General features: G+C 71.4%; 51 protein-coding genes and 1 riboswitch (2 of these 52 cut by a window edge). Of the genes, 25 read left to right on the top strand and 26 right to left on the bottom strand.

From position 1 onward, the window contains the following. A protein-coding gene (locus tag GGQ69_RS11350) for a universal stress protein (protein ID WP_183528070.1) crosses the window boundary here: on the top strand, window positions 1-100 show its end. 347 nt of this gene lie to the left of the window's left edge; the window shows 100 of its 447 coding nt (coding positions 348-447); its start codon lies beyond the left edge, outside the window; the stop codon is at window positions 98-100. Window positions 101-103: 3 nt separating this feature from the next. Here the strand turns inward: GGQ69_RS11350 and GGQ69_RS11345 are convergent, their stop codons facing one another. Further along, a complete protein-coding gene (locus GGQ69_RS11345; RefSeq protein ID WP_183528068.1) occupies window positions 104-1,300 on the bottom strand; it encodes an agmatine/peptidylarginine deiminase in 1,197 nt (398 codons plus the stop codon). Window positions 1,301-1,405: 105 nt separating this feature from the next. After that, a complete protein-coding gene (locus tag GGQ69_RS11340) occupies window positions 1,406-2,488 on the bottom strand; it encodes a LysR family transcriptional regulator (RefSeq protein ID WP_183528066.1) in 1,083 nt (360 codons plus the stop codon). An 89-nt stretch (window positions 2,489-2,577) separates the two neighbouring features. Between GGQ69_RS11340 and GGQ69_RS11335 the strand changes: the two genes are divergently transcribed. The 3 genes from GGQ69_RS11335 (at window position 2,578) to GGQ69_RS11325 (ending at window position 9,334) form a co-directional block, all read left to right on the top strand. Continuing rightward, the gene (locus GGQ69_RS11335; RefSeq protein ID WP_183528064.1) at window positions 2,578-6,381 is read left to right on the top strand and encodes a bifunctional proline dehydrogenase/L-glutamate gamma-semialdehyde dehydrogenase; all 3,804 of its coding nucleotides are present in this window, start codon (window positions 2,578-2,580) and stop codon (window positions 6,379-6,381) included. A 208-nt stretch (window positions 6,382-6,589) separates the two neighbouring features. Next, window positions 6,590-7,147 carry a thioesterase family protein gene (locus GGQ69_RS11330; RefSeq protein ID WP_183528614.1) on the top strand — a complete coding sequence of 186 codons (558 nt, stop codon included), beginning with the start codon at window positions 6,590-6,592 and terminating at the stop codon, window positions 7,145-7,147. A 168-nt stretch (window positions 7,148-7,315) separates the two neighbouring features. Next, window positions 7,316-9,334 (top strand): FMN-binding glutamate synthase family protein, encoded by a 2,019-nt coding sequence (locus tag GGQ69_RS11325; protein ID WP_183528062.1) that lies wholly within the window; start codon window positions 7,316-7,318, stop codon window positions 9,332-9,334. 9 nt (window positions 9,335-9,343) lie between these two features. Here the strand turns inward: GGQ69_RS11325 and GGQ69_RS11320 are convergent, their stop codons facing one another. Both GGQ69_RS11320 and GGQ69_RS11315 read right to left on the bottom strand, forming a co-directional pair. Next, entirely contained in the window at window positions 9,344-10,249 is a 906-nt protein-coding gene (locus tag GGQ69_RS11320) for a LysR substrate-binding domain-containing protein (RefSeq protein ID WP_183528060.1), read from the bottom strand. Between the two features lie 42 nt (window positions 10,250-10,291). Continuing rightward, complete coding sequence (locus GGQ69_RS11315; RefSeq protein ID WP_183528058.1) at window positions 10,292-11,620, bottom strand: MFS transporter; 1,329 nt, start codon at window positions 11,618-11,620, stop codon at window positions 10,292-10,294. A gap of 111 nt (window positions 11,621-11,731) precedes the next feature. On the opposite strand from GGQ69_RS11315, the gene GGQ69_RS11310 reads away from it, so the two are divergent. Then, window positions 11,732-12,244, top strand: a complete 513-nt coding sequence (locus tag GGQ69_RS11310) for a DUF3237 domain-containing protein (protein WP_183528056.1) — start codon at window positions 11,732-11,734, stop codon at window positions 12,242-12,244. Window positions 12,245-12,248: 4 nt separating this feature from the next. On the opposite strand, the gene GGQ69_RS11305 is transcribed toward GGQ69_RS11310, so the two are convergent. Then, complete coding sequence (locus GGQ69_RS11305; RefSeq protein WP_183528054.1) at window positions 12,249-13,274, bottom strand: Lrp/AsnC family transcriptional regulator; 1,026 nt, start codon at window positions 13,272-13,274, stop codon at window positions 12,249-12,251. Between the two features lie 154 nt (window positions 13,275-13,428). Between GGQ69_RS11305 and GGQ69_RS11300 the strand changes: the two genes are divergently transcribed. The 5 genes from GGQ69_RS11300 to GGQ69_RS11280 all read left to right on the top strand — a co-directional run bounded on the left by GGQ69_RS11300 (window position 13,429) and on the right by GGQ69_RS11280 (window position 18,289). After that, entirely contained in the window at window positions 13,429-14,205 is a 777-nt protein-coding gene (locus tag GGQ69_RS11300) for a DUF5058 family protein (protein WP_183528053.1), read from the top strand. Between the two features lie 55 nt (window positions 14,206-14,260). Further along, window positions 14,261-14,995: a hypothetical protein gene (locus GGQ69_RS11295; RefSeq protein WP_183528051.1), complete on the top strand. Its 735-nt coding sequence runs from the start codon at window positions 14,261-14,263 to the stop codon at window positions 14,993-14,995. Between the two features lie 202 nt (window positions 14,996-15,197). After that, window positions 15,198-16,373 carry an amidohydrolase gene (locus GGQ69_RS11290; protein ID WP_183528612.1) on the top strand — a complete coding sequence of 392 codons (1,176 nt, stop codon included), beginning with the start codon at window positions 15,198-15,200 and terminating at the stop codon, window positions 16,371-16,373. 41 nt (window positions 16,374-16,414) lie between these two features. Then, complete coding sequence (locus tag GGQ69_RS11285; protein WP_183528610.1) at window positions 16,415-17,728, top strand: MFS transporter; 1,314 nt, start codon at window positions 16,415-16,417, stop codon at window positions 17,726-17,728. A 9-nt stretch (window positions 17,729-17,737) separates the two neighbouring features. After that, window positions 17,738-18,289, top strand: a complete 552-nt coding sequence (locus GGQ69_RS11280) for a hypothetical protein (protein ID WP_183528049.1) — start codon at window positions 17,738-17,740, stop codon at window positions 18,287-18,289. Here the strand turns inward: GGQ69_RS11280 and GGQ69_RS11275 are convergent. Further along, on the bottom strand, window positions 18,284-19,501 hold the full coding sequence (locus GGQ69_RS11275; protein ID WP_255459490.1) for an MFS transporter: 1,218 nt from the start codon (window positions 19,499-19,501) through the stop codon (window positions 18,284-18,286). The genes GGQ69_RS11280 and GGQ69_RS11275 overlap by 6 nt on opposite strands. Window positions 19,502-19,605: 104 nt before the next feature. On the opposite strand from GGQ69_RS11275, the gene GGQ69_RS11270 reads away from it, so the two are divergent. After that, window positions 19,606-20,907: an MFS transporter gene (locus tag GGQ69_RS11270; protein WP_221243392.1), complete on the top strand. Its 1,302-nt coding sequence runs from the start codon at window positions 19,606-19,608 to the stop codon at window positions 20,905-20,907. A gap of 22 nt (window positions 20,908-20,929) precedes the next feature. Here GGQ69_RS11270 and GGQ69_RS11265 read toward each other — a convergent pair whose 3' ends face one another. The 9 genes from GGQ69_RS11265 to hisD all read right to left on the bottom strand — a co-directional run bounded on the left by GGQ69_RS11265 (window position 20,930) and on the right by hisD (window position 28,542). After that, a complete protein-coding gene (locus tag GGQ69_RS11265; RefSeq protein WP_183528045.1) occupies window positions 20,930-21,214 on the bottom strand; it encodes a hypothetical protein in 285 nt (94 codons plus the stop codon). A gap of 74 nt (window positions 21,215-21,288) precedes the next feature. After that, a complete protein-coding gene (locus GGQ69_RS11260) occupies window positions 21,289-22,563 on the bottom strand; it encodes an Ig-like domain-containing protein (protein ID WP_183528044.1) in 1,275 nt (424 codons plus the stop codon). A gap of 266 nt (window positions 22,564-22,829) precedes the next feature. Beyond that, window positions 22,830-23,837, bottom strand: coding sequence for an aldo/keto reductase family protein (locus GGQ69_RS11255; RefSeq protein WP_183528042.1), 1,008 nt, complete (start codon window positions 23,835-23,837; stop codon window positions 22,830-22,832). A gap of 78 nt (window positions 23,838-23,915) precedes the next feature. Then, window positions 23,916-24,119 (bottom strand): cold-shock protein, encoded by a 204-nt coding sequence (locus tag GGQ69_RS11250; protein ID WP_010145723.1) that lies wholly within the window; start codon window positions 24,117-24,119, stop codon window positions 23,916-23,918. Between the two features lie 215 nt (window positions 24,120-24,334). Further along, complete coding sequence (locus GGQ69_RS11245; protein WP_183528040.1) at window positions 24,335-24,961, bottom strand: class F sortase; 627 nt, start codon at window positions 24,959-24,961, stop codon at window positions 24,335-24,337. After that, on the bottom strand, window positions 24,958-25,719 hold the full coding sequence (locus GGQ69_RS11240; protein WP_183528038.1) for a hypothetical protein: 762 nt from the start codon (window positions 25,717-25,719) through the stop codon (window positions 24,958-24,960). The genes GGQ69_RS11245 and GGQ69_RS11240 overlap by 4 nt, the downstream gene beginning before the upstream one ends. Window positions 25,720-25,943: 224 nt before the next feature. Then, window positions 25,944-26,336 (bottom strand): RNA-binding S4 domain-containing protein, encoded by a 393-nt coding sequence (locus GGQ69_RS11235; protein ID WP_183528036.1) that lies wholly within the window; start codon window positions 26,334-26,336, stop codon window positions 25,944-25,946. Window positions 26,337-26,361: 25 nt separating this feature from the next. Beyond that, entirely contained in the window at window positions 26,362-26,907 is a 546-nt protein-coding gene (locus GGQ69_RS11230) for a flavin reductase family protein (protein ID WP_010145727.1), read from the bottom strand. A gap of 69 nt (window positions 26,908-26,976) precedes the next feature. Further along, window positions 26,977-27,096, bottom strand: a riboswitch (SAM riboswitch). 138 nt (window positions 27,097-27,234) lie between these two features. Next, on the bottom strand, window positions 27,235-28,542 hold the full coding sequence (gene hisD / locus GGQ69_RS11225) for a histidinol dehydrogenase (protein WP_183528034.1): 1,308 nt from the start codon (window positions 28,540-28,542) through the stop codon (window positions 27,235-27,237). Between the two features lie 108 nt (window positions 28,543-28,650). On the opposite strand from hisD, the gene GGQ69_RS11220 reads away from it, so the two are divergent. Further along, on the top strand, window positions 28,651-30,351 hold the full coding sequence (locus tag GGQ69_RS11220; protein ID WP_183528032.1) for a mechanosensitive ion channel family protein: 1,701 nt from the start codon (window positions 28,651-28,653) through the stop codon (window positions 30,349-30,351). A gap of 75 nt (window positions 30,352-30,426) precedes the next feature. On the opposite strand, the gene GGQ69_RS11215 is transcribed toward GGQ69_RS11220, so the two are convergent. From GGQ69_RS11215 to GGQ69_RS11205, 3 genes are all read right to left on the bottom strand, one after another. Then, entirely contained in the window at window positions 30,427-30,945 is a 519-nt protein-coding gene (locus GGQ69_RS11215; protein WP_183528030.1) for a universal stress protein, read from the bottom strand. A gap of 35 nt (window positions 30,946-30,980) precedes the next feature. After that, a complete protein-coding gene (locus tag GGQ69_RS11210; RefSeq protein WP_183528028.1) occupies window positions 30,981-31,832 on the bottom strand; it encodes an SDR family oxidoreductase in 852 nt (283 codons plus the stop codon). Window positions 31,833-31,983: 151 nt separating this feature from the next. Next, the gene (locus GGQ69_RS11205; RefSeq protein ID WP_183528026.1) at window positions 31,984-32,868 is read right to left on the bottom strand and encodes an MBL fold metallo-hydrolase; all 885 of its coding nucleotides are present in this window, start codon (window positions 32,866-32,868) and stop codon (window positions 31,984-31,986) included. A gap of 11 nt (window positions 32,869-32,879) precedes the next feature. Between GGQ69_RS11205 and GGQ69_RS11200 the strand changes: the two genes are divergently transcribed. After that, a complete protein-coding gene (locus GGQ69_RS11200; protein ID WP_183528024.1) occupies window positions 32,880-34,019 on the top strand; it encodes a glutathione S-transferase family protein in 1,140 nt (379 codons plus the stop codon). 46 nt (window positions 34,020-34,065) lie between these two features. Here GGQ69_RS11200 and GGQ69_RS11195 read toward each other — a convergent pair whose 3' ends face one another. Then, window positions 34,066-34,821 (bottom strand): GntR family transcriptional regulator, encoded by a 756-nt coding sequence (locus GGQ69_RS11195; protein ID WP_298045136.1) that lies wholly within the window; start codon window positions 34,819-34,821, stop codon window positions 34,066-34,068. Window positions 34,822-34,858: 37 nt separating this feature from the next. Here GGQ69_RS11195 and GGQ69_RS11190 point away from each other — a divergent pair, with 37 nt between their 5' ends. From GGQ69_RS11190 to GGQ69_RS11155, 8 genes are all read left to right on the top strand, one after another. Beyond that, a complete protein-coding gene (locus GGQ69_RS11190) occupies window positions 34,859-36,166 on the top strand; it encodes an MFS transporter (RefSeq protein ID WP_183528022.1) in 1,308 nt (435 codons plus the stop codon). A 135-nt stretch (window positions 36,167-36,301) separates the two neighbouring features. Further along, the gene (locus GGQ69_RS11185; RefSeq protein ID WP_221243746.1) at window positions 36,302-37,519 is read left to right on the top strand and encodes an alpha-hydroxy acid oxidase; all 1,218 of its coding nucleotides are present in this window, start codon (window positions 36,302-36,304) and stop codon (window positions 37,517-37,519) included. Between the two features lie 58 nt (window positions 37,520-37,577). Further along, window positions 37,578-38,342, top strand: a complete 765-nt coding sequence (locus tag GGQ69_RS11180; protein WP_255459489.1) for a VIT1/CCC1 transporter family protein — start codon at window positions 37,578-37,580, stop codon at window positions 38,340-38,342. A 154-nt stretch (window positions 38,343-38,496) separates the two neighbouring features. Further along, window positions 38,497-39,540: an NAD(P)-dependent alcohol dehydrogenase gene (locus GGQ69_RS11175; protein WP_183528018.1), complete on the top strand. Its 1,044-nt coding sequence runs from the start codon at window positions 38,497-38,499 to the stop codon at window positions 39,538-39,540. A gap of 100 nt (window positions 39,541-39,640) precedes the next feature. Further along, window positions 39,641-40,423 (top strand): LamB/YcsF family protein, encoded by a 783-nt coding sequence (locus GGQ69_RS11170; RefSeq protein WP_183528016.1) that lies wholly within the window; start codon window positions 39,641-39,643, stop codon window positions 40,421-40,423. Beyond that, window positions 40,420-42,261 carry a 5-oxoprolinase/urea amidolyase family protein gene (locus GGQ69_RS11165; protein ID WP_183528014.1) on the top strand — a complete coding sequence of 614 codons (1,842 nt, stop codon included), beginning with the start codon at window positions 40,420-40,422 and terminating at the stop codon, window positions 42,259-42,261. Before GGQ69_RS11170 ends, GGQ69_RS11165 begins: the two co-directional genes overlap by 4 nt. Further along, window positions 42,258-44,015: a biotin carboxylase N-terminal domain-containing protein gene (locus tag GGQ69_RS11160; protein WP_183528012.1), complete on the top strand. Its 1,758-nt coding sequence runs from the start codon at window positions 42,258-42,260 to the stop codon at window positions 44,013-44,015. The genes GGQ69_RS11165 and GGQ69_RS11160 overlap by 4 nt, the downstream gene beginning before the upstream one ends. After that, on the top strand, window positions 44,012-44,668 hold the full coding sequence (locus GGQ69_RS11155) for a GntR family transcriptional regulator (RefSeq protein ID WP_183528010.1): 657 nt from the start codon (window positions 44,012-44,014) through the stop codon (window positions 44,666-44,668). Before GGQ69_RS11160 ends, GGQ69_RS11155 begins: the two co-directional genes overlap by 4 nt. Before the next feature lie 355 nt (window positions 44,669-45,023). Here GGQ69_RS11155 and GGQ69_RS11150 read toward each other — a convergent pair whose 3' ends face one another. Together GGQ69_RS11150 and GGQ69_RS11145 are read right to left on the bottom strand one after the other, a co-directional pair. Beyond that, entirely contained in the window at window positions 45,024-45,203 is a 180-nt protein-coding gene (locus GGQ69_RS11150) for a hypothetical protein (RefSeq protein ID WP_183528008.1), read from the bottom strand. Between the two features lie 3 nt (window positions 45,204-45,206). After that, a complete protein-coding gene (locus GGQ69_RS11145; protein WP_183528006.1) occupies window positions 45,207-45,947 on the bottom strand; it encodes a class E sortase in 741 nt (246 codons plus the stop codon). 262 nt (window positions 45,948-46,209) lie between these two features. Between GGQ69_RS11145 and GGQ69_RS11140 the strand changes: the two genes are divergently transcribed. After that, the gene (locus GGQ69_RS11140) at window positions 46,210-46,542 is read left to right on the top strand and encodes a hypothetical protein (RefSeq protein ID WP_183528004.1); all 333 of its coding nucleotides are present in this window, start codon (window positions 46,210-46,212) and stop codon (window positions 46,540-46,542) included. A 21-nt stretch (window positions 46,543-46,563) separates the two neighbouring features. Here the strand turns inward: GGQ69_RS11140 and GGQ69_RS11135 are convergent, their stop codons facing one another. The 3 genes from GGQ69_RS11135 to GGQ69_RS11125 form a co-directional block, all read right to left on the bottom strand. After that, window positions 46,564-47,610, bottom strand: coding sequence for a glycosyltransferase family 2 protein (locus GGQ69_RS11135; RefSeq protein WP_324590507.1), 1,047 nt, complete (start codon window positions 47,608-47,610; stop codon window positions 46,564-46,566). A gap of 1,402 nt (window positions 47,611-49,012) precedes the next feature. Beyond that, window positions 49,013-50,737, bottom strand: a complete 1,725-nt coding sequence (locus GGQ69_RS16885) for an ATP-binding protein (RefSeq protein ID WP_183528002.1) — start codon at window positions 50,735-50,737, stop codon at window positions 49,013-49,015. A 572-nt stretch (window positions 50,738-51,309) separates the two neighbouring features. Then, window positions 51,310-51,462: a hypothetical protein gene (locus GGQ69_RS11125; protein WP_183528000.1), complete on the bottom strand. Its 153-nt coding sequence runs from the start codon at window positions 51,460-51,462 to the stop codon at window positions 51,310-51,312. Window positions 51,463-51,738: 276 nt separating this feature from the next. Between GGQ69_RS11125 and GGQ69_RS11120 the strand changes: the two genes are divergently transcribed. The 3 genes from GGQ69_RS11120 (at window position 51,739) to GGQ69_RS11110 (ending at window position 55,124) form a co-directional block, all read left to right on the top strand. Next, window positions 51,739-53,364 (top strand): S-layer homology domain-containing protein, encoded by a 1,626-nt coding sequence (locus tag GGQ69_RS11120; protein WP_183527998.1) that lies wholly within the window; start codon window positions 51,739-51,741, stop codon window positions 53,362-53,364. 550 nt (window positions 53,365-53,914) lie between these two features. Next, on the top strand, window positions 53,915-54,592 hold the full coding sequence (locus tag GGQ69_RS11115) for a hypothetical protein (protein ID WP_183527996.1): 678 nt from the start codon (window positions 53,915-53,917) through the stop codon (window positions 54,590-54,592). Further along, window positions 54,582-55,124 (top strand): hypothetical protein, encoded by a 543-nt coding sequence (locus GGQ69_RS11110; protein ID WP_183527994.1) that lies wholly within the window; start codon window positions 54,582-54,584, stop codon window positions 55,122-55,124. The genes GGQ69_RS11115 and GGQ69_RS11110 overlap by 11 nt, the downstream gene beginning before the upstream one ends. 186 nt (window positions 55,125-55,310) lie before the next feature. Here the strand turns inward: GGQ69_RS11110 and arr are convergent, their stop codons facing one another. Together arr and GGQ69_RS11100 are read right to left on the bottom strand one after the other, a co-directional pair. After that, the gene (gene arr, locus GGQ69_RS11105; RefSeq protein ID WP_183528601.1) at window positions 55,311-55,757 is read right to left on the bottom strand and encodes an NAD(+)--rifampin ADP-ribosyltransferase; all 447 of its coding nucleotides are present in this window, start codon (window positions 55,755-55,757) and stop codon (window positions 55,311-55,313) included. A gap of 644 nt (window positions 55,758-56,401) precedes the next feature. After that, a protein-coding gene (locus tag GGQ69_RS11100) for a putative hydro-lyase (protein WP_183527992.1) crosses the window boundary here: on the bottom strand, window positions 56,402-56,701 show its end. The gene runs 552 nt beyond the window's last position; 300 of the gene's 852 nt are visible here — the last part of the coding sequence; its start codon lies off the right edge, out of view — the gene reads right to left on this strand; it ends in the stop codon at window positions 56,402-56,404.

The following is a 56,701-nucleotide window of genomic DNA, read 5'->3' as shown; positions in this document are numbered from 1 at the left end:
CGCCGGCCTGCTCCTGGGCTCGGTCAGCTCCGCCGTGGCCGCCCACGCCCACTGCTCGGTGCTCATCACGCACAAGCACGGAGGGGACGGGGACCGCTGAGCGTCAGGGCATCCGCGTCGGCTGCGGCAGGCCCACGTGCCGGATGCCCACGCCGCGTCGGTACAACCGGTGCGCGGGAACCGGCACCACGGCCCGCCCGGGGTAGGCGGCCTCGAGGACCTGGTGCGCCCCCTCGTCGTGGGGATCGTCGAAGGACGGCACCACCACGGCCCCGTTGACCGGCAGGACGTTGACGTAGGACCAGGACACCTGGCCCCTGCCGTCGGACTCGGCCAGGGGAGCGGTGATGGCGGCGACGTTCAGGGGCCGGCCCCGGGCGTCGGTCTCGCCCTGCAGGATCTCCAGTGCCTGCAGGGACACCTCGTGGTCCGGGTGGGACGGATTCTCCTGCCAGTGCAGCAGCACCACGGTGGGGGAGGCGAACGCCACCACCTGGTCGATCTGCCCGCCCACCCCGTGCGGGCCGGCGTCGCGGGCCAGGCCGCGGGGCAGCCAGATGACCTTGCGGATGTCCGTGTACCGGGCGAACTCCGCCTCCACGTGCGCGCGGGACCACCCCGGGTTGCGCGCCGGGTCCAGGAGCACGGACTCGGAGGCGATCAGCGTCCCCTCGCCGTCGGTGATGAACGCACCACCCTCGTTGACCAGCAGGGACAGCTGACGCCGGGCGCCGGTCAGCTCGGCCAGCGTGCCCCCGGCCACGTCGTCCAGCCGGAACTCGACGCCCGGGCGGCGGCCGAAGCCGTTGAAGACCCAGTCGATCATGCCGATCCGGCGCTGACCGGTCTGTCCGTCCACGCCACCCACCGTGAAGGTCGGGCCGGACAGCCGCAGGAACGGGTTGTCCATGGACAGCGGGACCACCGGGATCAGGGGGTCCACGTAGGTGTGCACGATCTGCCGGTCGGCGGGGTCCACCAGCAGGGTGACCGGCTCGTAGTCCATCACCGCGTGCGCGACCCGGGCCCAGGCACGGCGGGCCCCGGAGACCTCCCACGAGCTGGTGCCCATCCGCGAGTAGTCCCGGGGGAAGGCGAGCCACAACCGTTCCTGGGGTTCGGTGTCCGCCGGCAGGTGCCAGGTGTCCTCCGTGGTGCCGGTCAGCAACGTGCCGGAGCCGGGGGATTCCGCCGCCGGAGTCCGCACCCCGGAGGGTGATGACCGCGGGAGGCCCGTGGACGGAACCGGTGTCCCCGAGGAGGCCTCCCGGCCCGATGACGTCCGGGGCTGCTCGTCCATGGATCCCCTCTCATCAGGTCGTTCACGGGATACGCCGGCGACGACGGCCGCCGGCGGGCCCCGTGCGGCCGGCACCTCCCATGCTATGCGAGCGTGCGATGCGCTTCACACAGAGCCGGTCCGGGACGCCGTCCCCAGGCCGAGGTCGCCGGCCGCCTCCTCCAGGACGGAGCGGACGGCGACGACGGCGGGAGACCCGGCGGTGGAGGACCGGGTGGAGGTGAAGACGGTGCGCATCGGCCGGCCGTCGAGGGGAATCCGCCGCAACCGGACCCGGGAGCCCACCAGCATCAGACCCGGCAGCAGGGCCACCGCGTTCCCGGACTCCACCAGGGCCAGGTGCGACTGCAGGTCGGAGGACACGTAGCGCACGTCCGGTTCGTGGCCGGCCGAGCGGCACACCTGTTCGGCCCAGTGCCGGGTGGCCGTGCCGCGGGGTTCCATCACCCACGGCAGGGGCCGGTGCGCGAGCAGCGCCTGCAGCACGGCACCGGGCGTCGGCCGTCGCCCGTCCGGCGCGGTCCCCGGCGCTGCGCGCGGTTCGGCTCCCCGCCCTGTGTCTGATGCGGTCCCCGGTTCAGCAGCGCGCACCACGTTCCCCGGCTCCACGTCCACCTCGGTCCCCGGCCCGGCGTCCAGCCGATCGACGTCCAGCGACGAGGGAACGGCCAGCTGCAGTTCGTCGCGCAGCAGCGGACGGCGGTCCAGGCCCGGCCAGTGCGGGGCGGAGTGCCCGGGGTACTGCTCGGCGACGACCACGTCGAAGTCCCGCGCCCAGGTCTCGTGCAGCGCGGTCTCGGGCTCGTACTGGACCACCTCGAGCCGCAGCCCCGGGTGCCGGGTGCGCAGCAGGGTCAGCGCCGGTGGCAACAGGGTCAGGGCGGCGGACTGGAACACGGCGAGGGTGACCCGGCCGGTGACCTCCTCGCCCGTGGAGACCAGGGCGGCCTCGGCCTGCTCGAGGGCGTCGAGGATCGGGTCGGTGCGCTCCACCAGGGCCAGGGCCGCCTCCGTGAGCTGCACCGTGCGACCGGCCCGGCGCAGCAGGACCGTCTTTGTCTCCCGCTCCAGCAGCGCCAGCTGTTCCGACACGGAGGACGGCGCCAGGTTCATGGCCCGCGCCACGGCGGTCATGGTCCCCCGGATGGACAGTTCCCGCAGCAGCACCAGGCGTCGGACGTCCAGCACGATGCCCTCCCGTCAGTTCGGCTGATCCGAAGGGTACCCTGCGGAAACGTTCGCTGGTGGTGCAGGATGTGACGGAGAACAATATCGGTATGAGCATCCACGTCTCCCACCCGGTGGTCCCCGATCCCGCGCCGCTCAAGGCCCTGGCCCCGGCCGCCGTCGAGCAGGTCCGCACCTGGCTGCGCGAGGCCCGGAACCACCCGACCACCTTCTCCGCCCGGCAGCTGGCCGGCGTGCTGAAGGACCCGGACGGACTGGACTTCACGGTCGGGTTCGTGGACCGCGTGGTGCGGCCGGAGGACCCGGCCATCGCCGCCGAGGCACTGCGGGACCTGGCCCCGCGCACCCCCGGCTTCCTGCCCTGGCCCATGCGGGCGGCGATGGGCGCCGGGGGCCGGGTGGCCCCGGTGGTGCCGCAGCTGGCCGTTCCCGCGGCCCGGACGGTGCTGCGCGAGCTCGTCTCCCACCTGATCGTGGACGCCACCGAGGACCGTCTCGGCCCGGCCATCCGGAAGCTGAGGACCCCCGGCACCCGGCTGAACATCAACCTGCTCGGCGAGGCCATCCTCGGACGGGGCGAGGCCGCCAGACGCATGGCCGGGATCCGCACGCTCATCGAGCGCGACGACGTCGACTACGTCTCCGTCAAGGTCTCCGCCGCCACCGCCCCGCACAGCCCCTGGGCGTTCGAGGAGGCCGTCGCCGAGGTCACCGAGTCCCTGCTGCCGCTCTACGAGCTGGCCGCCTCCCAGGCCGGCACCCCCGCCGGGTCCACGTTCATCAACCTGGACATGGAGGAGTACCACGACCTCGACATGACACTGGCCGTGTTCATGGGCCTGATGGACACCCCGCAGCTGCGCACCCTGGAGGCCGGGATCGTGCTGCAGGCCTACCTGCCCGACGCCCTGGACGCCATGATCCGGCTGCAGGAGTGGTCCGCCCGGCGCGTGGCCGAGGGGGGCGCCCCCATCAAGGTCCGCGTGGTCAAGGGCGCCAACCTGCCGATGGAGCACGTCCAGGCCTCGCTGACCGGTTGGCCCGCGGCGACCTGCGCGTCCAAGCAGGACACCGACACCAACTACAAGCGCGTGCTCAACTACGCCCTGACGGAGGAGCGTACGCGCCACGTGCGGATCGGGGTGGCCGGGCACAACCTCTTCGACATCGCCCTGGCCTGGCTGCTGGTGCAGGAGCGCGGGCTCAGCACCCAGCAGGTGGGAGACCGCCGCCCGGACGTCGAGTTCGAGATGCTGCTGGGCATGGCCACCGGTCAGGCCGAGGCGGTGAAGAAGGACGTCGGCTCGCTGCTGCTCTACACCCCCGTGGTGCACCCGCACGAGTTCGACGTCGCGATCGCCTACCTCATCCGCCGCCTCGAGGAGGGCGCCAGCCAGGAGAACTTCATGTCCGCCGTCTTCGAGCTCGACTCCGACCCGGAGCTCTTCGCCCGCGAGGAGGCGAGGTTCCTCGCGTCCGTGGCGGGCCTGGACAACGCCATCCCGACGCCGAACCGCACCCAGGACCGCTCGGCGGCGGATCCCGAGGCGGCCCGGGGAACGGTCCCCCAGCCGGTGGACGGCTTCGCCAACGCCCCGGACACCGACCCCTCGCTGGCGGCGAACCGGGACTGGGCGCGCCGCATCATCCGGGCCATCCCCGGCTCGCAGCTGGGGGTCGCGGAGGTGGCCGGCGCTCGGGCGCGCAACTCCGGTGAGGTGCGGGCCGCCGTCGGGAGAGCCGTGGACGCGGGGCAGGCGTGGCGCACCCTGACCGGAGCCCAGCGCGAGAGCGTGCTGAACGCCGTGGCCGACGCGCTCGAGGCGCGGCGCGCCGAACTGCTCGAGGTGGCCGCCGCCGAGACCGGCAAGACCCTGGACCAGGGCGATCCCGAGGTCTCCGAGGCCGTGGACTTCGCCCGCTACTACGGCCGGCTGGCCCGTGGGCTGGACGAGGTGGAGGGCGCCCGATACGTGTCCCCGAGGCTCGTGCTGGTCATCCCGCCGTGGAACTTCCCCGTGGCCATCCCCACCGGCGGCGTGCTCGCCGGACTGGCGGCCGGGGCACCCGTGGTGTTCAAGCCCGCCTCGCAGTCCGCGCGGACGGGGGCGGTGGCCCATGCCGCCATCGTCGAGGGGCTGCGCGCCGGACTGGCCGGCCTCGGTGCGGGCCCGGGGCGCGAGGTCTGGAACGAGCAGGAGGCGGCCGCCGTCGCCGCCGACCTGGTCACCCTCGTGACGATCGACGCCGAGGACGAGGCCGTCGTCGGGAAGGAACTCATCACCCACCCGGACGTGGAACGCGTCATCCTCACCGGCAGTCACGACACCGCCCGGCTGTTCCGGTCCTTCCGGCCCGACCTGCCCCTGCTGGCGGAGACCTCCGGGAAGAACGCGATCATCGTGACGCCCTCGGCCGACCTCGACCTGGCCGCGAAGGACGTGGTCCACTCCGCGTTCGGGCACGCGGGGCAGAAGTGCTCGGCGTCCTCCCTGGTGATCCTGGTCGGCTCCGTGGCCACGTCGAAGCGGTTCCACCGCCAGGTGCTGGACGCCGCCTCGTCCCTGACCGTCGGTTACCCGGAGGACCCGCGCTCCCAGATGGGACCGGTGATCGAGGCGCCCGGGGAGAAGCTCGAGCGCGGGCTGACCCGGCTGGGCCCGGGGGAGCGGTGGGCGCTGCAGCCGCGGCCGCTGGACGCCAGCGGGCGGCTGTGGAGCCCCGGCATCCGCTCGGGCGTGCAGCCCGGGGCCGACGCGCACCTGACCGAGTACTTCGGACCCGTGCTGGGCGTGATGACCGCGGCGACCCTGGAGGACGCCGTGGAGCTGGTCAACGCCGTGGACTACGGCCTCACCAGCGGCCTGCACTCCCTGGACGACGAGGAGATCGGGTACTGGCTCGAGCACGTCCACGCCGGCAACCTCTACGTCAACCGGGGAATCACCGGGGCGATCGTGCGCCGCCAGCCCTTCGGCGGGTGGAAGCGTTCCTCCGTGGGCGCCGGGACGAAGGCCGGAGGCCCGCACTACCTGCACGGACTCGGCGGCTGGGAGGACGTGCCGGACGGCGCGGTGGCCGTGACGGGTGGCACGGCTGTCGTGACGGGCACGGGGGCCCCCTTGGGGGATTCCACGGGTGGGGTGCCGGGTGGCGCGGTGGTCGTGGCGGACGCGGCGGCCCGCGCCGACGACAGCCCGGCCCGCCGGCTCGTGGACGAGGTGGCCGAGGACCTCGACGACACCGAACTGGCCTGGCTGACCCGGGCGGTGGGCCTGGACGCGGTGGCATGGCAGGAACAATTCGGCGTGGCCCGGGACGTCTCCGGCCTGACGGCCGAGCGCAACGTGCTGCGGTACCTGCCGGTGCCCGTCCTGATCCGCTGGGAGTCCGGGCCGTTGGCGTACCTGCTGCGTGTGCTCGCCGCCGGACTGCGCGCGGGCGGGCCGCTGACCCTGAGCACCCCCGAGCCGCTGGCCGCCGAGGTGCTGGACTTCCTGGTCGAGTCCGGGGCGCCCGTGGACGTCCAGGTGGAGACGACCTCCGCCTTCCACGCCCGCGCCCGCCAGCTGGCCCAGCTGCCACCCTCGGCCGAGGGCAGCGGCGATCCCCGGGTGCGGATGGTCCTGGACTGGGGGGCGGGTCCCGCGGGCGGCGACGCGGATGCGGCCGGTACCGTCGAGATCGGCGGGGAGGTCGCGGCGGAACTGTCGCGGGCCGCCGTCCTCGCCCTGCACGAGGCGGTGGACGGCTCGCCGGACCTGGCCGTCTACGCCGGGCCGGTGGTGTCCGCGGGGGACGTGGAGCTGCTGCCCTTCCTGCACGAGCAGGCGATCTCCATCACCGCCCACCGCTTCGGCACCCCGGACCACCTCACCGACCACCTGCTCTGACCCCGCCGCGGGCCCGCCCGCCGAAGCGCCCGCCGGTCCTGCCGCTGGATCCGGCAGGCTCCGGGCGGCTCCGGGTGTTCGTCATGCCCTGCTGGACGTCTCCTCCCGCCTACCGGGATGAGCCGTCCAGCAGGGCATGATTCGACGTGGCAGGAACTGGGAAGCACGACCCTACCGATGGGTAACATCTCGTGCGAGCATGGATCCCATGCACCTGCTCTTGCGCACCCTGCTGCTGCTCATCACCTCCCGGCGCCGCTCCCGGCTGAGCATCTGGGACAGTTCCTCCCTGCCGCTGAGGGCCCTGCCTACGGACATCGACATCGCGATGCACGTCAACAACGGCATGTACCTCTCCCTCATGGACCTGGGCCGGTTCGACCTGATGGTCCGCTCGGGCGCGTGGGACCTGTTCCGCCGCAAGGGGTGGACCCCGGTGGTGCAGGCCGAGCAGATCGCGTTCCGCGCGTCGATCACCCTGTGGCAGGGATACTCGCTCGAGACCCGCATCATCGGGCTGGACGACAAGTGCATCTGGCTCGAGCAGCGCTTCGTCGTGGACGGTCAGGTCTGCGCCCGGGGTTACGTGGCCTCGCGCCTCGTCGGCCCCGACGGGCCCGTGTCCAACGAGGAGATCATCGCCGCGGTCCGCGACGGGCTCAGTGAGGACGTCCCGGCGGACCTGGTCCTGCCGGAGTGGCTGCACGAGTGGCGCGTCGACGTCGCCCTGCCCGGGTCCCGTCGTCCGGCCCCGCACCTCTGGTGAGCCTCCCGGCGGCGGGCGACACCCGGCCCCGTGTCACCGACGCCCACCCCATGTGACGCCGGCACGTGCCCCCCCTGTGGCGCCTGCGCCCCCTGTGATGTCGGGGCCTCCCGTGACGTTGGCACCCGCCCCATGTGACACAGCGCCCAGCGGTGGCACCATGGGGGGATGAACAACCGCCTGCTGATCATCGGTGGACTGGTGATCCTGCTCTTCGTCCTGGTGGTCGCCTACCTCGTCGGCCTCTGGGCCTGGATCGTCCTCGGCGTGATCGTGCTGCTGCTGCTCGTGCTGGCGGTGTGGGACATGACGCAGCGCCGGCACTCGATCCTGCGGAACTTCCCGGTGATCGGCCACGCCCGCTACCTGCTGGAGTCGATCCGCCCGGAGATCCAGCAGTACTTCATCGAGCGGAACGTGGACGGCAAGCCCTTCGACCGGGACGCGCGGTCCCTGGTCTACTCCCGGTCCAAGGGCCAGGACGACCACAAGGCCTTCGGCACCGAGCGTGACACCAACCGGATCGGCTACGAGTACCTGCTGCACTCCACGGCCCCCGTCCCGACCCCCCAGCCCCTGCCCACGGTCCGCATCGGCGGCCCGGACTGCCTCCAGCCCTACGACATCTCCCTGCTGAACATCTCCTCGATGTCCTTCGGCTCGCTGTCCAAGAACGCGGTCCTGGCCATGAACAAGGGCGCCGGCATGGGCGGGTTCATCCACGAGACCGGTGAGGGCGGGCTGACCAAGTTCCACCGCGGCAACGGGGCGGACCTGTTCTGGGAGATCGGCTCGGGCTACTTCGGCTGCCGGACCGACGACGGCCACTTCAACCCGGAGCGGTTCGCCGAGAAGGCACGGTTGCCCGAGGTCAAGGGCATCACCATCAAGCTCTCCCAGGGCGCCAAGCCCGGGCTGGGCGGTGTGCTGCCGGCGGCTAAGGTCACCGAGGAGATCGCCGAGGCCCGCGAGGTGCCGGTCGGCGTGGACTGCATCTCCCCGGCCTCGCACTCCGCCTTCCACACCCCGCGGGAGATGGTGCGGTTCATCGGGCGGCTCCGCGAGCTCTCCGGCGGCAAGCCGATCGGCATCAAGTTCTGCGTCGGCTCCCGCACGGACGTGCTGGCGATGTGCAAGGCGATGTGGGCCGAGCGGATCGCCCCGGACTACATCATCATCGACGGTTCGGAGGGCGGCACCGGCGCGGCCGCGCTCGAGTACCAGGACAACGTGGGCACCCCGCTGACCGAGGGGCTGATGCTGGTGCACAACGCCCTGGTGGGCACCGGCCTGCGGCACATGATCAAGATCGGGGCGGCCGGGAAGATCATCTCCGGCTCGGACATCGTCAAGCGGCTGATCCAGGGCGCGGACTTCACCATGAGCGCTAGGGCCATGATGATGGCCACCGGCTGCATCCAGGCCCAGAAGTGCCACACCAACCACTGCCCGGTGGGGGTGGCCACCCAGAACCCGCGGCTCGTGCGCGCCCTGGACGTGGAGGACAAGTCCCACCGCGTGCACAACTACCACAAGCTCACCGTGCGCGAGGCGGTGCAGATGATGGCCTCGATGGGGGTCTCGAACCCGTCCCAGCTCACCACGAGGATGCTGCGGCGGCGCGTGGACCACCTGACCACCCGGTCCTACGCCTCGATCTACCACTGGCTGCGCGAGGACGAACTGCTCACCGACCCGCCGCGCGGCTGGGCCGCCGACTGGGCCGAGGCGGACCCGGACCACTTCGGCGAGCACGCGCCCCTGCCCTCCGCGGCCGGACCGCAGTGGCGCGACGAGCTTACCGTGGAGACCTCCGCACTGCCCCTGCGGGACCTGCGGCTGGCGGCCCTCGCGCGCCAGGCCGAGGACACCGGTGGGCCGGGCGCGGGGGAGGGACCCGACGTCAGCGCGGCACCCCGCGAGAAGGTCCCGGTGGGCGCCGGGACGGGGGCCGGCGGGGCCGCCGCGAAGGACCGCCCGGGTGCCGGCCGCAGTGCCGCCGAGGGCGGGGGCCGGGGCGCGGACGGGGGCGTGCCGCAACCGCGCACCGGCGGCCTCGCCCCGGTGCGCGATGCCAGCCCGGCCACCGAGGGCACGCAGCAGGACCGCGGTACCCGGCGCGCCCAGACGGGGTCCACGCCCGTGGTCAGTGACGCGCCCCGCCCGGAGGGCCTCCCCGGCGACTGACGGCCCGGGTCAGGCCAGCGGGGCCGGGGCGATCCGGTCCGCGAGCCCCAGGGCCACGGTGACGAAGGCCCGCCCCGGGGCCGGGAGCCGCCGGCGCTCGGACCAGCCGATGGCCGCGCGCTCCAGGTGGGGCACCGGGTCCAGCGGGACGCAGGCCACGGGCAGGCCCTCGTAGGACACGTCCTGCCGGGGGCGCTGGATGAAGACGGAGTATCCCAGTCCGCGGGCGACGAGGGACCGGATCAGCTCGAAGCCGGGCGTGGTCAGGCGGACCGTGGGCGTCACGCCGTGGTGGGCGAAGTAGGACAGGATGTCCTCGGTGCTGGGGGAGACGTCCATGAGCAGCAGGGGCTCGTCCGCCAGCTCGGTGATCGGTGCCCGGCCGGCGCGGGCCAGCCGGTGGTCCGCCGGGAGCAGGGCGTACATGGTGGTGTCGTACAGGGGCGCGGACTGCACCCCCGGCAGGGCATGGAGGTTGTAGGCGAGCACGACGTCCAGGACTCCGTGCCCCAACTGCTCCACGAGCTCACGGCGGCCCCCGGTGGTGACGGACACGGTGACGTCGGGGTGCCGGCGGGAGAACTCGGACCACAGCAGGGGCAGGGCGGTCGGGGCCAGCGAACCGAAGCACCCGACGGCGAGGGTGCCTCCCAGCGCGCGCTCGCCGTCGATCTCCTCCAGCTCGCGAGCCTGGTCGAGGACGGACTGGGCCCGGGCCAGGAAGTCCTGTCCCGAGAGGGTCAGGACGACGCCCTCGGCCTTGCTCCGCCGGCACAGCACCGTCCCCGTGATGCGGTCCAGGGCGTCCAGGGCCTCGGTCACAGAGGTCCTGGACACCCTCAGCCGGGCCGCCGCGGCGCTGATGCTGCCGGTCTGGGCCACCGCGCAGAAGTGCTCGAGCTGGCGCAGGGTCACTCGCAACGGTCCTCGGCTTCCCGCCGGGTCCGCCCGGCGTGGTCAGCGGAGCTCGCCGCGGGCGGTCTCCGGCATCCTGATGATGACCACCACGCTAATCAGGCACAGGGCGATCATGTAGCCCACGAACACCCCGTGCATCCCGATGCTGGACAGCCAGGTGTTCAGGTACGGCGCGGTGCCCCCGAAGATCGCCCCGGAGGTGGCGTAGCCGATCCCGATCAGGGTGGCACGCAGGCGGGTGGGCACCAGTTCGGCGAACACCGCACCCAGCGGCGCGCAGTTGGCGGCCAGCAGGACGGACCCCGCGGCCATCGCGAGGAACAGCAGGACCGGACTGGGGCCCAGCATCCACTCCAGCGGGAAGGCCAGCAGCGCGAAGCCCGCGGCGAAGACCAGCAGCACCGGTCGACGGCCGAACCGGTCCGAGAGCCAGCCCATGACGGGGATGGCCACCAGGAAGACCGCCTGTCCGCACAGTCCGGCCACCAGCGAGGCGTTCGGGTCCATGCCGAACTCCCGGGACGCGTAACCGGGCGCGAAGATGAACCAGGTGTAGAACGCCACCACCCCGGAGATGGTCAGCCCGATGATCTGCAGCAGCGGCCTCCACTCGCGGCCGAGCTCGCCGACGACCTCCCGCAGGGACCGGCGCCGCTCCCCGTGCTGTGCCGTGTCCTGGGCCTTGCGCTCGGTGTGCACCTCCGACTCGTTCATCGTCTTGCGGATGTAGAGGGCGTACAGGCCGAGCACGGCCGCCACGGCGAACGGGATGCGCCAGCCGAACCCCGCCATCTGCTCCTCGGTCAGCAGGGCGGTCAGCAGCACGCCAATGCCGGTGGCCAGCATGGTGCCCACGCCCACGCCCAGCCACGGGGTGGAGGCCCACACGCCCCGGCGGTCCCGCGGGGCGATCTCGGCCAGGTAGGTGAAGGCGCTGCCCGTCTCACCGCCGTGGGAGAGGCCCTGGACGAGCCGCGCCACGAGCAGGACGACACCGGCGAACACGCCCACGGCGTCGAAGGTCGGGGCCACGGCGATCAGCAGCGAACCGGCCGAGGCCAGCAGGATGGCCAGCGTCAGGCTGAACTTGCGGCCCTTCTCATCGGCCAGCCGGCCGAAGAGCCACCCGCCGACCGGACGCATGAGGAAGCCCACCGCGAACACCGCCAGGGTGGACAGCAGGCTGGAGACCGGATTCTCGGCCCGGAAGAACTGGGCGGCGAAGAACGGGGCGAAGATCGCGTAGATGTTCCAGTCGAACCATTCCAGCGCGTTCCCGATGTTGACGGCGACGAGGTCCCGCCCCCGGCCGGACCGGCGGGGCGCCCGGTCCAGGGGCTGGTGAGAGGTGACGGTGCTGTGAGTCATGTCACCCAGTCTCGGCCCGAATCGTTGACATCTTCAATGGACATCTGCGTGCATCGCATGCACACCGGATGTGCATGGCCCCCCGGGCCGGCCCGACCTACGCTGGCTTCCATGACCCAGACCCCCACCCTGCCCGAACCGGCCGCACCCTCCGGGGCGGTCACCCCCACGCCTCCGCACCTGGAGTTCCTGGCCAGCCTCGCCGTCGAGGTCTCAGCCCCCGTGGAGGTGGGCCGGACGCGCACCGGCCTGCGGCGCGTGATCCCGATCTCGGGCGGCACCGTGACGGGGCCGGAGCTGAACGGACGGATCCTGCCGGCGGGGGCGGACTTCCAGCTCATCACCTCGGACACCAGCTCGGACCTGGACGCCCGCTACGTGATCGAGACCGACGACGGCGACCGCCTGTTCGTCATGAACGCCGCCTACCGCACGGGCTCGGCCGAGGACATCGCGGCCCTGGTCCGTGGTGAGGAGGTCCCGGCGGAGCGGATCTACTTCCGGTGCTGCCCGCGCTTCGAGGTGAGCGGCGATCGCTGGGCCTGGCTGGAGTCCACCGTCGTGATCGGCTCGGGCCGGCGCGAGCCGGACCGGGTGCTCATCGATTTGTGGCGGGTGCGCTGAGGCCTCAGTCCCAGGCGGAACCGGGCTGGATGAACTCCCCGGTGCGGGCGCCGTCCGGATCCAGGCGCCAGCCCACGCGCTTGGGGATGTTCGCGATGATCACGCTCTCGCGGATCTCCAGGCCCGGCAGTCGCCGCGAGGCGGCCTGCTCGACCGTCATGATGTCCGCCGCGGAACGCAGCCACATCATGAAGGTGAAGTTCGTCCGCCCCGTGGTGGACGCGCACAGCCGCAGGGCCCCGAGGGAGGACAGGGCCGCCGCGGCGGCGTCGTGGTCCGCGGCCGGCAGCCGTGCGAACCACTGGCAGACCACGGGGTAGCCCGCAGCCCGGTGCGAGACCTCGCAGCGGAAGGACAGCGTGCGGCTGTCCAGGACCTTCTGCAGCCGACGCCGGGCGGTGGCCGGGTGCAGTCCGGTCTCCTCGGCGATCTGGGCCGCCGTCGCGCGGGCGTTGCGCCCCAGGGCGCGCACGATCGGCCCGAAGGACGGCGGCGGGGTGACGTAGCGGGCGAAGGACTCCGGGCGCGGGCCGGCGGCGGCGCGCAGGGCGGCCCGCTGGTCGGGGGAGAGGGCGTCGAGCTGCCAGTTGCCGCCACTGCCGTGCAGCCGGGTGCAGAACGCGGTCTCGTACCGGGCCAGTCCGGGCACGCGGTCCAGTTGCGGGTAGACCGACTCGGTGAGGACCGCCTGGCTGGGCGTGATGACGGTCAGCATCAGGTCCCGGTCCCGGTGGCACTCCTCGATGGTGAACACGTCGGGCATGCCCGCGACCGCCTCGGCCACCTCCCGCCGCCGGCCGGGCGCGCACCGCACGTCGTGGAAGGACAGGGCCATCTGGTCGGGGTGTCCCGCCGGGTGCGCCGTCATCCACGCCAGGCCGCTGCGCTCCAGGTGCCGCCACCGGGTGGCCAGCGAGGTGGGGTGCACGTCCAGGACCTCGCCGAGCACCCCCCAGGGCAACCGGGGGCCGAGCTGGAGGGCGTGGACGAGTTGGAGGTCCTCTTCCGTGAGCAGGGTCTCGATGTTCACTTTCTCCTCTATGGCCGGTTCGTGTGCAGATTCTCAGGGATTTCCCGCTGGGTGATGTACGCCACACCACAATGGTAGCCACACCCTGCACCGCATCCTGCCGACCCCAGACCTCGCGTCCCGGGGGCCCGGCGGGCCCGACCGGGAGGTTCCCATGATCCCCACCACCGCACTGGCCACGGCCTCAGCGGCATCGGCCGCCGAGCCGAGTCCCGTCCTGGCGCTGGCCAACACCCCGGTCCTGTGGATCTGCGCCCTGGGCGTGTTCCTGGTGGTCGCGGTCCAGTCCGTGATCTACATGAAGGCGGCCCGCAAGGCGGCCCCCTCCGTGGAGATGACGCCGCAGGAGTTGCGGACCTCCTTCCGCACCGGGGCGATCGCCGCGGTCGGCCCCTCCCTGGCGGTCGTCCTGGTCGCCATCGCCCTGCTGGCCCTGTTCGGCACGCCGGCCACCCTGGTGCGGATCGGCCTGATCGGATCGGTGTCCTTCGAGACCGCGGCGGCGAGTATCGCGGCCGGCACCACCGGTGCGGAACTGGGCGGGCCCACCTACACCCCGCAGGTCTTCGCCATCGTGTTCTTCGCCATGAGCATGGGCGGGGCCATGTGGATGCTGGCCACCCTCATCCTCACGCCCCTGCTCCAGCGCGGCGGGCACAAGCTGGAGAAGGTCAACCCCGCCCTGATGACCGTGGTCCCGGCCGCGGCACTGCTCGGGGCGTTCATCTCCCTCGGCCTGGCGGAGGTCCCCAAGAGCCCCGTGCACGTGATCACGCTGCTCACCTCGGCGGCCGTGATGGGCCTCTGCCTGGTCCTGGCCCGGGTCCCCGGACTGCGCTGGCTGCGCGAATGGGGCCTGGGCATCGCCATCCTCGTCGGGCTGACGGCGGCCTACCTGGCCCACTCGGCCGGGCTCGGCCCGGTCGGCTGACCCACCCCTTCCCCCTCCGGCTTCCTCCCGCTGACGCACATCCCAGGAGACTTCCATGACCGCCACCCTCACAGGCCCGCAGACCACCGCCGGCATGGGCGAGTTCGAGCGCACCACGTCCCGATGGGGTCGGCTGACCATGATCGCCGGGCTCGTGTTCTCCCTCGCCGGCCCGCTCTACCTCGTCTTCTTCGCCGACCTCGGAGTGACCGCCACCCAGCTGTTCACCGCCTTCGCCGCCGTGGCCGGCACCTTCTTCGTCATCTGGCTGGTCGAACCGCTGACCTACTTCCCGATCCTCGGCTCGGCGTCCATGTACCAGGCGTTCATGATCGGCAACATCTCCAACAAGCTGCTGCCCGCCGCCCTGATCGCCCAGTCCAGCATCGGCGCCAAGCCGGGAACCCCGCGCGGCAGCCTCGCGGCGGTGATGGCCATCTGCGGCGCCGCCGCCGTCCACCTGGTCTCCCTGTTCGTCTTCGTCGGGCTGCTGGGCACCTGGCTGATCAGCGTGATCCCGCCGGACGTCATCGAGGTGGTCCGCATCTACGTGCTGCCCTCGGTCATGGGTGCCGTGATCATCCAGGCGATCGTGAGCCTCAAGCAGGTCCGGGCCACCATCGTGGCCTTCGTGGTCGCCGTCCTGGTGCTGTTCGTGCTCGTGCCGCTCGTGCCGTCCCTGGCGATGGTGGCCACCGCGATCGTGGTGCTGACCACCCTGGTGATCGGGTGGTTCGTCCGCAAGCGCGAGGCGGGCACGGGCCGGGACGCCACGCCCGAGGTGCCCTGACGGCGTGCGCGCCCCGTAGCATCCGAGGTGTCCGTGCAGGGCACCGGCCGAACATCCCACAGACCCCGCGAGAGGAACCGCGATGACCACCCCAGACCAGCAGCTCCAGACCCTCGGCTCGTCCGCCGGGCCGGCCTCAACACCGGCCGCAGGACCGGGTCCGGCGCCGGCCGCCGGACTCGACGAGGGCCTGCGCGCCCGCATGCTGGAGTTCTACCGGCACCTGCACGCGAACCCCGAACTGTCCATGCAGGAGCACCGGACCGCGGAGTTCATCGAGGCCCATCTGGACACCCTCGGCATCGAGCACTTCCGCTGCGGAGGCACCGGGGTGGTGGGCGTGCTGCGCAACGGCGAGGGACCCGTGGTCGGCTTCCGCGCGGACACGGACGGCCTGCCGATCGAGGAGGACTCCGACGTCGACTACCGCTCCACCGCCCGCGGCACCCTGGAGGACGGCACCGAGGTGCCCGTGATGCACGGCTGCGGCCATGACACCCACGTCACCGCGCTGATCACCGCGGCCGAGGTGCTGGTCGCGGACCGGGACAGCTGGTCCGGCACCGTGGTGCTGATCTTCCAGCCCGGCGAGGAGACGGCCGCCGGCGCGGCGGCCATGGTGAAGGACGGGATCTGGGACAGGGCGCCCCGCCCCGAGGTCGTCTACGGCCAGCACGTGATGCCCGGACTGGCCGGGACCGTGGCGATCGTCCCCGGCACCGCGATGGCCTACGCCGACTCGCTCAAGGTCACGCTCTACGGCGAGCAGTCGCACGGCTCCCAGCCGCAGGACTCCATCGACCCCATCGTGCAGGGGGCGCACATCGTCACCCGGCTGCAGGCCATCGTGGCCCGGGAACTCGACCCGCGCCGCGCCGCCGTCGTGACCGTGGGCACCTTCCACGCCGGACTGAAGGAGAACATCATCCCGGCGACCGCGGAGTTCACCCTGAACATCCGCACCATGGACGATGACGTCCGCGAGCACGTGCTGGCCGCCGTCCGGCGCATCATCACCGCCGAGGCGGCCGCCTCTGGGGCCCCCGAGCCGAGGATCGAGCAGCTCTACCGCTTCCCGCGGAACTTCAACGACCCGGCCGAGACCGAGGCCGTGACCGAGGTGCTGCGCGGGGCCCTCGGGGTGGACCGCGTGCGGGCCGCCGAGCCGATGATGGGCTCGGAGGACTTCGGGACCCTGCCGGGGGCACTCGGCGTGCCGAGCGTGTTCTGGTTCTACGGCGGCTTCGACCAGGAGACGGTGGACTCCGGCACCATGCCCGTCAACCACTCCCCGCGGTTCGTGCCCGTGCCCGAGCCGACCCTGTGGACGGCGGCGACGGCGGCCCTCGCCGCGATCCGGAGCAGGCTCGGTTCGTAGTCCGCGGGGAGCCCGCTGACGAGGACTATCCTCATCGGGTGATGACCCGACCCGATCCCGCGCAGCCCGCCGACCCCGACCGCCGCACCCGGGCCTCGGGCGCGCTGCTGTTCGTGCTGCTGTGCGCGATGGGCGTCGGACCGCTGTTCAACTACGGCGTCTCCGTGTCCTCGGCCCTGATCATCGACCAGCTGGGCATCTCGGCCGGCCAGCTCGGCCTCGTGGTCTCGGTGGTGTTCGCCTCGGCCGCCATCTCCAGCATCTACCTGGGCCGGCTGGCCGACCGGATGAGCGCCCGGGCGCAGCTCGTGCTGATCTTCGCGGGCACCGCCGTGGCCCTGGTGGTCGGGGCGTTCGCCGCGCACTACTGGGTGCTGCTGTTCGCGGCCGTGCTCGCCGGACCGGCCCAGGCCATCTCCAACCCCACCACCAACCGCATCATCATCCGCGCCGTGCCCCCGGTGAGGCGGGCCGGCTGGATCGGCGTCAAGCAATCCGGCGTGCAGGCCTCCCAGCTGTTCTCCGGCCTGTTCTTCCCGGCCGTGTCCCTGTGGCTCGGCTGGACCGGTGCCGCGCTCGGTGCCGCGCTGGTGGCCCTGGGGCTGCTGGCCTACGGGCTTGCGGTGGTGCCCACCCCGCGCGAGCTGGCGGCCCGGGCCGCGCGGGAGGCACGGTCCGGGCCCGGACCGGAGAGCACGACGCCGGCCGCCCCCGGCGATGCCCGGGCCGAGGACCCGGACGGGCCGTCGGCGGACCGGTTGCCGGCCACGGTGTGGATCTTCGCCTCGATCGCGCTGCTGTCCGGTTTCGGCATGCAGGCGACCAACGTCTACCTGCCGTTGTTCTCCATGGAGGCGGTGGGCTTCTCCCTCGTCCTGGGCGGCGTGGCCACGGCGGTGTCCGGCGTGATCGGCGTGGTCTCGCGCATCTGGTGGGGCCGGCGGATGTCGGCCGGCGTCAAGGCCTCGACGCTGCTGCTGATGATCTCGGCCGGCGCCCTGTCCGGGGTCGCCGCGTTCCTGGCCGCCGGGCTGTGGCACCTGCCGGCCCTGATCTGGGCGGGTGCGGCCCTGCACGGTGTCACGGTGCTCGGGGCGAACGTGGTCATCAACGCGGGCCTGATGCAGGTGGTGGCCCCGGAGCGGATCGGCGCCGCCTCCGGCATCAACTCGATGGGCATGTACTCCGGCTTCGCCCTGGGCCCGCTGGTGATGGGCGCCCTGCGGGACCTCACCGGGGACTTCTCGATCGGCTGGCTGGTCATCGCGGTGATGTACGTGGGCTGCTTCGGCATGGCCCTGTTCCTGCGCGCGCACGGCCGCCGCCAGCCGCGGTCACGGGTGACACCGGCCTAGACTCTGCCCATGGACACCCCCGGCGCCAGCCCGCACCGTCCCCCTCGTCCCGCCGCGGCCGAGGCCCCTGCACCCGCCGGTGGCCCCCTCTGGGCGCGCACGGCGCTGCTGGTGGTGCCCTCGGTGTGGCTGGGGCTGATCGCCGGGATCTCCCTGATCGAGGCGCCGCTGAAGTTCACGGCCCCGGGGATCACGATCCCGCTGGGCCTGGGCATCGGACGCCGGGTCTTCCTGGCGATGAACATCGTCGAGATCGTGCTGGCCGTGCTGCTGCTCGTGGCGCTGTGGAGGTGCCTGGGCCGGCCCGGCCGGCAGCGGCTCTGGGCCCTGGGCTGGGCGGCCACCGCCGTGCTGGTGGTCAAGGTCGCCGTGATCCGCCCGTTCCTGAACGAGCGGACCGATGCCGTGCTGGCCGGGGAGTCCGAGGGCGGGTCCCTCACCCACTACCTCTACGTGGGGGCGGAGGTGGTGCTCATCCTCGTCCTGGGTGCTCTCGTGCTGGCCGCCGCGCGCGCCGTCGTCGGGCCGGGGACCCACCCGGGCGCCGCCCCGCGATCATGACCCGCGGGTCCGCCGCCGGGCCGCGGGCCGGCGGCCGTGGACCAGCCAGTACACGCCGATGGTGAGGGCCATCAGGCAGGCCAGCGCGAGGTACATGCCGGAATAACCGGTGACAGGCAGCAGGGCCCCCAGGATCACCGGGCCGAGGCCGATGCCGAGGTCGAGCATGATGAAGTAGGTCGAGGTGGCCACCCCGATCTGCAGGGGCGGCACCACCGTGACGGCGATCGCCTGCAGGCTCGTGAGCAGGGCGCCGAAGCCGATGGCCGTCAGTGCCGCCGCCGCGAAGATCCCCGCGGGCACGGGCCAGGCGGCGAGCACCGCGAGGGCGATCATGAAGGACACCAGGAGCGGGACGACGGCGGCGTTGTCGCCGAAGCGGTCGTGGATCGGCCCGACCACGAAGCGGGTCGCCACCAGGACGGTGCCGTAGATCAGGAAGAAGGAGCTGGCCACGGTCGGGCTGATGCCCTCCTGCTGGGCGTAGCCGTTGAGGAAGGCCAGCACCCCCGAGAAGGCGGTCCCGGCCAGCAGGATGACGATCGAGACGGGCAGGGCCTGCGGGGAGAGCATCCCGCGGACGGAGAAGCGCAGTCGCGGTCCCGAGCTATCTGGCCGGGGCGGCGCGGGCAGCCGGACCACCAGTCCGGCCGCGAGGCCGAAGAGCGAGAAGACGGTACAGGCCAGGAACAGGGAATCGAACCCGAAGGCGTCCGTGAGCTGGAAGGCCAGCAACGGCCCGAACGCGGAACCGGCCGTGGTGGACGTGCCGAACCAGCCGGTGCCCTCGCTGCGGCGGTGGCGCGGGATCAGGCCGATCACTGAGGCGGCCAGGACGGTGGCGGCCGCGCCGAAGGCGATCCCGTGGACGAAGCGCACGGTGATCAGCAGCGCGAGCGTATTCGCCAGCAGGTACAGCGTCGAGGCGAGCAGGAAGGCGATCAGGGCGCCGATGAGCACCCTGCGCCGGCCGAGGGAGTCCATGGCCTGGCCGGTGAGCAGCCGGGCGAACACCGCGCCCAGGACGTAGGCGCCGACCGCGAGCCCGGACATCGCGTCCGAGGCCTGGAACCGGTCCACGGCGTACAGGGCCATGACCGTGACCAGGAGGTAGAACACCATGGCCAGGAACAGGTTGGTCAGTGAGGCGAGGATGAAGTCCCGGCTCCACAACCGGCTCGGTCCGGGGGGAACCGCACTGGCGGGGGGCATGGATCACTGGCCTTCCTGGGCGGGGGATGAGCCGTGGACGACACGGTTCGTAGGCATCCTAGTTCCCCCCGTCCGAGGTCGGAGCGCGGTCTACGCTGGTGGTCATGGCGAAACGCGGCTCCCTGACCTGGCTCTGGCTCATGGTCGTCGCCGCGATCCTGACGCAGACCGCGCTGAACCTGCTGCGTCCGGTCACCAGCTACAAGCTCCTGACCCTGGGCGCGGACGAGACCGCCGTGGGCCTGGCGACCGCCGCCTATGCGATCGTGCCGCTGGTGAGCGCCATGTGGCTGGGCCGGGTCACCGGCCGCTTGCCCTCCCTGCGCGGCATGATCGCCCTCGGCGCCCTCGTGATGTCCCTGGCCGGGGCCGCCCTGGCCTGGGGGAACTCGGTGGTGATGATCATGGCGGCCTCGGCGCTGCTGGGCATGGGCCATCTCGTCTTCACGATCGCCGGCCAGGCCGCCATCGGCCGGCGGGCTCCCCGGGAGATGATGGACGCGGCCTTCGGCTGGTTCACGGCGGCGTTCTCCGTCGGCCAGATGGCCGGCCCCCTGCTGTCCGGACTCATCCTCGGCAACGTCCCGCTGGCCCAGGCGGCCACCGGGGGCGGACTGGACGAGGAGATCACCTGGGCCCTGTGGCTCGGCGCGGGCATCTCCCTGCTGGCCGTGCCCGTCATGTTCTCCCTGCGCGCCCAGACCGCTCCGGACCCGACGCCGGCCGCGGACTCCCGGCCCGGCGGCGCCGTCGACGCGACCGCCGCTCAGCCCACGGCGCAGAAGGCGACGGCGCCGCGCATCCTCCGGGTGCCCGGGGTGCCCTCCCACATGCTCGCCGCCCTGGCCCTGCTGGCCGTCATCGACATCCTGACGGCATTCATGCCGCTCGTGGGCGAGGCGGCCGGGGTCTCACCGCTGTGGGTGGGCGTCCTGCTGGCCGTGCGCGGGGCCGGGTCCGTGCTGTCCAGGATCTTCCTGTCGTGGTTCACCGCCCGCTGGTCCCGGAACACGCTGGTGCTGGCCGCGCTGCTGGTCTCCGCGGTGACGATCGGACTGGTGCCCCTGGCCCTGGAACCGTTGGGCGCGCTGTGGCTGGCGGCCGTGCTGATGGCCGTGGGCGGGTCGTTCCTCGGGCTGGGCCAGCCCCTGACGATGACCCTGATCGCGCAGGCGGTCCCGGCCGACTGGCGCGGCGCCGCACTCGGCCTGCGCCTGGTCGGGAACCGCCTCGGGCAGGTGGTCCTGCCGGTCGTGGCCGGCGTCGTCGCCGCACCACTCGGTCCGGCCGGAGGCGTGTGGTTCGCCTGTGCGGTGCTCGGGCTCTCCGGGCTCGAACGGATCCTGGGCCGTCACACCGGCCCGAACACACCCGGCCCGGACACCCCGGGGGCGAACGGGTCCTGAGGGGGCTCAGCCCCGACGGGGCTCAGTCCTCGTTCTCGTCCTCCTCGCCGTCCCATTCGCCGTCCGCATCGGGATCGGCTCCGGGTTCCTCGGGGCCGCCCTCCTGGTAGTCCGGGATGCCGTTGTAGTCCTCGTCACCGTCCAGCAGGAAGGTGTCCCGGCGCAGGGGGTCGATCGCGTCCAGGGTGTCCGGGTCATCCGACGAGCCGAAGTCGACGGTGCCGTCGCGGCCGTCGGCCGGTTCCTCCAGATCGTTCTCCGGCTCCTCGATGAACTGCTGTTCGAGTTCGTCTTCGTAGCGGGCCAACACGGACCTCCTCGATCTCGGGCGGCCCGGAGAGTGGGCTGATCCGCCTCCATCGGCCGCATCGTGGTTCCAGTCTAGTGTCGGCGGCGCCCGCGCGGCAGGGCCATCAAGGCCAGACCGACAAGGGCGATCATCAGCGTGCCGACGCCACCGAACAGCCACCCGCTCGCACCGGTCCCGGCCGTCCGGTCCACGTGGACCGCGTCGGCCGCGGCGTCCCGGTCCTCATCCGCTGCGGAAGCTGTGGAGTCCGGGGTGCCTACCTGCGGCCCACCGGCCCCGGTGCCACCCCCGTCGGCGGCCTGACCGGTGCCGAGGCCGTCGAGCAGCCTCTCGGCGTCCTCCAGGACGCGCTTGGACCCCGCACCGAGTTCACTCGGGACCACTCCTGCCCACGGTGCACCACTGCCCGCCGCGGGGGCGGGACGCGGGGGCAGGACGACGGCCGGGCCACCGGTGGGACCCTCGGTGGGGACTGCATCGGTGGCCGTCTCCTCGCCGCCCGAGTCCCCGCCGGCCCCCTCCGAACCGGGGCGGGGCCGGTCGGCGCCACCGGGCGTGACCGCGCCACCGGGCGTGACCGCCCCGGAATCCGCGTCATCGCCCGCTCCGGGGGCCGGCGACGCGCCGCCCGGGAGCGTGCCGGTCTCGTCATCGGATCCGTCACCCGGCGTGGCGGGGGCAGTGGTGGTGCCGGGTGAGGACGGACGGGACGTCGGCGTCGGGGTGGGGGAGTCCCCGGGCGCCGGTGCCTCGCTGGTGGGCTCGGGAACCGGGGTCGGTGTGGGGGCGGCCGTCGTGGGCTCCGGGGTCGGATCAGCGGGTCCGGGCGGCGGCGTGGGAGTGGGTGTCGGTGTAGGGGTCGGCGTCGGGCTGGCGGCACCGGGCTGGACGAGCACGCCGATCTCGCAATGGGCCTCACCGCCCCGCCCGTCGGAGGCGATGACGGCGAAGTTGTCCTGACCGGTCGCACCGGCCGGAGCCGCATAGGTGATGACGTGGCCGGCGACGGTGGGCTGCACCCCGAGCATGGAGACGTCGGCGCGGAGCGTGACCGGGTCCCCGTCCGGGTCCGAGACGCTGACCCGGATGGACTCGGTGGAGCCGTTCTGCGTCATCACCCCGCCGCACGTCAGTTGCGGGGCCTGGTTCGGCGTCGCTGCCACGGTGGGGGAGGTGGAGGGCGAACCCTCGGGCGCGGGCGACTCGGTGCCGGTGGCGGCGGCCGGGGCGGTCAGCGCGGTGGCGGCCAGGAGGGTGCTGCACCCGACGGCGGCGACACGGCTCAGCAGAGGGCGCGCGTTGCGTGGACGATGTGGGGTTGCCAGTCGGTGGGCAGTGGTGGTCATTCAGGTGCCCCCCGGCTCTGAAGTACATTGGCCCCGTGCTGTCCGCCCCGTCGAGCGTGACGGACAGCACCGGCGTACTCGTAATCATACCGTGATGTTGGGGCCTTGGCTATCACAGTCACATCACGGTGATCACGGCGGCCTCCCGGTGCCGCGACGTCGGGAGGCCGCCGGGGGCCGGATCACCGGCCTGGCCTGGCCCGTGGCCCGGCCAGGCCAGTCGCGGTCGGGCAGACCGACCGCGACCGGGCGCTGCCGGGCGCCGGTCAGACGACGCGGCGTTCGGGGACCGAGACCTTCGCCGGGTCGTCGGTGACCACGTGACCGATGGCGGCGTCCACGGCCGCGAGGGTGGACTCGTCCAGGGTGATCCCGGAGGCCCGGACGTTCTCCACGATCTGCTCGGGGCGGGACGCGCCGACGATGGCGCCGGCGACGTTCGGGTTGGACAGCACCCAGGCGATGGCCAACTGGCCCATGGTGCAGTCCAGGTCCTGGGCGATCGGCTTAAGCTTCTGGACGGCGGTCAGGACGTCATCGGTCAGCCACGCGGCCATGGTCTGCTGACCGCCGCCCTTCTCGTCGGTGGCCCGTGAACCGGCCGGGGGCTGCTGGCCGGGCAGGTACTTGCCGGTCAGGGTGCCGCCGGCCATCGGGGACCAGACGATCTGGGACATTCCGAGGTCCTCACACGCGGGGACGACCTCGGGCTCGATCACGCGCCACAGCATGGAGTACTGGGGCTGGTTGGAGATCAGCTGGATGCCCAGCGACTTCGCCATGGCGTGGGCCTCGCGGATCTTGTCCGCGGGCCACTCGGAGACGCCGATGTACAGGGCCTTGCCGGACCGCACGACGTCCGCGAACGCCTGCATGGTCTCCTCCAGGGGGGTCTCCACGTCGTAGCGGTGCGCCTGGTAGAGGTCCACGTAGTCCATCTGCAGACGCTGCAGGGAGCCGTTGATCGACTCGAGGATGTGCTTGCGGGACAGTCCGGTGTCATTGGGACCCTTGGGGCCGGTGGGCCAGTAGACCTTGGTGAAGACCTCCAGGGATTCCCGGCGCTCTCCCTTCAGCGCCTCACCCAGGACCGACTCGGCCTTGCCGTTCGCGTAGACGTCGGCCGTGTCGAAGCTGGTGATGCCCTGGTCGAGGGCGGCCCGGACGCAGGCGTGAGCCGTCTCGTTCTCCACCTGGGAGCCGTGGGTCAGCCAGTTGCCGTAGATGATCTCGGAGATCTTGAGTCCGCTGTTGCCGAGGTATCTGAATCTCATGGATTCACCCTAGTCGGCCGGGAACGGCAACGGCCGCCCTCCCGACGGGGAGAGCGGCCGTTGCGGCGTCTGATCAGATCAGAGCGGGCGGACTGCAGCAGCCTGCATGCCCTTCGGGCCCTGCTGGGCCTCGAACTCGACCTTCTGGTCCTCCTGCAGCTCCTTGAAGCCGGAGCCCTCGATGGCGGAGAAGTGGACGAAGATGTCAGCGGAGTTGTCGTCCGGGGAGATGAAGCCGTAGCCCTTCTCAGCGTTGAACCACTTGACGGTACCGGTGGCCATGGATGCCTCTTTCATTGGGGTGTTTACCCACGGGGATTCCCGCGGGGGCGAAGCGGTGTGTGGCGAAACCGCTTCCCAACGCCCCGTCCAGCCCGAGAGCTGACCGGTCCGCAGTGATGACGGACTTACTGCTACTACACTTCGTCGCCCATATTACGTGAGAGTGGTCGAAACAACAGCCCCACGGGGTCGAATCCTCGGCGTTGGCCAAGAATTCACCCGGAGCGTGAGGCATAGACCACCCGGTTCTCCAGGTACTGGTCCCGGCCGGTGTCGAAGACCCCCGTGCACGTGATCAGCCGGATCTCGTCACCGGCCACCGCTCCGTAGACCTCGAGCGTGGGGAAGTCGTCCACCGGGTGGTCCTCCACGCGATCCACCCGGTAGACGCGGGCGTCCCCGCCGGCGTCGGTCACCCGTACCTCGTGCCCGGGGCGCAGCTCCGGCAACCGCCCGAAGACCGCGGGCCCGGCCGGGGTGTCCACGTGGGCGACGAAGACGGTCGGGTGGCCTCCGGCCGGATCCTCGTCCGGGGAATACCACCCGACGTCCTCGCCGCTGTCCGGGACCCCGAGCGTCCCGTCGTCCTGGACCTGTACCCCGATGAGTCCGGTCCGCAGGCCGATGGCCGGGATCTCCAGTCCGGCGGGAGCGACAGGTGTGGCCAGGGTGTCTGCGGGTCCCTTCCATGCCGACTCCACGTTGTTCAGGAACGCGGACGTATCCATCGAACAACCCGCCAGGGACACCGCCAGTGCGGTCCCGGCCAGCACGGTGCTGAGACGCCGGGGCCGCACGGGGGGCCGGCGGGTGTCCACGGTGGATACGTCCCGGGGGCTCATGCCGCGCTTCGCCTCCGGCGGACCAGCGTGTAGGCGCCCAGGCTGACCGCGGCCGCGAGGGCGCCCGCCGTGGCGATCGGCAGGACCACGTTCTGGCCGGCGGCCTCGCCCCGGCCGGCGTCGACGCCCCCGACCGGCAACTGCGTGTCGTCCCCGGACGGGGCGCCGGGACCGGTGCCGGCCTGGTCCGGCGCGGTGGCGGCGCACCCCGGGTCCGTCAGGGTGCCGTCGCCATCGCCGTCACCGGTGGCCGCTGCCGCGGTCTCGACGAGGCCGTCCGTGCCGTCCGTGCCGGCCTCGATGGTGGCGTCACCGGTGCCGGTGTCCGTGGGTGCCGCGTCACCGGTCCCGGCATCCTGCTGGTCCCCGGCGGCGGCGTCGGTGCAGAGGCCGTCCTGCTCCGCGGGGCCCGCTGCGGGGATCCCCTCGGCCGGTTCCGCGTCGGCGGGACCCGCCTCGGCGCCGACGGGCGGTTCGTCACCCGTCTCCGGGGTGGGCGCCTCGCCGGTACCGGAGGTGAGCGCCTCATCGGTGCCGCCGGCGGGTGCCTCGCCGGTCTCGGCGGGGGCCTCCTCACCGGTTCCGGTGACTGGTTCGGGTGCGGTCTCGACAGTGGCCTCGGCGCCACCGGTCCCGGCCGCACCCTCCACGTCCGCCACCACGATGGTGCTGGCAGGCCCTTCCGCGAGGTCCAGGTCCGTGTCGGCGTGTGCTGCGGGTGCCAGCATCACCGTCGTGACCAGGCCCAGGGCTGCCATCCCGGTGATGGCCGGCGTGCGTCGGTAGAGGGGGGGTCGTGTGCTGCATCAGAAGATCCTTCGTCCGCTGGATCCAGTCCGGGGTGGACTGGTAGCACCCCAACCTATGAGAGGGCTGTGAATGGGGCACTAGTAGGCACTACCCGACGTGCACTGCCGACGACCACGTCATCGGGCGCCGCCCTACTCGGTTTTTGAGTCTGTTTCGGTCCCGCTTCGCTTCCTCAGGGCTGAGGATCCCGGCCGCGGAGCCGGTCCATCTGACGGCGGTCCCGCTTGGTGGGGCGCCCTGCGCCGCGATCGCGCTGGGGGACGGCCAGCAGTTCCCGGGGGATCGGCGGCGGCGAGTGGTCGACGTAGTGGCGCACCGCCTCGGCGGCCCCGACCCGTTTGGCCAGCAGGCCGGTGACCTCCAGGACCCTCTCCCGGCCCGGCTGGCGCAGCCGGATGGTGTCACCGGGCTTGACCGGCTGGGCCGCCTTGGCCGGCTGGCCGTTGAGACGCACGTGGCCGGCCCGGCAGGCCGCCGTCGCCGCCGAGCGGGTCTTGTACATGCGGATGCCCCACAGCCAGGCGTCCAGGCGGACCTGGCTCGGTGGCTGCGGGGCGTTCGGCATGCGGACCAGGATACGGGTGGGCCGGTTACTGGTTGCCCTCGGCGGTGCGCAGGTTGCGGAAGGCCGAACGGTGGAAGACCAGCGGCTCGTGCTCGGAGGAGTGGTCGTGGACGCCGTGGACCTCGAGCAGGACCACGTGGTGGTCGCCGGCCGGGACCTCCGCGTAGACGGAGGTCTCCAGCCACAGCGCGGCGTTGTCCAGGAACAGGGCGCCCCGGTCCGAGGCGCGAACGCCCAGGCCCTCGAAGCGGTCCCCGTCCTTGGAGGCCAACTGGCGGCAGACGTCGGTGTGGCCCTCGGCGAGGATCGAGATCCCGATGCGCTCGGCCCGCTTCAGCCGCGGCCAGGTCCGGGAGGTGTTCTGCACGGCGAAGGACACCAGTGCCGGTTCGAGGGAGACCCCCACCGTGAAGGACGAGGCCACGAGGCCCTCCTTCTGGTCATCGGCGAGGCCGCACAGCGCGGCGACGCCGGAGGGGAAGTGGGAGAAGGCCGAGCGCAGGGTCTGGGCGGACAGGTCGGTGTCCAGGGTGGCGGTGCGGCTCAGGTCGATGGTGGCCAGGGCGGTCATGTGAGTCCTCCGTTCGAGGGCGCATCCACAGTGTGACCTCGGGCGGTGCCCCTCCGGTACCTGCTTCAGACGCGGTACTTGCCCGCCGGCTTGCCCGGAAGGCCGAATCATCACCTGGAGCACCCCACTACTGCGTGAAGAGGGTTGCCGTCCCGCAAGCCAGGGCTGTAACAGCGGGAACTCGTGATTCTGGGTTCAGCGTAACGACGGCCGGGGCGACGGGTCAAAGGCCTTCTGCGGATGTGAACGCCTGTGACGGTGACCTCCGTCACGTGCTGCGGAGCCGGTTGCCGCCGACGCGGGACGGCACCCGGCGGTGACCGGGGGCTACCGGAAACGCCGGGCCACGGCCTCCCCGTGGGCGGGCAGCCCCTCGGCCCCGGCCAGTGCCGAGATGTTCGATGCCAACTCCTTCAACCCGGTCTCGGAGTACCGGATCAGCTGCTGCAGCCGCAGGAAGCTGACCGTGTTCAGCCCCGAGGAGTACCGGGCGGACCCGCCGGTGGGCAGCACGTGGTTGGACCCGGAGGAGTAGTCGCCCAGCGGCACGGGGGAGTACGGTCCCACGAACACGGCCCCGGCGTTGCGGATCCGGCGCGCGGTGGCCAGCGCGTCCACGGTGTGCACCTCCAGGTGCTCGGCGGCGTACGCGTCGGCCACCGCGATGGCCGTGGCCAGGGTGTCCACCACGAGGATCCCGGACTGCGGACCGGTCAGGGCCTGACGGACCTGCTCCTCGTGGAACGACCCCGGCACCTGCTCCTGGACCTGGGTCACCACGTCCCGGGCCAGCTCCGGGGACGTGGTGATGAGCACCGAACCGGCCATCGGGTCGTGCTCGGCCTGGCTGATCAGGTCGGCCGCGACCCACTCCGCGTCCGCCGTGGCATCGGCCAGCACGGCGATCTCGGTGGGACCGGCCTCGGCGTCGATCCCGATGGTCCCGAGCAGCGCCCGCTTGGCCGCGGCCACGTAGATGTTGCCCGGCCCCGTGACCATGTCCACCGGGGCGCACAGGCGCGTGCCGTCGTCGTCGTTCACCCCGTAGGCGAACATGGCCACGGCCTGGGCGCCGCCGGCGGCATAGACCTCGTCCACGCCGAGCAGGGCGCAGGCGGCCAGGATGACGGGGTGCGGCAGGCCGCCGAAGTCCTTCTGCGGCGGGGAGGCCACCGCCAGGGAGGGCACCCCGGCCGCCTGCGCCGGGACCACGTTCATCACCACGGAGGAGGGGTATACCGCGCGTCCGCCGGGCACGTACAGCCCCACCCGGCCCACCGGGACCCAGCGGTTCTCCACGATGGCCCCCTCCCCGAGGTCGACCTCGGACCCGGGCGGCAGCTGCGCGGCGTGCACGGTCCGGGCGCGGGCGATCGACTCCTCCAGTGCGGAGCGGACCTCGGGGTCCAGGGCCTCCAGCGCCTCGGCCAGCGCCGGGGCGGGCACCCGCAACGACGGCGGCCGGATCCCGTCGAAGCGCTCGCCCAGGTCCAGCACGGCCGAGGCGCCGCCGGAGCGCACCTCGTCCAGGATCGGCAGCACCCGCGGCACGGCACCGGCCACGTCCAGCTCGGCCCGGGGCAGCACCGTGGCCGGGTCGACGTCGTGTCCGCGCAGGTCCGTGATGGAAAGCATGAGGGTCCTCTTCCGGTACTGGAGTGGTCGGCCGTGATCTGAAGCGATCTCAGCGTCCATTCTCCACCCGTTCAGGTCCGGTGCAGGCGCCGGTGACAGACTGGGACCATGCCATTGATGTCCCTGTCCTCCGTGCTGCCCGCCCTGCCCGGGGCGGCCGTTCCCTCCGGGGCGGCCCTCCGTGCCCTCTCCGAACCGGTCCCGGACGGGACCGCGACACCGGAGGACATCACCACCACCGTCCCGGACACCATGGAGGAGGGGGCCCAGGGCGCCGTGGACTCCCTCGGCCCGTTCTGGGGGATCCTGTCCACCGTGCTGGTCGGGGTCGTCATCGCGCTGGCCGTCGTGACCGCGGCCTCCGTGCTGCTCAACGTGGTGCTGCGCGGCCGGCCGGCACTGCGGCGCCAGGTGGCCCGGTGCCGGGTCCCGGTGGCCGTGGCGCTGAGCCTGATGGCCGCCAGGATCGCCCTGGGCCTGACCGCCTCCGAGTACGACTGGTTCGAGGGGACGAACTTCCTGCTGCTGGCCGGGATCATCGGCTCACTGGCCTGGCTGGCCCTGCGGATCGTGCGGATCGTCGAGGAGCGGGTGCTCGCCAAGTACCAGAGCGCGGGCGAGGACGACCGGCGGGACCGCAAGATCCAGACCCAGACGGTGCTGATCCGGCGCATCCTCGAGGCCCTGATCATCGTCATCGCGGTGGCCGTGATCCTGCTGACCATCCCGCAGGTGCGAGCGGTGGGCGCCGGCCTGCTGGCCTCGGCCGGCCTGCTGTCCGTGGTGGCCGGCCTGGCGGTCCAGTCCACCCTGACCAACGTCTTCGCCGGCGTCCAGCTGGCCTTCACCGACGCCATCCGCGTGGGGGACGTGGTGACCGTGGAGGACGTCTACGGCACCATCGAGGACATCACCCTGTCCTACGTGGTGGTCAAGATCTGGGACGGCCGCCGGGTGATCTTCCCGTCCAGCCACTTCACCACCACCCCCTTCGAGAACTGGACGCGCGTGGGCTCGGCGCTGTCCGGGACCGTGGAGATGGAGGTCGACTGGCGGGTGCCCATGGAGGAGGCCCGCGACCGCCTCCGGGCCCTGCTGGAGTCCACCGAGCTGTGGGACGGCAAGGAGGGGTCCCTGCAGATCACCGACGCCCTCGGCGGCATGGTCAAGATCCGTGCCGTGGTCTCCGCCCGGAACTCCGGGGACCTGTGGGACCTGCGCTGCCTCGTGCGGGAGGACCTGGTCACCTTCCTGCGCAGCGAGCACCCGGAGGCCATCTACGCCCAGCGCCTGGCCGAGAGCGTCTCGGTGCTCTCCCCGGCCTACGCGGAGACCGGCGAGGCGGAGGCGGACCCGTACCGCCGGGCCGCCGGCGGATCCGCGGCGCGGCACGACGGCGCCTCCGCCGGTCCGGTGCCCGGTGGCGGGGCCCGTCCGGGCCGGGAGCAGCGGCCGGCCACCGGCGCACTGCCCCGGCTGGGATCGTCCAACGGGTCCCCTGCCGCCACCGGTCAGCAGCGGGCCGTCACCGGTGCCGAGTCCACGGTCACCGGGTCCGCGGTCACCGGGTCCACGCCGTTGACGAAGACGAGCGAGGACTCGTCGATGTTCACGGGATCGATCACCGCGATCGAGCGCAACCGGGAGTTCGCGGGCCCGGGCGAACAGGCCTACCAGGAACGCAAGGAGAAGGCGGCCCAGGCAGACGGTGGCCCGGACGACGACTCCGGCCACCCGGACCCCGGGCGGGAGCCGGCCGCCGAGAGCGAACGGCGGGCCCGGCCGGACGTCAGCCTCGACGGGGACTGAGCGCCCCCGGCCCGTGGGCGGGGCCGCACGGCCGTGCCCCCGGGCCGGGCGGTACCCGGTGGCCCCGTGCGGGCCTCAGCGGCGGCGGGCCCGGCCGGCGCCGGCGCCCTCCTCCGGGACCGGCGGGGGACCGGGGAGGTCCTTCGGTTCCTCGGCCGCGGTGACGTCCCGCGGGGGCTCGTCCCGGTGGACGCCGGAGGGCTTGTCCGGGGACTCCTTGACGCACAGCACGGGCTGGTCGAGTTCCTGCAGCAGCGCGTCGGCCACGGATCCCATCAGGACCCGCCCGAACGTGCCGCGGCGGCGCATGCCGATCACCACGAGCGAGGGCTGGACCTCGGTGGCCAGGTCCTTGATCTCGTCCACCGTGGACCGGCCCCGCGCGTACTGGCGGAACTCGGCGCGCAGCCCGGAGGCGTCGAGGATCCGCTGCAGCTCCACCTGCTCGATCTCCGTCACCGCGGCCTCGTGCCTGTGCTCGGGGACGGCGTTGACCACGAGCAGGTCCTCGTGGGCGATCCGGGCGAGCCGGATCGCCTCGGTCAGGGCGGCCTTCGACTCGTGACTGCCGGTGTAGCCCACCAGGATGGTCATGCGCTCCCCGTTCCCCTGCGGCGGTCGACCGCGCGCTATGCGCCGGTCCTGCGTGACTTGGCCTCGGAACGGCTGAGCCGCTCCAGGACGGCGTCCGGGCTGAACCGGGCCGCCGTCATGAGGGAACGATACCGCCGCGAGGGCACGCAGACGCTGCGGCCGTCCGCGGCGGCGGTGAGCCCCTCGCGGACCACGTCGTCCGCATCCATCCAGGCCCACCGGGGCCGCTTGGAGGTGTCGATCCCGGCCCGCTGGTGGAACTCGGTCCGCACCAGCCCCGGGCAGAGCGCCGTGACGGTGACGCCCGAGGACTTGTAGCGGGTGTTGGCCCACCGGCTGAAGGCCACGGCCCAGGACTTCGCGGCCCCGTAACTGCCGTCCGGGATCAGCCCGGCCACGGAGGAGACGTTGATGATCCGGCCGCCGCCCCGGGCGAGGAAGGACTGGATGGCCGCGTGGGAGAGCAGCATGGGCGCCTCCACCAGCAGCCGCAGCATGGCCACCTCGTCCTCGGCCTCGCTCTCGTGGAACTCGGTGGAGAGCCCGGCGCCGGCGTTGTTCACCAGCATCGTGATCGGCTGTTCGCGGGACCGGATCCGGGCGGCGACCACGTCCACGCCCTCCCGGGTGGCCAGGTCCACGGTCAGCGTCTCCACGGAGACGCCGTACTGTGCCTCCAGCCCCCGGGCCTTGCCGACCAGCGCGATCGGGTCCCGGCCCGTGATCACGAGGTCCTGGCCCTGGCCCGCCAGCTGACGGGCGAACTCGGCGCCCAGTCCCGCGGTGGCCCCGGTCACGAGGGCCGTCGGGGCGTTCTTCCGGTCGGTGTTCATGAGCGGGACCTCCCAGTCCTGCCGGGTCTCGAGTTCGTCTAGCTGCTCTGCCACGTTTACCGCCTTGTGATGACTCGTCGTCAGCACCCGCATTCCTGCGGGCGCCGGAGGCACCGCACCCTCCGTCATCCATGGTATGGGTCACGTTCGCCCGCACCGCCGCGACATCGCGGCGTGGCAGGTCACGGTATGGACACTGACGGGCTCAGGCCTCCCGCCCCAGGTACGTCAGGTGGGCGGCCATGGTCATCGCGGCGACCGAGCGCACCGTGCCGGTCACCTCGGGGTACACGGTGGCGGCCAGGCGCTCGGCGAGCGCGTCGAACGCGGTGCGCTGCGGATCGTCCCCGACGCCCCGGCCCGAGGACCCCGGGACCAGTCCCGCCCCCGGGCCCCGGCGCACGGTGTCCCGGTCGGCGGCGTCCAGCTGGCCGAGCAGCTCGCGGACCTGGTCCAGACGGGCGTGCCGGTGATCCCGGTACTGGACACCCACCTGGGCGATCGAGGCCAGCGCCGGACCATGGGCGGGCAGCACCGTGGCGTCGCCCAGCGCGATGAGCAGCTCCAGGCTGCGCAGGTAGTCGGCCAGCGTCCCGTCCGGGTGGTCGATCATGGTCGTGCCCCGGCCCAGCACCGTGTCTCCCGTCAGCACGGAACCGGCCGCACCGTCGTCGGGCAGGGCGAAGGAATAGGAGTCCGAGGTGTGCCCGGGGGTGTGCCAGGCGGTGATCACGACGCCGGCGGCCGGGATGCGCTCGCCGTGCGCCAGGGGTGCCGCCCCCCGCGACCACGCGGGGGACCCGCCCCGCACCGGTGCGCCGGTGCGCTCGGCGAACAGTCCGACCGCCCCCGTGTGGTCCTCGTGGTGGTGGGTCACCAGGATCAGTTCCACGCGGCGGTCGCCGGCGGCGGCCAGCACCGCCTCGAGGTGGTCCGCGGACCCCGCGCCGGGACCGGGGTCCACCACCACCACGGAATCCGCGTCCGGGGCGCCGATGAGGTAGGTGTTGGTCCCCTCCAGGGTCATGCCCGAGGGATTGTCGGCGAGGACCGCGGAGGTCAGGTGGGAGTCCGGGACGGGAGAGGCCATAGGCTCAGTGTATGGACCAGTCACAGGACCGCCAGAGCCAGCCCCGGGACCAGGGAGGCCGTCAGGGCAGTTACGTGCTGTCCGGGCAGGAGTTCACCCGGGACACGCACTACATCCAGGACCGGATCGTCGCGGACCCGACCGCGATCACGGCCGCCCCCCGGGTGGAGACGGACAAGGTCGGGCACGTGGCCGGCGGGCTGACCGCCGACGCCCAGGCCTGGCCCGTGGAGGCCGGGCGCTACCGGCTCGTCGCGGCGCGGGCCTGCCCGTGGGCCAACCGGACGATCATCGTGCGGCGGTTGCTGGGCCTGGAGGACGCCATCTCCCTCGGCACCCCCGGCCCCACCCATGACGAGCGGTCCTGGACCTTCGACCTGGACCCGGACGGGAGGGACCCGGTGCTGGGCACCGAACGGCTGCAGGAGAACTACTTCACGCGCTTCCCGGACTACCCCCGCGGGATCACGGTGCCGGCCATCGTGGACATCCCCACCGGTGCGGTGGTGACCAACGACTACCCGCAGATCACCCTCGACTTCTCCACGCAGTGGACCGCGTACCACCGGGACGGGGCGCCGGACCTGTTGCCCGAGGGGTCCCTGGACGAGATGCACGAGGTCATGACCCGCATCTTCACCGAGGTCAACAACGGGGTGTACCGGTGCGGGTTCGCCGGCTCGCAGGAGGCCTACGACTCCGCCTACGACCGGTTGTGGACCGCCCTGGACTGGCTGGAGGAACGGCTGACGTCCCGGCGGTACCTGATGGGGGACACCATCACGGAGGCCGACGTCCGGCTGTTCACCACCCTGGTGCGGTTCGACCCGGTCTACCACGGCCACTTCAAGTGCAACCGCAACACGCTGGACCGGATGCCGGCTCTGTGGGGCTACGCCCGGGACCTGTTCCAGACCCCCGGGTTCGGGGACACGGTCGACTTCGACCAGATCAAGAGCCACTACTACGAGGTGCACCGGGACATCAACCCCACCGGGATCGTGCCGAAGGGGCCGGAACTGTCCGGCTGGCTGGGCGAGCACCGGCGCGAGGAGCTCGGTGGTTCCCCGTTCGGCGACGGCACCGCCCCGGGGCCGGTCCGCGAGGACGAGCGGGTCACGCCCGGTCACAACCCGTTGTACCCGGCCTGAGGTCCCGGCCCGCGGGGGTTCGGTCTCAGGCCGACGGTCCGGCCGTTCAGGCGCCGGACCACAGGGGGGAGGTGCGCCGGAGGTTCTCCAGCACCGCCTCGCGCACGGAGTGCAGGTGCCTCCGCATGGCCCGGTCGGCCGCGGGGCCGTCGCCCGCGGCGATGGCCTCGATGATCGCCTCGTGCTCGGTGAGCTCGTGGGGGTGTGCCATCTGGGCCTGCAGTCCCGGCAGGACGTGATGGGCGCGCGCCATGTCGTCCAGCACCCTCTCGAGGGCGGCGGCGAGCCGGGTGTTGCGCGCCTCCCCGGCCACGGCCAGGTGGAAGTCCCGGGCCGCGCCCATGGCCTCCAGGGGGTCTCCCCCGGAGAGCCCGCGCTGGCGGTCCAGGGCCGACCGGAGCGTGGGGACGGTGTGTGCGGTGGCCTGCCGGGCCGCCTCCGCCGCGGCGTGCGGTTCCAGCAGCATCCGCAGGTCCAGGACCTCGCCGAGGTCCTGGGGGGACATGGTCTGGACCAGGTACCCCTTCTTGGGCAGCACGGTCACCAGTCCCTCGGCGGCGAGGATGTGCAGGGCCTCCCGGACGGGGGTCTTGGACAGGCCGAACCGCTCGGCCAGCCGGGGTTCCACCAGCACCTCGCCGGGGGCGAGTTCCCCGGTCAGGATCATCCGCCGCAGGTCGGCCAGCAGGCGGGGGCCCTTGGGAGAGGACGCCGCGCGCGGCCCGGAGGCGGGGGCGGGGCCGGGAGGGGCCGGACGCGGGGTCGGCGGTCCTGACGGCGGCGTGCGGGGATCCTCGGTCACGAGGGTGACCCTATCAAGCGTGCTAGAAATATACTTCATGGATTCCACCACCCTCCCGGTTGCCTCCGAGCGGATGGCCCCGGGCGCCCGCCGTGCCCTGTTCGCCGCCGTCACCGGCACGCTGATCGAGTGGTACGACTACGCCCTCTACGGGGCGGCCGCCGGACTGGTCATCGCCCCCCTGTTCTTCGAGGGCGCGACGTCCGGGGCGACCCTCGCGGCGTTCGCCACCTTCGCCGTCGGCTTCCTCGCGCGCCCGCTGGGGGGCGTGATGGTGGGGCACCTGGGGGACCGCTACGGGCGCCGCCCGGCCCTGCTGCTGACCATCGTGGTGATGGGTGCGGCCACCGTGGGGATCGGCCTGCTGCCCACGGCCGCGGCCATCGGCGTCCTGGCCCCGGTCCTGCTGGTGGTGCTGCGCCTGCTCCAGGGCATGGGCGCCGGTGCCGAACTGGCCGGTGCGACCACCCTGGTGGCGGAGTTCGCCCCGCCGCACCGGCGGGGGCTGCTGACCTCCCTCGTGCTCTCGATGCCGCCCGCGGGGATCGCCCTGGCCACGGGCGCGTTCCTCTGGGCCTCGACGGCCGGTGACGAGGCCCTGCTGGAGTGGGCCTGGCGGTTGCCGTTCCTGGCCTCGGCCGTGCTGTTCGCCCTGGCGGTCTTCATCCGGCGCCGGCTGGAGGAGACCCCCGAGTACGTCCAGGCACAGGAGCGGGCCGCCGACCACGGGGAACGGGACCGGGTGCCCCTGCTGGAGCTGTTCCGCCGGCACCGCCGGGCCGTCCTACTGGGTTTCCTCGGCGTGACCGGGCACAACGCCCTGAACTACACGATGGCCGTGTACGCCCTGTCCCTGATGACCTCCCCGGAGGTCGGCCTCGACCGGGCCGCGGCCCTGACCGCCGTCACCCTCGGTTCCCTCGCCGGCGTGGTGGCCACGCCGTTCGGCGGCCTGGCCGCCGACCGCTACGGACCGCGCGTCGTGCTGGCCGCGGGATCGGCGGCCGGCGCGCTCTACGTCTTCCCCCTGCTGGGGGCGCTGTCGAGCGGGAACGCGGTGCTCGCCGCCGTGGCGATCGCGCTCGGCTACGTCCTGGTCATCGCGTTGACCTCGGGGGCGCAGGGCGCCTACCTGGCCAGCCTGTTCCCGCCGCGCGAGCGCTTCAGCGGGATCGCGGTGGCGCGGGAGGCCAACGGTGCGCTCGTGGCCGGCACCACCCCGCTCGTGGTCACCGGTCTCGTGGCCTCCCTCGGAGGACTGTGGGCGGGCGGGGCGTACGTGGCGCTGTGCTGCCTGCTCTCGGCCGTCGCCGTCTTCCTGGCCCCGAACGTCGAGAGGCACTGATCACCGTCGGCCGGCCCTGGCCCGCTCCTTCCGTCGCCTGACCCGTCCCGCGACCCGATCCCGCGACCTTGTCCCGAGCCCCCCGCCCGCGATCCCTCCCGCTCCCTGATCCCGAAAGGACCTCCCGTGTCCGGACTGAAACGCCGACTGCCCCAACCCTCCGAGCTGCTGCCGCTGATGAGGTTCAGCGCGCCGGGCCTGGGCCGTCGGGCCCACCGGCTGCGCGGGGCCGCCGACGTCGCCGACCTGCGGACCATCGCGCGGCGGCGCACCCCCCGTCCGGCCTTCGACTACGTGGACGGGGCGGCCGGGAACGAGCTCACGGCCCGCCGCACCCGCGAGGCCTTCGAGTCGACGGAACTGCTGCCCCGGATCCTCCACGGGACGGCGGAGGCGGACCTGTCCACGACCATCGCGGGTGGGCCCTCCGCCCTCCCGTTCGGGATCGCACCGACCGGGTTCACCCGGTTCATGCACGCCGAGGGGGAGGACGCCGGGGCCGTCGCCGCGGCCCGGGCGGGGATCCCCTTCACCCTGTCCACCATGGGCACCCGTTCCGTCGAACAGGTGGCCCAGGCCGCACCGGGCGGGCGGCGGTGGTTCCAGCTCTACCTGTGGCGGGACCGTGAGAAGTCCCGGGGGCTGCTGGAGCGGGCGTGGGCCCACGGTTACGACACGCTGCTGGTCACGGTGGACACCCCGGTGGCCGGCCAGCGGCTCCGGGACGTGCGCAACGGCATGACGATCCCGCCGCGGCTGTCCGCACGCACCGTGCTCGACGCGTCCTACCGTCCGGAGTGGTGGTTCAACTTCCTGAGCACCGACCCCCTGACGTTCGCCTCCCTCAGCGGCACCACGCACGACCTGCCGACCCTGATCAACTCCATGTTCGACCCCACGCTCTCCGCGGCCGACCTGGAGTGGGTCCGCGAGAACTGGCCCGGCCGGCTCGTGGTGAAGGGCGTGCTGACCGCACAGGACACCCGGCTCGCCCTGGACGCCGGGGCGGACGGTCTGGTCGTGTCCAACCACGGCGGACGCCAGCTCGACCGCGCACCGGTGTCACTGAAGGCCCTGGGGGAGGTGCGCGCCGAGGCCGGTGCCGACGTCGAGATCATCCTCGACTCCGGCATCCTCTCCGGTGCGGACATCATCTCCGCCCTGGCCCTCGGAGCCGATTTCACCCTGATCGGGCGCGCCTACCTGTACGGCCTGATGGCCGGGGGACGGGAGGGCGTGACCCGCGCGATCGAGCTGCTCGCCGCCGAGGTGCGCACGGCCATGCAGCTCATGGGCTGCGCCACCATCGCCGACGTCAAGGCCTCCGGCCAGGTCCGCGCCCCCTGGCTGTGACGTAGTCGTCAGGGCCCGGGCTCTGGAGACGGTCCGCGTCACTGGCCAGACTGGGGCCATGAGCGAATCGCGAGAGACCCGGGCCGGCACCGGGACGGGAGCACCCGGGCATCCGGGGCGCCATGAACCCCACGGTGACGGTGAGTCCCTGGCGCAGCGCCTGAACTGGCTGCGGGCCGGCGTGCTCGGTGCCAATGACGGCATCGTGTCCGTGGCCGCCACGGTGGTGGGCGTGGCGGCCGCCACCACCGCCGATGCCCCGGTGCTGATCGCCGGGGTGGCGGCCGTGGCCGGTGGTGCGATCTCCATGGCGCTGGGCGAGTACGTCTCCGTCTCCTCCTCCTCGGACAGCCAGACGGCGCTCATCCAGAAAGAGCGCCGCGAACTCGCCGAGGACCCGGAGGGGGAACTCGAGGAACTGGTGGAGATCTACCGGGGCCAGGGCCTGTCCGCCCCGACCGCCCGGCGTGTGGCCGAGGAGTTCACCGCGCAGGATCCGATCCGCGCGCACCTGCGGGCCGAACTCAACCTCTCCGAGGACGAGGTGCTCAGCCCCTGGCGGGCGGCCGGTGCCTCGTTCCTGGCCTTCCTCATCGGCGCGCTACTGCCCTTCCTCACGATCGTGCTCGCTCCCACGGACCTCCGGATCCCGCTGACCTTCGCCGTGACCCTGGTCGCGCTCGCCCTGACCGGCGCCGCCGGCGCCTGGCTCGGCGGGGCGCCCGTCCTGAGACCGACGGTGCGGGTCGTCGTCGGGGGCGTGCTCGCCCTGGCGGTGACCTTCGCGATCGGCGCGCTGCTGGGCAGCTCCGGCGCCATCTGAGACCTGTGCCGGACCGGTGCCGGCCGCTGCGCCCGCCCGGACCGGGCACCCGTCATTACCGTCCATCCACCCCGCCGTCCCCGTCCACCCATCCAGCCATCCACCGGCCATCCGGCCCCGACCCCATCCCCGACCAGGAACAGGAGCGGACTCCATGCGCGCAGTCGTGTTCGAGAACTACCAGACCTTCCCCACCCTCACGGACGTCGAGCGGCCGGTCCCCGGCCCCGGTGAGGTCCTGCTCAAGGTGGCCGGCGCGGGTGCCTGCCACTCCGACGTGGCGATCTTCCAGGACTTCGCCGAGGGCGCGCCCGGTGCGCAGAAGCCGTCCTTCATCCTCGGCCACGAGAACTCCGGCTGGATCGAGGAGCTCGGCCCGGGCGTGGAGGGACTGACCGTCGGGGACGCCTTCCTCGTCTACGGCCCCGTCGGCTGCCAGCGCTGCCGGGCGTGCTCCCGCGGCCAGGACACGTACTGCGAGAACGCCGCCACGATGCCGTACCTCGGCGTCGGCCTGGGGCGCGACGGCGGCATGGCCGAGTACGTGCGCGTGCCGGCCCGCAACCTGGTCCCGCTGGGCGACGCCGACCCCGTCGCCGCGGCATCGCTGGCCGATGCCGGCCTGACCCCCTACCACGCCATCAAGCTGGCCTTGCCGAAGCTCAACGGCGGCGGCAGGTACGCCCTCGTCATCGGGCTGGGCGGCCTGGGACTGCTCGGCGTGCAGATCCTCAAGGCCCTCACCGGGGCCACGATCATCGCCACCGACATGAAGGAGGAGGCGATGGCCGAGGCCGAGCGGCTGGGCGCCGTCACCGTGCCCGGGGGAGCGGGGCAGGTCGAGCGGATCCGGGAGATCACCGGTGGCCGGGGCGTGGACGCCGCGTTCGACTTCGTCGGCGTGAAGCCGACCATCCAGGCCGCCATGTCCTCGATGGCCCGCCAGGGCCGCTGCACCATCGTCGGGATCGCCGGGCACCCCTACGAGTGGTCCTTCTTCACCGCGCCCTACGAGGTGGAGCTGACCAGCACCTACTGGGGCACCATCGAGGAACTGCACGAGGTCGTGGACATGTTCCGGGCCGGCCAGTTGACGCCGATGTACACCACCTACCCGATGGACCAGGCCCTCGAGGCCTACCGGGCGCTGGTGGACGGCCGGGTCTCCGGCCGCGCCGTCGTGGTGCCGCACGCCTGAGACGCGCCCGGAAGCGCCGGCACCACAGACCCGGATTGTTGAACAATCCGGGTCTGTGGTGCATTCTGGAGTGACCACCCGATGAGACGGAGGTCACCACATGGGCACCCTGGACCAGCACGGCGCGCTGCGCATGGACCTGAACAGCGACGTCGGCGAGGCCTTCGGCTCCTACACGATGGGCGATGACGCCGCGATCCTGCGGTCCGTGTCCTCGGCCAACGTCGCCTGCGGCTTCCACGGCGGGGACCCGTCGATCATCGCCCAGACCTGCCGGTACGCGGCCGAGGCCGGGGCCACGGTCGGCGCCCACGTGTCCTACCGCGACCTCGCCGGCTTCGGCCGGCGTTTCCTGGACTGCTCGCCCACCGAGCTCGCCGACGACATCCTCTACCAGATCGGTGCGCTCGAGGCGATGGCCCGCTCGGCCGGCACCGTGGTGCGCTACGTCAAGCCCCACGGCGCGCTGTACAACGCGATCGTCCACCACCGCGAGCACGCCCGCGCCGTGGTGGACGCGGTCAAGGGCTTCGGCCAGGACCTGCCACTGCTCCTGCTGCCCGGTTCCGCGGCCATCGAGATCGCCGAGGCCTCGGGCCTGCGCGTGGTGACCGAGGCCTTCGCCGACCGCGCCTACACCCCCGAGGGCACGCTCGTCTCCCGCCGGGAGCCCGGCGCCGTCCTGCACGACGAGGCCGAGGTGGCCCGCCGCATGGTCCGGCTCGCCACCGAGCACCGGCTCACGGCCATCGACGGCAGCGACCTGCGCATGGAGGCCTCGAGCATCTGCGTGCACTCGGACACCGCCGGGGCCGTGTCCATGGCCGCGGCGGTGCGCTCCGCGCTGGAAGAGGCCGGCGTGCAGGTGGGACCGTTCGCATGATCGACCCGGACACCTCGACGACCGGTCCCGCGACCGCGTCCGGGACGCCGACGACGGCGCCGCGCGCCCTGCGCTGGGCCGGCACCCGGGCGTTCCTCCTCGAGTGCGCCTCGCTGGCGGACGTCGTGGCCCTGCACGCGCACCTGACGGCCGCGCCCCTGCCGGGCCAGGTGGAGGCCGTGGCGGCCGCCGAGACCGTGACACTGTCCTTCACCCACCGGGCGGCGGCCGTGGCCGGCGCGCGCGCCGTCCAGTCGCTGACGGTCACCGACCGCGCCGGGCAGTCCGGCCGCACCGTGGACATCGACGTGGTCTACGACGGAGAGGACCTCGCCGAGGTCGGTCGGCTGACCGGCCTCGGAGCGGACGGCGTCGTGCGGGTGCACACCCAGACCCTGTGGACCGGGGCGTTCGGGGGCTTCGCGCCCGGTTTCACCTACCTCGTGGCCGAGGACGACCCCCTCCAGGTGCCCCGCCGCTCCACCCCGCGCACGAGCGTCCCCGCGGGCTCGGTGGCCATCGCCGGGCACTTCTCCGCGGTCTACCCGCGCAGCTCCCCGGGAGGCTGGCAACTGCTCGGCCACACCGACGCGAGGATGTGGGACCTGGAACGGTCCTCCCCGGCACTCGTGCGCCCGGGGGACCGGGTGCGCTACCGGGCGGTGCGCGAACTCCTCCGCGTCACCCGTGATCCCGAGCCGGCACCCGAGTCGATGCCCGAGCCGACGACGGCCCCGGAGGCCGGCACCGCGGGAGCGGTGGCCGCCGGTGGCACGGCCACGTCACCGTCGGGCCCACCGGTGCAGTCCGCAGCCGCCGCCCTGGTCGTCGAGGCACCCGGGCTGCAGTCCCTGGTCCAGGACCTGGGACGTCCCGGACTGGGCGACCTGGGCGTGTCCGCCTCCGGCGCCGCGGACACCGCCTCCGCCCGGCAGGCCAACCGGCTGGTCGGCAATCCCCCGGGCGAGGCCGTGATCGAGGCCCTGCTCGGCGGGCTGAGCGTGCGGGCCCGCGGGTCCGTGGTGCTCGCGCTGGCCGGGGCCGACACCCCGGCCCGGATCACGTCGGTCCCGGGCAGCGGTGCCGACGACCGGCCCGCCCCGCCGCGCACCCCGTTCGCCCTGCACGACGGCGAGACCCTCATCCTGGACGAACCCACCGCGGGGCTGCGCACCTACCTGGCGGTGCGCGGCGGACTGGACGTGCCGGCCGTGCTGGGCAGCCGCTCCACGGACACCATGTCCGGGATCGGTCCCGAACCGCTGGCCTCCGGCACCGAACTGCCGGTGCGCGGCGATCGCGGATTCGCCGCCGTCGGGACGGCCGAGCCCGCGCTGCGCCGGCTGCCGCGGGCCGGTGAGGTGACCACCCTGCGCGTGGTGCCCGGACCCCGGCAGGACTGGTTCGGCGCCGCCGGGCTGGAGGTGCTGGGCGGCCAGGACTGGGCCGTGAGCAGTCAGTCCAACCGGATCGGGGTGCGCCTGGAGGCGCCCGCGGGCGGGACCCCCCTGGAACGGGTCCGCGAGGGCGAGCTGTCCAGCGAGGGCGCCGTGGCCGGGGCCCTGCAGGTCCCGCCGTCCGGGCTGCCCGTGCTGTTCCTGGCCGACCACCCGGTGACGGGCGGGTACCCGGTGATCGGCGTCGTCGTGCCGGAGGACCTGCCCCTGGCCGCGCAACTGCCGCCCGGGGCGGGCGTCCGCTTCGAGCCGGTCACCCCGCTGACCCTCGTCCCGGCCGTGCACCTGGACGCCGCCACGGCCCCGGAACGCGGCACCGCGGATCCCGGCGCGGATTCCGCCGAGCACCCAGCGACCCCCCTCGAGAGGACTGATCCATGAACACGCTGACGAAGGTCCTGATCGCCAACCGCGGCGAGATCGCCGTGCGCGTGGCCCGCGCCTGCCGCGACGCGCAACTGGCCTCCGTGGCCGTCTACTCGGACCCGGACGCGGACGCGATGCACGTGCGCGCCGCCGATGAGGCCTACGCCCTGCACGGAGCCAGCGCCGCCGAGACCTACCTGGACATGGACAAGCTGCTGGACGTGGCCCGGCGCTCCGGGGCGGACGCCGTCCACCCCGGGTACGGCTTCCTGTCCGAGAACGCGGACTTCGCCCAGGCCGTGATCGACGCCGGACTGACCTGGATCGGCCCCCCGCCGCAGGCGATCCACGAGCTGGGCAACAAGGTCTCGGCCCGGCAGATCGCCGTGGCCGCCGGCGCCCCGCTCGTGCCCGGCACCGACGGGCCCGCCGCCGACGCGGCCGAGGTGCGCGCCTTCGCGGAGGAGCACGGCCTGCCCGTGGCCATCAAGGCGGCGTTCGGCGGTGGTGGCCGGGGGATGAAGATCGTGCGGCGGATGGAGGACATCGAGCACGCGTTCGACTCGGCGGTGCGTGAGGCCGTCACCGCCTTCGGCCGGGGCGAGTGCTTCGTGGAGCGCTTCCTGGACCGACCGCGGCACGTCGAGGCGCAGGTGCTGGCGGACACCCACGGCAACGTCGTGGTGGTCGGCACGCGCGACTGCTCCCTGCAGCGGCGCAACCAGAAGCTCGTGGAGGAGGCCCCCGCCCCGTTCCTCACGGACGACCAGCGCGAGCGCATCCACTCCTCCGCCAAGGAGATCTGCCGCCGGGCCGGGTACACCGGGGCCGGGACGGTGGAGTACCTTGTGGCCCCGGACGGGCTGATCTCCTTCCTGGAGGTCAACACGCGCCTGCAGGTGGAGCATCCCGTCACCGAGGAGACCACCGGCGTGGACCTGGTCCGGGAGCAGTTCCGGATCGCCGCCGGCGAACCGCTGGACCTCACCGAGGACCCGGCCCCGCGCGGGCACGCGATCGAGTTCCGCCTCAATGCCGAGGACCCGGCACTGGGCTTCCTGCCCTCACCCGGGCCGGTCGAGGTGTTCGAGGCGCCCACCGGGGCGGGCATCCGCGTGGACACCGGCGTGCGCTCGGGATCGGTCGTGCCGGGGGAGTACGACTCCATGCTGGGCAAGCTCATCGTCTGGGGCGAGGACCGGCAGCAGGCCATCCGCCGCGCCCGAGCCGCCCTGGACGAGCTCGTCATCCGCGGCCTGCCGACCGTGGTGCCCTTCCACCAGGAGGTCCTGCGCCAGGACGCGTTCACCGACCCGGAGCGGCTGGGGGTCTACACGACCTGGATCGAGACCGAGTTCACCGCGGACCTGGAGGCCTCGCCCTACCTGGCGGCCGCGGCCCCGGGAGCCGAACGCACCGAACTGACCGTGACCCTCGACGGCAAGGCGGTGCGGCTGGGCCTGCCGGCCGACCTGGTGCGCGCGCTGCGCAGCGGCGGGGGCGGGACCGGCGTCGGATCCGGTGCGGCGGACGGCGCCGATGCCGGGGAGGCCACCGACGGCGCCGTGGCCTCGCCGATGAACGGTTCGCTGGTCAAGTGGCTGGCCGGGGACGGCGAGTCCGTGGCCGCAGGGCAGGGCCTGGCGGTGCTGGAGGCCATGAAGATGGAGACCACCGTCTCCGCAGACCACGCCGGCACGTTCTCCCGGGCGGACCTGCACCCGGCCGATCGGATCAGCAAGGGGCAGGAACTGGGGCGGCTGGCGTGAACCCCGTCACGGACACCGCCGTCCACGCCCACACCGGGGCCTGGGTGGCCCAGGTGCTGCGCCGGCGCATCTCCGCCGGTGACCTGAGACCCGGTGCCAAGCTGGCCGAGCAGGCCCTGTCCGAGGAGTTGGAGGTCTCACGGAACACCCTGCGGGAGGCCTTCGCAGCGCTCGCCGCGGAGTCGATCGTGCAGCGGGTGCCGAACCGGGGCGTCTTCGTGGCCTCGCCGGACGCCGAGGCCATCCGGGACGTCTACCAGGTGCGCCGCATGCTCGAGCCGGCCGCCCTGCTGTGGGGCGACCTCACCGAGGAACGCGAGGAGGAGCTGCGCGGGATCCGGGCGGCGATCGCGGGGGCCCTGGAGGCCGGTGACGCCGACTCGATGGCGGGCGCGAACCAGCGCTTGCACGACGCGATCGTCGCGATGTCCGGTTCCCCGACGCTGAGCACGGTGATGGACCGGACCCTGGCGCGTATGCGACTGGTGTTCCACGGCATGGCGAACCCCTCGGGCTTCCATGCTCCCTATGCGGAGCGCAACCTCCGGTTGCTGGACCTCGTGCTGGCCGGGCGCCGGGAGGAGGCGGCCCAGGCGCTGCGCGGGTACCTGGACGCCGCCGAGCGGGAGCTCCTGGACCACCTCGGGCACTGAGCGGCCGCGTGGCGTCGAGCCTGCGCCTCAAGGGGATCCCCTGGGGGGACCAGCGACTGGGTTCCCGATCGGGCCCGGACTCTATACAGCGCACGCTGAAGCGCCCTGGGCTTGATTCCGAGTCTCACGCAGGAGAATCGGTACATGCCCCAGAGGTTCACCCCTGAGTTCCGCGATCGAGCGGTGCGGATGGTGTGTGATCGTCAGGCCGCTCAAGGTGGTCCCGAAGACCTCAGACTAGTAGTCGTGGAATCGGCCGACGGGACCACCTGGTCTGTCATACCACCAGCCCAAAGGGGTGATGACAAGGACGCTGAGGGCCGGCCCCAGCGGTGAGGGCGCGTGGTTGCTCATCTCAGGCAGGGGTGTGGGTGGTTGATGAACCGAGGGTGGATGCGGTCCACGGCAAGAACTCGCTGATCCAGGGGAAGACCCAGATCATCAGTACGGCGATGGCCAACCCCGCTAGTACGCCTGCTTGTAGAACACGTAGCCACAGCGGGCCGGGCAGGTGACGGAAGATCCAGGCGTACATCTCTCAAGCTCCTTCGAGGGTGATCATCTGGCTGACGACGTCGCGGATCTGGGACGGAGGCTCAGTGTGTGCTGCTGAGAAGGAGCTTTGCTCCAGGTGCACGACCATGCGCATGTCTGTGGTGAAGGGAGGATGGCACGTCGTGAGGGTCAGGATCTTCCGTGTGGGGTGCGCGTTGCTCTCGCCCGGCACGGGCAGCAGGACCTGGCTCTCAGACGGGTACACGATGTGGGTGTTGCGGTAGGTGTAGGTGTAGATGCCTTCTTGGGTTTGGATGTAGGCCTTGTCCCCCGCCTGGAGCGTGTCCATGGCCCAGAACACCTGGCCATGCGACTGCCGATGGCCGGCCAGGCCGACGTTCCCGATGTGGCCTGGCCGTTGAGTGCCGGGGTAGTGACCGATCCCGGCAGAGTTCAGAACCTCCAGGTCGATACCCTCCGCGATGGGTTTGGCGTAATCCTGCCCAAAACGAGGGACATAGAGGATGCCCCATACCTCCCCTTCGGCCGGGGACCCGGCCGCAGAAGACTCAGTGGCCCTCTGCTGGCTCCACTGACGGGCGGTTTCACTCACCACGGACGCCTGTTCGCGGTCACTATCCAGATTGGTCCACCACAGTTGCCAGGCCACGAACAGCAACAGCGTGACCCCGGCGGTAAACAGGACCTCTGCCACACCCCTGACGATCATCTCGATGAAACGCCGTTCACGGCCCGGCGATCCGGTACTTCTGGGGTCGACCATGACGCCCTCTCTGCCACGCCCCGTGTCGGTGGGCGTCGGCCTACAGATCGATCTACGTACGCTGATCCCACGAGGGGACTTGTCCTTCCCCTCGCAGACCGCACCCCTTCCGTGCCTGGCGAGGGGTGCGGTCTGAGGGCCCGTATCGGTCCGGGGTCCTGGGGGATATGGCGGGGGGCCGCGACTGTTATTCCGGACAGCTCAACGATCCAGCTGTCCTACCGCGTCAGCGTCGCTCTGTCCGCGTCGTCTCTGCGTCCCAGTGGTCTTCGGCACTGGGAGCGGTGTGCCGCCTCGGGACGATGCGCAGAAGAGCCAGGCCCAGTGCGAGCAGGGCGAACGCCGCGAGCACGAACCAGAACACGTCCGCACCGGTCATCGCCAGTTCTCCGGCACCGGTGGCAAGTCCACCGCTACCAGCGGCAACTCCGCCGCCGCCAGCAGCAACTGCACCGCTACCAGCGGCAACTCCGCCGCCGCCAGCAGCAACTGCACCGCTACCAGCGGCAACTCCGCCGGTGCCAGTAACGACTCCGCCGGCGCCGGCAACAAGCCCACCGGTGCCGGCGGCGAATCCGGCGGTCATGGGAACTGAAGGGTTGTCATACATGGGTGGTCACCAGGCTTTCTTGCGGTTGAGGGCGGCGTCGAGATAGGCCTTGGCGTGAACCACTTGGAGGAAGAGGTCCACGGTGAGTTCGTACATGGTGGCGGCCAGGGCCATGTACCTCCAGCCTCGGTACCGGATGGTCACGATCCGTTCGAGGATGAACACGGCAGTGACACCCATCCAGAACGGATGGATGAAGAGCCCATGGTCGATGACCAGGGCGTAGATGATGGATCCGAGGTAGGCGAAGGTGACCAGCACGCCCAGCAGCGTGAGCAGTTGTCTGCCCCAGTAGGGGGCGGTGACGTTAGTGAACCCGTATTGGAAGCAGTTCTCGATCGCTCCGCGTTTCCATCGGAGGCGCTGGTTCCACAGTTCGCGCCAGGTCGGCATCACCTCTGTGACCAATCGGCATTCGGCCGGCGAGAGGATGTCATAGTCCAGGGTCATGAGGGCGAAGGACAGTTCGTTGTCCTCGGTGAGCACTGAGGTGTCGTAAACCCCACCGTTGCCGTCCCCGCTAGGCAGGGCGCCTTCGAGGCGGGCTCGGACGACGTGGCGCAAGGTCTTGGCGCGGAACAGTGCCGCGGTCCCGGTCACCACCAGGCACTTGCCGTTGAGCCGGTAGACGTCCCGGGCGTACCGTGCGTACTCGTTGCGTTGCAGATGACCGACGAAACCGCCCCCGGGGCCTCCGGAGAACACCCCGCCGACTGCGCCCAGGTTCGGGGCCCGGTCAAGGTGCCATTCGGCGTTGCGGATGAATAACGGGTCCAGGATCGAGTCCGCATCCTGAATCAGGAGCAGATCGTCATCGTCGAGGCCCGGCAGGTACTGGCGCAGTGCTTGATTCAGCGCACCGGCTTTCTTATCGGTGTTGCCCACCGTTTCAAAGACCGTCGTGCCGTAGGCGCGAGCAATCTTCACGGTGTCATCGGTGCAGTTGTCTGCGACCACGACGATCTCATCGGGCACCCGCGCCTGAGACCGCAGTCCCTCAATGGTTTGGGCGATTCCCTGTTCTTCGTTGTGGGCAGGGACGAGTGCGATCACTCGCGCGGACGATAACGACCAGTCCTCGGTCTCATGGCATGACGACGCAGCCTGATTGATCGTCGCTGAGGCCTGCGAGGCCGAGGTCACGGGCGTACGGGTTGGGACGGAGACATCAGGTGCGCTTTTCGGGCACCCTGACGCCACCGCAGAACGGTTGACTATTGAATTGATGGCGAAGCCCAAAGGGCCCTCCTTGGAGACGGTACAACGTGGAGCCGCGCCACCGAAGGGGGATCAAGGGTGGCACAACCAGGAGCCGCGCCACCGAAGGGGGATCAAGGGTGGCACAACCAGGAGCCGCGCCACCCAGGGGGGATCAAAGGTGGCACAACCAGGAGCCGCGCCACCCAGGGGGGATCAAAGGTGGCACAACAGTGCGATAAGGCGGGGGCTCGGCAGATACGGCCGAGCGCCGGGAGATACAACGATTGACGCCTGCTTTCTCAGCGGCAGGCGTACCGCAAGAACTGACCCTTCACGTCGACTTCGGCTATAGGAAGGGCCTCGACGCCAGTCAGCCGGTCAGACCGGCCACGATGGCGCCATTGGTCTTCTTGTTCATGTCATACCCCTTACTGGTATCGATCGTCGCCTGGGCTGGCGGGGATGCCAGCATCCAGCGTCGATGCTGGGACGGTTAGGGAAGCTGGTGGCACCTGGACGGGGATGTCCGTGCCGCTGTGGGCTTCCCGATGGCACTCAGTTCACCGTCTCCGCCTCAAGAAATCCCATAATGCGGCCCAAACATTCACCAAGGTTTTCCCCTGAATGTCCCTCACCCCGGATGCAGGGATCTGGGGTCTGGGAGTGGTGCGTCTCGATCACCTCGGCCCGGAGAGGCGCGCCACCGTGAGGACTCAGCACTGGTTCGTGTACGAGGCCAGGGATCGATCAGAACCAGCGGCCCCATCGAGGGTGGAAGCGAGCAAGTCATGGAGGGCGTGGGCAAGAAGACGGTGCAGGGCAATCTGACCGGGATCCCCGGAAGATGCGGACCAGGGCCGGGCAGGATCTGATGGTGATGGCGGTAGCGGAACGGCCGCCGGTTCACGAGGATTCCCGGGCGCGGGAAGAGACCGAGGCGAAGTTCTACGGGATGGAACCAGCGGATTTGGGCGGTCACGGTCTGCTCGGAGCCACACCGGCGTCGGCTCCGGCAGCGCGCTGTTGGACTGCCCTCGATGACCGTGGATCGAGTGCGCGCTGCTCACTGGCGGCCTACGCCCGGCGTGGGGCGTCTTCGCAGGCGCGAGGTGACGCTCCTTGTCGTGACATCAGAACCGGACAGGTGCACGTCCGTCCAGCGCACGCCATGCCCTTGCCCATTTTCGGTCAGAGGGGAGACCCCAGTGGACGCCGCGGGCGCGTGGACGGCGGGGTCAGTTGCTGTGATCGCGGGTCAGCGCGGTGACGTGGACGCGTTCGCCGGGGTACCGGTTGCCGGGCCATCGACAGGCAGGGAGACCGTGAAGGTGGATCCCGTGCCTTTCTCGGAGGTGACGGTGATCTCCCCGCCGTGAGCGCGGACGAGACCCCGGGTGATGGCCAGGCCGAGGCCGGTGCCGGGGATGGCCGCCCGGCGGACGTGCTCGGTGCGGTAGAAGTTGGTGAAGAGCTTCTGCTGCTCTTCGGCACTGATGCCGATGCCGGTATCGGTCACGATCAGTTCGGCGCAGTCCCCGGCCGGTGCGGCGCTGACCGTGACGGTGCCGCCGGTGGGGGTGTACTTGATGGCGTTGGAGATCAGGTTGTCCGCGACCTGGTTCATCTTGACCGGGTCGGCCTGCATGATCAGTGTGTCCGGCGCTCGTACCTGGAGGGTGATGCCGGCGTTGTCCGCCTGGATCTGCGCCGATTCCGCGCTGTGTCTGACCAACCGGGCCAGGTCCGTGGGTTCCGGGGTTACGGCCGTGCCGCCAGCGGCGGTCTGAAGCAGGTCGTTGACCAGTGTCAGCAGTCGGTCCGCGTTGCGCTGTGAGGTGTTGAGGTAGCCGATGATCGTCTCGTCCTGGTTGTCCTCGACCGCCAGGTCCAGGAAGCCGATGATGGAGGTCAACGGGGTGCGGAGCTCGTGGGAGATATCGGCCAGGAACTTCTCCCGGGCCTGGATCGCGTCCAGCAGATCAGTGACGTTCTGGAACACCAGCACCGTGCCGTCGAATGTACCGTTCTCGTCGCGCATGGCCTGGGCCGAGACGGAGAGGAACTGCTGGCTGCCGTCCACCCCGATCGCGATCAGCCGCCCGGAGAAGCTCTCACCGCGCACCGCCCGGTGTGCTGGCCGGTCCTCGGCTGGGATCGGCGTCTTCCCGTCGGCCTCGAAGAGCAACAGGTCCCGTTCCGGAGCATCCTCCACCCCGTGAGGCAACCCGATCAGGTGCACCCGCCGCTGGGCCGGATTCATCAACAGGTCATTGCCGTCCCGGTCGGTGACGACGATACCGACGTCCGTGGTGTCCAGGACGGTCTGCAGCCTCCGGTTCTGCTGCCGGGTAATGGACAGTAACTCGTCGAGTTCCTCTCGTTGGCGATCCAGGCTGCGGGTGAGCACGCTGGCGGCCACGGCCAGCGCCAGCATGAACAAGGGCACCGCGGCCGACTCCAGCAGGTGATCCCGGGCTGATCCGTGTGGATTGAGCGCATGGGGTCCCCAGATGGTCAACGTGGTTCCCACCACGCCCAGCGTGATCCCCAGAACCGGGTAGAGGCCGGACCACGCCAGCCAGAACACCGGGAACGCGGTCAAAATGGACGTGCCATACAGGCTGTGATGCGTCGCGTCCCAGATGGCCGCAATGGGTACGAAGTCCAGCACCGGAATCACCCAGAAACCGATGCCCGGCACCCGGTCCCAGGGGATGATCCCGGCCAGCACGGTCAGCACGCCCACCGCGGCGACTCCCGCCAGGAAGACCGGAGAGCTCAAGACCTGACTCTTCTGCCCCACTACGCACAGCAGAACGACGGCCAGCACGGACAACGCCAACGGCAACTGCGAGATCAGCACCCGGCGGCGCAGGGAGAACTGGCCGAAGTATGAGCGCTGCACACCGGAGTACCCCGGACCCGTCTGGGCCGGATCCTCAGCGGGACGGTCGATCAGCGGGGTGGAGGAAGAGGGCACGAGGGGCTCCGTATTCTTATGCGCGCTACCGAGAATGTGACCGGCCCACGATAACCGTGATGACCACCTCTCACGACGCTGACGTGGAGAAATATCACCACCCGCCCACCGGACAAGCCACCACCGGGGATCTCCTGTGCGCCGCTTCCGCCCTCTCGCGTCAAAAGCCACACCCGGGCATTGCTTCGGAGGAGTGTCCTGGTTCTAAGGAACCAAGACGTTGTCCATCCAGTGGAGAAGCCAGCGACAACGCGGGGGGGCTGAGCGCGGACATTGATGCCGTAAGTCTCTCCGGGGGCGCCCTGTATGACGCACCCTCGCGGGAGCGACGACCGGACGGATCACTCGAGATGAACCGCGAGGCCTGCTGGAGTGAGCCCGAGTCACGGGCCCGGATGACCGGTGGGGGATCCCCTTCCGGGCACGAATCATCCCGCCCGCAGGTCTTCGGCGGCCTGAAAGAACGGATGCCGTAAACCGTTCCCTAAATGGGCGACAACGATGCTGAACGCCGACGGTCAGATTGTCCTGCGGAACTCCGGCCGCTTATCTCCGGGGTTCACTCGCTGAGGCTAGTTGCGCCGTTGGGTGTCATCGGGCTCAGGGCGGCGGTCACTGCGCTTTGACGCTGCGATCCTCGCCAACAGGACGACCACGGTGATGATGAGGGCGACCGCGACTATCGACATGATCACCGTGATTTGCCATCCCTGGAGCATTCCCATGTCGCGAGTCTATTGACTGCCCCGTGGAAACAGCTTGAGGTCTTGCACCTTGACGGCCATCTCGGCCACCGGAGGGTGGTTCGATCACGGTTCGGTCCCGACTTATCGTCCGGGCTGATCAGCGGCTGTTTCCGGTGGAATGCCGGGATAGGTTGGGCGTGGTTGCTGGTCGTCGGGGGCGCCGGAGGGTGAGGTCGTAGCGCTGCCGTGGATCAGTGACAGATTCTCTCGTCATCACCATCCGTGCCGCACGGACCTTCCGAGAGGACCCTGCCCATGACGCACGCGTCATTGCCCGCACCCCGACCGCCTGCTTCCGGTAGGAGGACCACGAGGACGGCCGCGGCCGTCGTACTCGGCACCGTGCTGGTCGCCGGACCACTGTCCGCCGCCCCGGCCACGGCTGCCCCGAGTGCCGGGACCATCGCCCCGTACGGTGGCTACGTCCAGGACATCTCCATCGTCGAGGACACGGTCTCTTCCGAGGATGACCACCTGACAGTGGCCGTCGACTTCTGCCTGGCCCCGGGGACCGCGGCCCGCAAGGGCGTGGAGGACATCGACCTGGATGCCGCCACCCCCATCGCCGACTACGAGGGCCCCGTCTACAACTACCTCTACGGTGCCGAGCTGATCGTGGAAGACGCCGCCGGGGAGAACACCTTCCGCGTTGAGAGCCTGGCCGCCCCGTTCGAGTCGGAGGTGCCCATGGCGGAGTCGAAGATCTCCATCTACCCGGTCTCCGGCCCGGCCACCTCCAAGGGTGGTTGCGGCACCGTGGAGCTGCCCGCCCAGATCCCGCCCACCTACTACGGCGCGGAGCCCCGCACGGAAACCGTCAGGGCATCGGACGGCGTGGGCAATCGGTTCACCGACACGTTCACCCTGACCGGCAGCGCCGAAGAGGTCGAGGCTGATGAGCCACACCTGGGAGCCGGTCTGCACTGGGACAGCGACATCGACTGGTCCTCCAGCACCCCGGAGGGCCCGGCCGAGTCCGTGTCGCTGATCCTGGACGTCCCCGGGCAGTGCAGCGACGTGAGGTTCATGACGGCCTGGCCTTACCCGCTCCCGCAGGTCGATGACGGGCGGAAGGGCCGGGTGTCCTGCGCCCAGGGTGTGGTGCAGGCCCGCTACGAAGGCGGGCTGATCGACGGAGAGCGGCTCATCGTCAGCGCCGTCGACTCCTCGGGCATCGAGCCCGGAGAGACGGTGACCGCCCGGACCACCATCAACCTCGACGGGGACTACCACCGTCGGGAGCGCACCGTCGAGCTCGCCGAGCCCACCGCGTCGTTCGACCGCCCCTGGGCGCCGATCGCCCACAGCGACCTGTGCCCGGTGACCTTCACGGACGTCAAGCCCGGGGGCGCGTTCTTCGCCTCCATCCAGTGGCTCGGTTGCGAGGGGATCTCCGCCGGCCAGGCCAACGGTGCCTTCGGCGTGACTCGGGAGATCACTCGCGGCGAGCTGGCGACCTTCCTCATGCGCGCCTACGGCGAGAAGCACGTGCCCCCCTTCTATGGCCGTTACTGGTTCTCCCCGCAGACCAGCCCGTTCACGGACATGGCACCCGGCTCGGCCCACTACGAGGCGGCCACCTGGCTGCGCTCGATGGGCATCGCCGGATACGCCGACGGCACCTTCAAGCCCAGCCAGCCGGTCTCCCGCGTCGAGGCCGCGCAGTTCATCTACCTGGCCGACCACGCCGACGAGGACTGGACCGCACCGTCCAAGAGCCCGTTCGCTGACATCCCGGCCTCCTACAGCCGCTTCGAGGCCATCAGCTACCTGTACGCCACCGGCGCGACGCGCGGTTACACGGACCGCACCTTCCGCCCGAGCCGGGACATCACCCGCGGGGAGATGGCCAAGTTCGTCGAGACGGTCTTCAACGACTGAAACGGTAGCCCCATGACACGGCTCAGGCCGGTCGGCGCCCTACCGGCACCGGCCGGCTTGAGTCGTTGTCATCTCTCGGCAGCACACCCGGCGGGTCACCACGCCTGCCCCGCCGGCTCAAGAAGCGCCGGTTGCTGTGCCACCGGACCTCTTTGCCCGGAGGGAATCTTTGTTGATACAAGGACTCAGTCCTCGTGCAATCCGCCAGACCTGTGAATCACAAGGCTATTTGACCGTCTAGTTCCGTCACGTCCGTTTGGGGATCCTTCAGGGAGACGCCCCCGTCAAGCGCTGCCTCTTCGTTCGTGGGAATCACCGGCTTGCCTGAGTGTCGCTGGTCCCGGGTGCGAACTGGTGATGGCTTGGTGGCCGCCTCTGAGGACCGGGCGGGCACACCGGGGTCCACCACGGGCCGAAGAGACGCCATGCTGGCCCTGGTCCTGGGCAGGCTCCTGGCTGTCTGTGGGGTGTCTCAACGTTCCGATAACATGCCGGTGCCTGGCGCCTGCTGAGACGAGACAGGGTCCATGGACACGGATAGGTTGGCGCCATGACGATTCCCGAGAACGCCCAAGTCATGGCCGATGCTCAGCGTCTGTTGGACTACATGGACGCCGAAGGCCTGGACGGTGCCGTGCGGGTGAATCGCGGCCAGCAGCACATGGGCGGGCTCATCGTGGACTCCGCCCTGCAGCGACGCAACAAGTACACCGCGACGGTCGCGCCGCGGGTGCAGAAGATCGTCGAGCAGTGGCCGGAGGCCGCCACGACCACGGGGTTCCGGCGGCTGACCGGGGGCGGTGACACCGCGGGCTTCGACTGGTCATTGAACGAGGGCCTGGGCGCACTGGGGAAGGTCATCGACTGGTCCTCTCCGGCCCGGCTGATCCAGATGTCCGAGACCGCCCAGGTCTTCGCCGACCAGGGCATCGACACCACCGACCAGCTGCGCGACGCCCTGGAAGCCGGGCAAACCCGGTCGGCGCTGCGTCGGGAGCTTCAGCGGGTGCGCAACATCGGCCCGAAGACCCTGGACTACTTCGACATCCTGTGTGGAATCACCGAGGCCGCCGCGATCGACTCCCGCATCCGGCTGGCCGCCACCCGGGCCGGCATCGAGAAGCAGGGATACGACCACCTGCGCGAGGTGATGTTCCACGCCGCGAACACCCGCGACTGGCGGCTGTCGGACCTGGACGCCGTCCTCTGGGCCGCCCATGAGGACTAAGACTCGCCGAACCGCCGCCGCGGCCCTGGCCGTCGTGACCGGCACGATGACCGGCTGCACGCTGGTCAACCCGCAGGCCGGCCCACTGGGCTTCGGCCACGATGACCCGTGGGGCACCGACAACTACTGCGCACCGGATGCATACCTCGAGGAACCGTACTTCCTCGGGGAGCGGGTCCGAAACCTCACCGATGCGCCCATCACGCTGACCGGCATCGAGCTGGTCAACCCGACCGGCATCGAGCTGGTGGCAGCCGGGGTGGCACCGGTGAACCCGGACGCCGACGGGTTCATGGGCGGCAACCGGGAACTCGCCGACCCGGCTATGCCTTGGCCGCAGATGTCCGCCGAACCACTGCAGTACACCCTCAGCCACGGCGAGCAGATCAACCTGATCGTGCAAATCAAGACCAACGGTCGGGCGCGGCCGGCGACGGTGGACCGACTTAAGATCCGCTACGAATCTGGCAACTGGGAATACACCGAGTACTCCGGCGCGAGCTTAAAGTGGGTGCCCACCGCGTCCTGCTGACCCGGTTGCACCTTCACCCGGCCGCCACAAGGACCCGCACGCTCATGGTCCCGTCTACTTCAAAGGAACTGGACCCGAAACCCCCACCGGCCGAACCCGGCGTTAGACAGGGGTCCTTGCTGCCATCAAGACGCGACGGGCGCAAGTCGCTCGGCCGTGCCCCCTGAAAGATCCCGATGCGAAGCGTTAATTGATGATGTCCCCTCCCTCGCCTGAGAGAAGCACCGATAGCCGTGCCCGCCATGTCTGCAGCTGTTCGGGCGTCAATCGCTCCCACTCGGTCGTCTCGCAGACGACTCGCAGCGGGTTGGTGCTGCGATACGACCGGGTGGGGTTACCGGGGAACTTTTTGTCGGTCACATTCGGGTCGTCCTCGAACGCTCCCGTGGGCTCGACCACGTAGACCCGGGGAGTCACCACGCCCGATGCCAGTTCCGCGGCGATTTCCGCCGCGAGGCCAGCGCCGTCGGCCAGAGCTGTGAAGTAGATGTGGTTCATCACGATCTCGGGGCGATAGTTTGATCGGTGCCCCGCTGTCAGCAAGTCGCCCATTCTCAGGTCCGCGACGGTGCCATGGAAGAACGGGCCCTTATCGGGGGATGTGCCCACCTGCACTCCTTCTATCCATGTCATCGGACCGAGATCATGCCACGTCATCACGGACTTGCCGCAAGTCCCTCTCCCCGCCTTATCCTGGAGGTGACGGAGGCCTCCGGGATCCCGGACGCGCGCGCCTCTAGTAACGAGGGCCCCCTCCGATCCACCTCTGTATACAGCGGTAGCGCACCGAGGAATCCTCTTCGACCCGGACTCGGAAACCTCTTTGGCTGTCCCGCTGAGGGAACCCCCACCGAACACACACACGTGAGCTGCACGAACAACAGTGCCCCTCACGAGGCATCCCGTAGGACCCGCCCGGTGATATGTCCGGTGACGGGGTGCTCCCCGCAACACCCTTGGTCGAGCCCGTCTCCGGCGGCGCGGTGCACAGGTGAGGCCCTCGCCCGGTGACCGCCGTCGCTACGGGCAGCGGACCAGTGCCTACTCTCTCGCCTCATGTTCTGCTCCACCGGGGCCAGCCTGATCGGGCGTGCGTGACGGCCCGCGCGTGACGCGCTTTCCACCGGGACTGCGCGAGGGAGCAGGATCGAGACCGGTCAGCGGACACGTGAACGGTTGAGGTCCACAGGACGAGGTCACTGCCCGCGAGGGGACCGACCGCTCAGCGCGGTCGACTGCTGTCGCTGGCAACCGGGCTCATGCCTCCGGCGCCTGTCTCACGGCACCAGGTAGTCCGAGTCCCGGGCATCCGTGATGAGCATGTGGCCCGGCGCGTGGCCGATCGCCAGGGGCGGGCGGGACTCCATGACGGCGGCCTGCGGGGTGACCCCGCACGCCCAGAACACCGGCAGGTGCCCCTCCGGGACCTGCACCGGGTCGCCGAAGTCCGGGCGCGAGAGGTCCTCGATGCCCAGCTCATGCGGCGCCCCCACGTGCACGGGGGCTCCGTGGACGGCCGGGTAGCGCGAGGTGATCCGCACGGCGTCGGCCACCTGGGCGGCCGGGACCGGGCGCAT

The sequence above is a fragment of the Micrococcus sp. TA1 genome (genome assembly GCF_014199555.1).
Classification (GTDB): Bacteria; Actinomycetota; Actinomycetes; order Actinomycetales; family Micrococcaceae; genus Citricoccus.
Note: the sequence above shows the minus strand (reverse complement) of the source record. Positions and strands in the feature narration are given on the sequence as shown.

Bases quoted from the DNA above. Each gene is read 5' to 3' on its own strand.
- GGQ69_RS11295 (WP_183528051.1), top strand. From the start codon at position 14,261: ATGACCGCCACCCTCACAGGCCCGCAGACCACCGCCGGCATGGGCGAG.
- GGQ69_RS11280 (WP_183528049.1), top strand. From the start codon at position 17,738: ATGGACACCCCCGGCGCCAGCCCGCACCGTCCCCCTCGTCCCGCCGCG.
- GGQ69_RS11190 (WP_183528022.1), top strand. From the start codon at position 34,859: ATGGATTCCACCACCCTCCCGGTTGCCTCCGAGCGGATGGCCCCGGGC.
- arr (WP_183528601.1), bottom strand. From the start codon at position 55,757: ATGACATGGATAGAAGGAGTGCAGGTGGGCACATCCCCCGATAAGGGC.
- GGQ69_RS11345 (WP_183528068.1), bottom strand. From the start codon at position 1,300: ATGGACGAGCAGCCCCGGACGTCATCGGGCCGGGAGGCCTCCTCGGGG.
- GGQ69_RS11235 (WP_183528036.1), bottom strand. From the start codon at position 26,336: ATGCCGAACGCCCCGCAGCCACCGAGCCAGGTCCGCCTGGACGCCTGG.
- GGQ69_RS11240 (WP_183528038.1), bottom strand. From the start codon at position 25,719: ATGGCAGCCCTGGGCCTGGTCACGACGGTGATGCTGGCACCCGCAGCA.
- GGQ69_RS11270 (WP_221243392.1), top strand. From the start codon at position 19,606: ATGGCGAAACGCGGCTCCCTGACCTGGCTCTGGCTCATGGTCGTCGCC.
- GGQ69_RS11145 (WP_183528006.1), bottom strand. From the start codon at position 45,947: ATGGTCGACCCCAGAAGTACCGGATCGCCGGGCCGTGAACGGCGTTTC.
- GGQ69_RS11255 (WP_183528042.1), bottom strand. From the start codon at position 23,837: ATGAGATTCAGATACCTCGGCAACAGCGGACTCAAGATCTCCGAGATC.
- GGQ69_RS11300 (WP_183528053.1), top strand. From the start codon at position 13,429: ATGATCCCCACCACCGCACTGGCCACGGCCTCAGCGGCATCGGCCGCC.
- GGQ69_RS11315 (WP_183528058.1), bottom strand. From the start codon at position 11,620: ATGACTCACAGCACCGTCACCTCTCACCAGCCCCTGGACCGGGCGCCC.
- GGQ69_RS11335 (WP_183528064.1), top strand. From the start codon at position 2,578: ATGAGCATCCACGTCTCCCACCCGGTGGTCCCCGATCCCGCGCCGCTC.
- GGQ69_RS11245 (WP_183528040.1), bottom strand. From the start codon at position 24,961: ATGAGCCCCCGGGACGTATCCACCGTGGACACCCGCCGGCCCCCCGTG.
- GGQ69_RS11310 (WP_183528056.1), top strand. From the start codon at position 11,732: ATGACCCAGACCCCCACCCTGCCCGAACCGGCCGCACCCTCCGGGGCG.
- GGQ69_RS11250 (WP_010145723.1), bottom strand. From the start codon at position 24,119: ATGGCCACCGGTACCGTCAAGTGGTTCAACGCTGAGAAGGGCTACGGC.
- GGQ69_RS11215 (WP_183528030.1), bottom strand. From the start codon at position 30,945: ATGACCATCCTGGTGGGCTACACCGGCAGTCACGAGTCGAAGGCCGCC.
- GGQ69_RS11260 (WP_183528044.1), bottom strand. From the start codon at position 22,563: ATGACCACCACTGCCCACCGACTGGCAACCCCACATCGTCCACGCAAC.
- GGQ69_RS11170 (WP_183528016.1), top strand. From the start codon at position 39,641: ATGGGCACCCTGGACCAGCACGGCGCGCTGCGCATGGACCTGAACAGC.
- GGQ69_RS11120 (WP_183527998.1), top strand. From the start codon at position 51,739: ATGACGCACGCGTCATTGCCCGCACCCCGACCGCCTGCTTCCGGTAGG.
- GGQ69_RS11330 (WP_183528614.1), top strand. From the start codon at position 6,590: ATGCACCTGCTCTTGCGCACCCTGCTGCTGCTCATCACCTCCCGGCGC.
- GGQ69_RS11180 (WP_255459489.1), top strand. From the start codon at position 37,578: ATGAGCGAATCGCGAGAGACCCGGGCCGGCACCGGGACGGGAGCACCC.
- GGQ69_RS11230 (WP_010145727.1), bottom strand. From the start codon at position 26,907: ATGACCGCCCTGGCCACCATCGACCTGAGCCGCACCGCCACCCTGGAC.
- GGQ69_RS11290 (WP_183528612.1), top strand. From the start codon at position 15,198: ATGCTGGAGTTCTACCGGCACCTGCACGCGAACCCCGAACTGTCCATG.
- GGQ69_RS11110 (WP_183527994.1), top strand. From the start codon at position 54,582: ATGAGGACTAAGACTCGCCGAACCGCCGCCGCGGCCCTGGCCGTCGTG.
- GGQ69_RS11125 (WP_183528000.1), bottom strand. From the start codon at position 51,462: ATGGGAATGCTCCAGGGATGGCAAATCACGGTGATCATGTCGATAGTC.
- GGQ69_RS11160 (WP_183528012.1), top strand. From the start codon at position 42,258: ATGAACACGCTGACGAAGGTCCTGATCGCCAACCGCGGCGAGATCGCC.
- GGQ69_RS11150 (WP_183528008.1), bottom strand. From the start codon at position 45,203: ATGTACGCCTGGATCTTCCGTCACCTGCCCGGCCCGCTGTGGCTACGT.
- GGQ69_RS11115 (WP_183527996.1), top strand. From the start codon at position 53,915: ATGACGATTCCCGAGAACGCCCAAGTCATGGCCGATGCTCAGCGTCTG.
- hisD (WP_183528034.1), bottom strand. From the start codon at position 28,542: ATGCTTTCCATCACGGACCTGCGCGGACACGACGTCGACCCGGCCACG.
- GGQ69_RS11165 (WP_183528014.1), top strand. From the start codon at position 40,420: ATGATCGACCCGGACACCTCGACGACCGGTCCCGCGACCGCGTCCGGG.
- GGQ69_RS11200 (WP_183528024.1), top strand. From the start codon at position 32,880: ATGGACCAGTCACAGGACCGCCAGAGCCAGCCCCGGGACCAGGGAGGC.
- GGQ69_RS11220 (WP_183528032.1), top strand. From the start codon at position 28,651: ATGCCATTGATGTCCCTGTCCTCCGTGCTGCCCGCCCTGCCCGGGGCG.
- GGQ69_RS11175 (WP_183528018.1), top strand. From the start codon at position 38,497: ATGCGCGCAGTCGTGTTCGAGAACTACCAGACCTTCCCCACCCTCACG.
- GGQ69_RS11275 (WP_255459490.1), bottom strand. From the start codon at position 19,501: ATGCCCCCCGCCAGTGCGGTTCCCCCCGGACCGAGCCGGTTGTGGAGC.
- GGQ69_RS11325 (WP_183528062.1), top strand. From the start codon at position 7,316: ATGAACAACCGCCTGCTGATCATCGGTGGACTGGTGATCCTGCTCTTC.
- GGQ69_RS11205 (WP_183528026.1), bottom strand. From the start codon at position 32,868: ATGGCCTCTCCCGTCCCGGACTCCCACCTGACCTCCGCGGTCCTCGCC.
- GGQ69_RS11285 (WP_183528610.1), top strand. From the start codon at position 16,415: ATGACCCGACCCGATCCCGCGCAGCCCGCCGACCCCGACCGCCGCACC.